Source organism: Pseudomonas sp. Colony2 (genome assembly GCF_019382755.1).
Lineage (GTDB): Bacteria > Pseudomonadota > Gammaproteobacteria > Pseudomonadales > Pseudomonadaceae > Aquipseudomonas.
Genome location: NZ_CP080030.1, coordinates 1,377,439 through 1,423,858 on the forward strand (window position 1 = coordinate 1,377,439; position 46,420 = coordinate 1,423,858).

Consider the following 46,420-nt stretch of genomic DNA (forward strand, 5'->3'; position numbering starts at 1 on the left):
GGCGGTAGCTGTCTATCGCAGGTAGACGGGATGGTTGCCCAGGCCCTCCTTGAGAAAGTCCACCAGTTTTCGCACCTTGGGCGAAAGGTGGCGTTGTTGCGGGTACAGCGCCCAAACCGCGGTGTTGGGCGGTTGATGGGCTTCGAGTAACGACACCAGTGCGCCGCTGTGCAAATGCTCCAGCACGTAATAGTCCGGCAACTGGCAAAGACCGACACCTTGCAGGGCCGCATCCAGCACCGCTTGCCCGCTGTTGCAGCGCCAGTTTCCCTGTACCCGCTGGGAAAATTCGCGCCCGTCCTGGGCCAGTTGCCAAATATCCGAGCTGCCGATCAGGCAGTTATGCCGGCTTAACTCCGACAAGCTATGTGGCCGCCCGTACCTGGCCAGGTAGGACGGTGACGCGCACAGGTACATACGCCGCGGCGCGAGGCGGCTGGCAACCATGCGCGAATCCGCCAGGCGCCCGAGGCGAATCGCCAGGTCCAGGCCTTCGTGCACCAGGTCCAGCTGGCGGTTGGTCAATTCCACGTCCACGCGCAATTGCGGATAAAGCGCCATGAACCGCGTCACCAGCGGCACGATAAAACGCTCGCCGTAAGCCACTGCGCAGGTCATGCGCAACATTCCCTTGGGCTCGCTGGCCAGGTCGCCCACGGCGCGCAAGGCTTCTTCGCGACCGTCCTGCAATCGCTGGCAATGTTGCAGGAAGGTCTGGCCGGCTTCGGTCAGTGTCACCTTGCGCGTGCTGCGATACAGCAAGCGTGTTTGCAGGCGCTCTTCCAGTCGCGCGACCTGGCGGCTGATATGGGACGACGACACGCCCAGGCGCTCGGCGGCCGCGGTGAATTGGCTGCATTCGGCCACGGCGACGAACTCGTCGATGCCCTCCCAGCGGTTTTCCAGCATGCTGATTATCCCTGCGTAGCAATAATGTTTTGCTTTTGTCTGGATTATTAATCAGATGAGCATGTTTTACACTGCCGGCCATACGTTTTTAACCCGATGGAGAAACCGGATGATCAAGTCCCGCGCGGCCGTAGCCTTCGAAGCCAAGAAACCCCTCGAGATCGTTGAAGTGGATGTGGCCATGCCCAAGGCGGGCGAGGTGCTGTTGCGGGTGGTGGCGTCCGGTGTGTGCCATACCGATGCCTACACCCTGTCGGGCGCGGACCCGGAAGGCATTTTCCCGTCGATCCTCGGCCACGAAGGCGGCGCCGTGGTTGAAGCCATCGGCGAAGGCGTGACCTCGGTGGCGGTGGGCGACCACGTGATCCCTCTGTACACCCCGGAATGCGGCAAGTGCAAATTCTGCCTGTCGGGCAAGACCAACCTCTGCCAGGCGATTCGCGCCACCCAGGGCAAAGGCCTGATGCCCGACGGTACTTCGCGCTTTTCCTACAAGGGCCAGCCGATTTTCCACTACATGGGCACTTCGACCTTCTCCGAATACACCGTGCTGCCGGAAATCTCCGTAGCGAAGATTCCCAAAGAAGCGCCGCTGGAAAAAGTCTGCCTGCTGGGCTGTGGCGTCACCACCGGTATCGGTGCAGTGATCAACACCGCCAAGGTCAAGCCAGGCGACACCGTGGCCATCTTCGGCCTGGGCGGCATCGGCCTGTCGGCGGTGATCGGTGCGGTGAAAGCCAAGGCCGGCCGCATCATTGCCATCGACATCAACCCGGCCAAGTTTGAAATCGCCAGGCAGCTGGGTGCCACCGACTGCATCAACCCGAAAGACTACGACCGCCCGATCCAGGACGTGATCGTCGATTTGACCGACGGCGGCGTCGACTTTTCCTTCGAGTGCATCGGCAATGTCCAACTGATGCGTGCGGCCCTTGAGTGCTGCCACAAAGGTTGGGGCGAGTCGGTGATCATCGGTGTGGCCGGTGCCGGCCAGGAAATCGCGACCCGTCCGTTCCAACTGGTCACCGGCCGCGTCTGGCGCGGTTCGGCGTTCGGCGGCGTGCGCGGTCGCAGCGAGTTGCCAAGCTATGTGGAAATGGCCCAGACCGGTGAAATCCCGCTGGATACGTTCATCACCCACACCATGGGCCTGGAAGATATCAACAAGGCGTTTGACCTGATGCATGAAGGCAAGAGCATCCGCACCGTCATTCACTTCTGAGGTCGGCCATGAGTCTGGAAAACCTGTCGTGCCAGAAAAGCTTCGGCGGCTGGCATAAACGCTACAAGCATCATTCCGACGTGCTGGGTTGCGACATGACCTTCGCCGTGTACCTGCCGCCGCAAGCGGAGCAGGGCGGCAAATTGCCGGTGCTGTACTGGCTATCGGGCCTGACCTGCACCGATGAGAACTTCATGCAGAAGGCCGGCGCGCAACGCATGGCAGCCGAGCTGGGGTTGATCATTGTTGCGCCGGACACCAGCCCGCGCGGCCCCGGTGTGCCGGGTGATCCGGACAACGCCTGGGACTTTGGCCTGGGCGCCGGTTTCTACCTGAACGCCACCCAGGAGCCCTGGGCCCAGCACTATCGGATGCATGACTACGTGGTGCAGGAGTTGCCTGCATTGGTCGAGGCGCATTTCCCGGCGTCGGCCAAACGCGGGATCAGCGGCCACTCCATGGGCGGCCACGGCGCGCTGGTGTGTGCCTTGCGCAACCCGGGGCGTTATCAGTCGGTGTCGGCGTTCTCGCCGATCAACAACCCGATGGATTGCCCGTGGGGCCAGAAGGCATTCTCCCGCTACCTGGGCGAAGAGCGCTCGAAATGGCGCGAATGGGATGCCTGCGTGTTGATCAGCGAAGCCTCGGAAAAGCTGCCATTGCTGGTGGACCAGGGCGACCGCGACGATTTCCTCGCGGTGCAGCTCAAGCCTGAAGCGTTGCAACAAGCGGCCAGGGCGGCGAACCATCCGCTGGAGCTGCGCCTGCAACCGGGCTATGACCACAGCTACTTCTTTATCGCCAGCTTCATCGAAGACCACTTACGCCATCACGCGCGCGCTTTGCTCGGTTAATGTGAGGCAAAAGTAGGTAGAATCACGCCCTGAATTAAATCGGGGCGTTTTTTTATGCGTATTGGCCACGGCTATGATGTGCACCGTTTCGCCGAAGGCGATTTCATCACCCTGGGCGGCGTTCGGATCGCGCACCACCACGGGTTGCTGGCTCATTCCGACGGCGACGTGGTGCTGCATGCCTTGAGCGATGCCTTGCTCGGCGCAGCCGCGTTGGGCGACATCGGCAAGCACTTTCCGGATACCGACCCGACCTTCAAGGGCGCGGACAGTCGTGTGCTGTTGCGTCACGTGGTCGGCTTGATCCATGCCAAGGGCTGGAAGGTCGGCAACGTCGACAACACCATCGTCGCCCAGGCGCCCAAGATGGCCCCGCATATCGAAACGATGCGCGCGCTGATTGCCGCGGATCTTCAAGTTGAGTTGGATCAAGTGAACGTAAAAGCCACCACCACCGAAAAGCTCGGGTTTACCGGTCGCGAAGAGGGCATTGCCGTGCACTCCGTTGCCTTGTTGCTGCGCGCATGAATGATCTGCAACTGCTGGGCCCGCGTGCCTATGGCGAGGCCTTGGGCAGCGCTGTTCTGAAGGCCACCGCTGAAGACTTCCAGGTGGATGAAGTGCTGGATATCCCGCTGACCGGCGAGGGTGAACACCTGTGGTTGTGGGTGGAAAAGCGCGGCCTGAATACCGAAGAGGCGGCGCGGCGGATTGCCAAGGCGGCGGGCGTGCCGTTGCGTACCGTCAGCTACGCCGGGCTCAAGGACCGCCAGGCGCTGACACGCCAGTGGTTCAGCGTGCAGTTGCCGGGCAAGGCGGACCCGGACCTGAGCGCGGCTGAAAACGACACCCTGAAGATCCTCAAGACCGGCCGTCACAAGCGCAAGCTGCAGCGCGGCGCGCATTCGGCCAACGGCTTTACCTTGCGCCTGACCCAGTTTGCCGGGGATGCGGCGGCCATCGACGCCCGCCTGCAACTGATCGCCCGGCAAGGCATTCCCAACTATTTCGGCGCCCAGCGTTTCGGCCATAACGGCGGCAACGTCGTCGATGCCCGTGACTGGGCGGCGCGCAAGGCCTTGCCGGAGCAGCGCAATGTGCGTTCGCGCCTGCTCTCGACGGCCCGCAGCTTCCTGTTCAATAAAGTGCTGGCGGCGCGGGTGGCCGACGGTTCCTGGCAGCGCGCCCAGGTCGGTGACTTGCTGGCGTTTACCGACAGCCGCAGCTTTTTCCCGGCGGGGGAGGCTGAATGCAGCGACCCGCGCCTGGCAATCCTCGACCTGCATCCCACCGGCCCGCAGTGGGGCGAAGGTGATTCGCCGGCGGCGGGAGCAACCTTCGCGCTGGAACAGGCGATTGCCGACGGTGAAGCCGAACTGCGGGATTGGCTGGTGAATGCCGGCATGAGCCAGGAACGTCGCATTCTTCGACTGCCCATTGGCGGGTTGACGTGGCATTATCCCGAACCTGACATTCTGCAATTGGAATTCGTCCTGCCGGCTGGATGCTTCGCCACTGTCTTGGTGCGCGAGCTTGTAGATCTGGTGCCGGTGGGGCAGACGGACAGCCCATGCGTATTCTGATATCTAACGACGACGGGGTCACTGCACCCGGCCTTGCCGCGCTTCATGCTGCGCTGGCGGATTACGCCGAGTGCGTGGTGGTTGCCCCGGACCAGGACAAAAGCGGCGCCAGCAGCTCGCTGACGCTCGACCGTCCGTTGCATACACAGACGTTGCCCAACGGCTTTATCAGCGTGAATGGCACGCCGACCGACTGCGTGCACCTGGCGATCAACAGCCTGCTGGACCGCGAGCCGGACCTGGTGGTTTCCGGGATCAACCTGGGCGCCAACCTGGGTGACGACGTGTTGTATTCCGGTACGGTGGCGGCAGCCCTTGAAGGGCGCTTCCTCGGTCGGACCTCGTTCGCTTTTTCGTTTGCGTCCCGTCAATTGGACAACCTGGCGACTGCGGCGTATTTCGCCCGCAAGTTGGTGGAGGCCCATGACACCCTGGTCCTGCCGCCGCGCACGGTGCTCAACGTCAATATTCCCAATCTGCCCCTGGACCACATTCGCGGTATCCAGCTGACCCGCCTCGGCCACCGTGCCCGTGCGGCAGCGCCGCTGAAGGTGGTCGACCCGCGTGGCAGGGAAGGGTACTGGATTGCCGCTGCCGGCGATGCCGAGGACGGTGGCGAGGGCACGGACTTTCATGCGGTGATGCAAGGTTATGTCTCGATTACCCCGTTGCAACTCGATCGCACCTTCAGTGATGCCTTCAGTAGCCTCGATGGCTGGCTGGAGGGGCTGCGCTGATGGCTCGTGAACAAGACGACCTGCTGCGCCGGGGCATCGGGATGACCTCCCAGCGCACCCGCGAGCGATTGATCCAGCGCCTGTATGAAGAAGGGCTGTCCAATGCCCAGGTGCTGGAAGTCATCCGCCGTACCCCGCGGCATCTGTTTGTCGATGAAGCCCTGGCGCACCGCGCCTATGAAGACACAGCCTTGCCCATCGGCCACAACCAGACCATCTCCCAGCCCTATATGGTGGCGCGGATGAGTGAGTTGCTGCTGGCGGCGGGCCCGCTGGACAAGGTGCTGGAAATCGGCACCGGCTCCGGCTACCAGACGGCCGTGTTGTCGCAGCTGGTGGAGCGGGTGTTTTCCGTGGAGCGCATCAAGGTGTTGCAAGACCGGGCCAAGGAACGCCTGGTGGAGTTGAACCTGCGCAACGTGGTGTTCCGTTGGGGCGATGGCTGGGAAGGCTGGCCGGCACTGGCGCCATACAACGGCATTATCGTCACCGCGGTGGCGACCGACGTACCCCAGGCCTTGCTCGATCAACTGGCTCCCGGCGGGCGCCTGGTGATTCCGGTGGGCTCCGGCGAAGTGCAACAATTAATGTTGATCATTCGCGAGGAAGAGGGCTTTTCCCGGCATGTGCTCGGCGCCGTGCGTTTTGTCCCGCTGCTCAACGGTCCGCTGGCCTGATCAATTATTCCTGCGTACTGAATTCTATTGCCGGGTATGTGTCTTACAGCGGGGTCTGTTGAGTCCACATGATCAGCCGTAGGAGCTAAACATGATGAAATTTTCTTTAGAATCGTGTTTCCAGTAAAAACCCAACGGCCAGTTATACTTGCGTCATATTTCAAGCCTGATACAGGCGTTCATAGTCAGCCACCACAAAGGGAGCGGCGGGTGAGTCTCACGGTCATTGCACAGCGTATGAGTCAAACAAGCTTTCAGCGACTGGTGATTGGCCTTGTCTTGAGTTCCTTGCTGGCGGCTTGTTCAAGCACGCCATCCGGTGGTGCGCGGGTGGTCGACCGCAATAACGCGGTACCGCAGAAACCTACCGTTACCACAGGCCAATACGTCGTGCGCAAGGGCGATACGATGTTCTCGATCGCCTTTCGTTATGGCTGGGATTACAAGGCGCTCGCCGCCCGTAACAACATCCCTGTGCCATACACGATACATCCAGGTCAGACCATTCGTTTCGATGGACGAACCGGTTCAACACCGACCGCGGTAGTCACAAACACGGCTTCTTCGCCGTCGTCTTCGAGCAAGACCACCATCATCACCCGGCCTGCAGGCACCGCCGCGCCTAGCGTTGCGAGCAAGCCAGCACCTGCGCCGATGCCGCCGGCGGGGCCCGCACCGACCGGCTGGGGATGGCCCTCAAATGGCATCCTTATTGGAAAATTCTCTTCAAACGGTAGTTTGAATAAAGGCATTGATATCGCCGGAGATTTGGGACAGCCTGTTTTAGCTGCGTCTGATGGGACAGTGGTGTACGCCGGGAGTGGTTTACGGGGCTACGGCGAGCTGGTCATCATCAAACACAGCGATACCTACGTCAGTGCCTACGGTCACAACCGCAGGCTGTTGGTTCGGGAGGGGCAGCAGGTCAAAGTCGGACAGACAATTGCCGAGATGGGGTCAACTGGTACAGACCGGGTGAAACTGCACTTTGAGATTCGCCGCCAAGGGAAGCCTGTTGATCCGCTGCAATTCCTTCCCCGTCGTTGATGTGTTGCACAGCCTGTTCCTCACGTAGTAGGAACAGGCTCCAGCGTTGCCAAGGATAAAGGCGTCGCTTGAGCTTGAGGTCGAACTCACCAAAGGACTATAACAATGGCTCTCAGTAAAGAAGCGCCGGAGTTTGACATCGACGATGAGGTTCTCCTTATGGAGACTGTCATCGATACGGAATCGATGTCGAATGAGGGACCTGCTGTACCTTCAGTTCGCACCAAATCCAAGAACTCCACCGCGTTAAAGCAACACAAGTACATTGATTACACACGGGCGCTCGACGCGACTCAGTTGTACCTCAATGAAATCGGCTTTTCCCCTCTGCTCACTCCCGAAGAAGAAGTCCATTTTGCGCGCTTGTCGCAAAAGGGCGATCCGGCTGGGCGCAAGCGCATGATTGAGAGCAACCTGCGACTGGTGGTGAAAATCGCCCGACGCTACGTCAATCGTGGGCTGTCCCTGTTGGACTTGATCGAGGAAGGCAATCTCGGCCTGATCCGGGCGGTGGAAAAGTTCGACCCTGAGCGGGGCTTCCGCTTTTCGACCTACGCCACCTGGTGGATTCGTCAGACCATCGAACGGGCGATCATGAATCAGACCCGTACGATCCGGTTGCCGATCCATGTGGTCAAGGAGCTCAACGTCTACCTGCGGGCGGCGCGTGAGCTGACACAGAAACTCGATCATGAACCTTCGCCTGAAGAAATCGCCAACCTGCTGGAAAAACCGGTGGGAGAGGTCAAGCGCATGCTCGGTCTCAATGAGCGGGTGTCTTCCGTCGATGTCTCGCTGGGTCCGGATTCGGATAAAACCCTGCTGGACACCCTGACCGATGATCGTCCTACGGACCCATGTGAGTTGCTGCAGGACGACGATCTGTCGCAAAGCATCGACCAGTGGCTTTCGGAGCTGACGGACAAACAGCGTGAGGTGGTGATTCGCCGCTTCGGGCTGCGCGGCCACGAAAGCAGCACCCTGGAAGATGTTGGCCTGGAGATTGGCTTGACCCGTGAGCGGGTGCGGCAGATCCAGGTCGAGGGCCTCAAGCGCTTGCGCGAGATCCTCGAGAAGAATGGCTTGTCGAGTGAGTCGTTGTTTCAATAAGCGACGCAGGATGAAATGTGGGAGCGGGCTTGCTCGCGAATACGGTGTTTCAGTCAGCCTATCTGGCGACTGATTCACCGCTTTCGCGAGCAAGCCCGCTCCCAAATTTTTTTGTGCATGGAATTACATCGTGTGATTGGCAAATCCCGAGCGCAAAAAAAGCCCCGCTTTGCTCGTTCCCACGCTCTGTGTGGGAACGCAGCCCAGGACGCTCCGCGTCCCAAGGCGTGACGCAGAGCGTCACAAGAGGCATTCCCACGCAGAGCGTAGGAACGAGCGGGCACAAAAAAGCCCCGCTTTTGAGGGCGGGGCTTTTCGACTAAATCAGTACAAGTTAGATAACTTGAACTTCTTCAGCTTGCATGCCTTTCTGACCGCGGGTAGCGATGAAAGAAACCTGTTGGCCTTCTTTCAGGCTTTTGAAGCCGTCGGATTGGATAGCTTTGAAGTGAACGAACAGGTCGTCACCGGATTGTGGAGTGATGAAGCCGAAGCCTTTTTCATCGTTGAACCACTTAACGGTACCAGTTTGGCGATTAGACATGGTGTATCTCCTTGGACAAAGTTAACTGCGACTCAGGAAAAGCCCTGGCCGAGACTGAGTGCAAAGAGCAGGAAAAATTCTTGGAGATGGTTGGATCGAAATTCAACATATCGTGTAGAGATTCTCAGTGACACAAGCAGCACAGTGGCGCCACCTTAACCCTTTTTCCGGAACGTGCCAATGGTATTTCCGAAGGTTTCTCTATTTTCGTGACTGGCGGCACCCTGATACCGCACCAACACCCCACAATTGAAGGTGCGCCCCGCCCAGCAGGGGCTGCGCGGCGCCAAGAAAAACAGTCGCCCCTTTGAACCACGGGGCCAGCCCCGGTAAGATGCCCAACAGAATTTTTTCACCTCGCTATTCAGGACACCCGCCATGAGCATCAAATCGGACAAGTGGATTCGCCGCATGGCGCAAGAGCACGGCATGATCGAGCCCTTCGTGGAGCGCCAGATGCGTGGCGAAGGCGCTGAGCGGCTGATCTCGTTCGGGGTTTCCAGCTACGGCTACGACGTACGCTGCGCCGATGAGTTCAAGGTGTTCACCAACATCAACTCGGCAACCGTCGATCCGAAAAACTTCGACGAAAAAAGCTTCGTCGACGTCAAGAGCGACGTCTGCATCATCCCGCCAAACTCCTTTGCCCTGGCGCGCACCGTCGAATTCTTCCGTATCCCGCGTAATGTCCTGACTATCTGCCTGGGCAAAAGCACCTACGCGCGCTGCGGCATCATCGTCAACGTGACGCCGCTGGAGCCGGAATGGGAAGGGCACGTCACCCTGGAGTTCTCCAACACCACCACCTTGCCGGCAAAAATCTACGCCAACGAAGGCGTGGCGCAGATGCTGTTCTTCGAATCCGACGAAGAGTGCGAAGTGTCCTATAAGGACCGTGGCGGCAAGTATCAGGGCCAGCGCGGCGTCACTCTCCCACGCACTTGATCGAATCGTCTTACAGGCTAAGGGAATTTGTCAGCGGGCATGCACTCTATTGGGTGTACTGCCCCGACGCGTGCACAACGCGCCGGGCCACGCTTGAGGAGTCCCCTATGAAGCTCGATCCGCGAATCAGCGCCGAACTCGCCCGGCTTGAACCCAACCAGATTGGTGTGATGGCCTGGTCCTTGATGGCCGATCCCGCCGCAGGCGGCATTCCCGGCCAGCCAGGTCCCGATGATCCCTGGCCCAACCAGCCTGAAGAGCCTGGCGAACCCACTCTCCCTGACGAACCGCCTCCCGCCCCTGTGGCCTGATTTCCTGCACGTGTCGCCAATGGTCAGTTGCTCAACGCACTGGCCATACTTCCTGGTCTCCGATCACGAAGATCCGGCTGCCTTCTTCCTGCGTCACTGAATAACCCCCGGTAAAAGCGCCGAACGCCGGTAGCAGGCTGACTTGGTTGCCGATCAGGAAGCACGGCAGGCGCAAGCTTTGCCGGCCCTTGCCCCGCAGGCGATACACCGGATGCACGTGCCCGGCCAGCACATGGTGGCTGGCATGGGCGTCGGGCTCGTGCTGCAAGGCAAACGGGCCCATCAGCAAGGGTTCGGTCACCACCTCAATATTCAGATCGCCAGGCGGGTCGCCAGCGCGTTTGTCGTGGTTGCCGCGAATCAGCGTGAGCGCCACGCCTGCATGACGCTCACGCCAGGCTCTCAGGGCGTTCAGGGTGCCGCTGGCGTGAGAGCCGGGCCCGTGGAGAAAGTCGCCGAGAAAGATCACCTGCGCGCCGGGGAAAGCCGCCAACAACCGGTCCAGGCGCTGCAGGTTGGCCGTCGTCGTGCCCTGTGGCACTGGCTGGCCCAGGCTGCGATAGGCCGACGCCTTGCCAAAATGCGCGTCGGCGATCAGCAGGCACTTTCTCGCAGGCCAGTACACCGCCTTGTCCGCGAGCAACCACAGCGCTTCTTCCGCCAGATGTATCGGGTAATGAGCGGGCATCAGGGCTTCCCGTTATCGGCGACTTTTTCCAGATCCTTGACCATCCGCGCAATCCGCTCCGAGAGTTTTTCCGAGCTCAGGCTTTCCCGAAAACGTTCCACCAGCAGCGGAAAGGCCAACGGCGTAGGCCGTTTGATGCGATGCAGGTCCAGCTTCAACCCAGACAGGTGGCGCAAGGTCTCTTCCAGGCGACGAATATCCAGCTCATCCCGCAGGACTTCTTCCCCGGCCTGGGTCAGCAGCAGGTTCTGCGGGTCATATTGCTTGAATACCTCAAAGAACAAACCGCTGGAAGCCTGGACCTGACGCGTACTTTTCGGCGCGCCCGGATAGCCTGCGAACACCAGCCCGGCGATCCGCGCGATCTCGCGAAAACGTCGCAGGGCCAGCTCACCGGCATTCAGGCTGGCTACCACGTCATCCAGCAGATGATCCGCGCTCAGCAGTTCGCCGCCCAATAACTCAGGCCAATCCACTTCGGTGGCACTCAGCAGTTCCAGCCCATAGTCATTGACCGCAATCGAGAACGTCACCGCCTGCCGCCGGCTGACGCGCCAGGCCAGCAGGCTCGCCAGCCCCAGATGCACCTGGCGCCCGGCAAACGGATACAGGAACAGATGCCAGCCCTCCCGGGACTTGAGGGCCTCGGCCAGCAAGTGATCGCGGGTCGGCAGTCCGGACCAGCGCAGCTGGGTTTCCAGCAAGGGTTGCACCGCTTGCATCTCCGGGCCGAGATAGTGACCGTGGGCAGCCGCATCAAAGCGCTCGACCACCGCCTGGGCCAGCTCGTTGGAAAGAGGCATGCGCCCGCCGTTCCAGCGTGGCACGGCAGCCTTTTTCGCGGTGCTGCGCTTCACATAAGCAGTCATGTTTTCCACCCGTACCAACTCCAGCAAGCGGCCGGCGAACAGGAAACCATCCCCTGGCTTCAGTCGTGCAATAAAGCCTTCCTCGACACTGCCCAGGGTCTTGCCACCGCCGCCTTTGCTCCAGAATTTCAGCTGGATGCTGGCATCGCTGACGATCGTACCCACGCTCATGCGATGGCGCCGCGCCAGGCGTGCGTCGGGGACGCGCCAGATGCCGTGTTCGTCCGGCTCGACCCGGCGGTAATCCGGGTAGGCCGTCAGCGACAGGCCACCATGGCGCACGAAGCCCAGGGCCCAGGCCCAGTCTGCTGCGCTCAGGTCACGATAGGCCCACGCGGTGCGCACCTCCGCCAGCAGCTCATCCGGCACAAAGCCGCCGCCCAGCGCCATGCTCACCAGATGCTGCACCAGCACATCCAACGGCTTGTGAGGCGACTGGCGCGCTTCTATGCGCCGTTCAGCGATGGCGTCCTGCGCGGCAGCGGCTTCCACCATTTCCAGGCTGTGGGTTGGCACCAGCGTGACCCGCGAAGGCCGGCCCGGTGCGTGGCCGGAGCGCCCTGCGCGCTGCATCAGCCGGGCTACGCCCTTGGCGGAGCCAATCTGCAGTACCCGTTCCACCGGCAGGAAATCTACCCCCAGGTCCAGGCTCGACGTACACACCACGGCCTTCAGTTGCCCCTCCTTCAGGGCTCGCTCCACCCAGTCCCGGGTTTCCCGGGACAGCGAGCCGTGGTGCAGGGCAATCACTCCGGCCCAGTCGGGGCGCGCGTCGAGCAGGGCCTGGTACCAGATTTCCGATTGTGCCCGTGTGTTGGTAAACACCAGGCAACTGCTGCTGGCATCAACTTCGGCCACCACTTGCGGGAGCATTTTCAGGCCGATATGGCCGGCCCACGGAAAGCGCTCGATAACCGGTGGCAACAGGGTGTCCACTCGCAACTGTTTGGTGGTTTGGCCTTGGACGTTGATCCCGCCGCCTTGTGGGATCAACACCTCCAACGCGTGGGCCTGATTACCCAGGGTTGCAGAAATGCCCCACACAATCAGCTCGGGGTGCCATTGCCGCAGGCGGGCGAGGGCCAGTTGCAATTGCACGCCGCGTTTGTTGCCGATCAGTTCGTGCCATTCGTCCACTACCACCATGCGCAGGTGCGACAGGCTGGGCTGGCTATCGGCGCGGGCGAGCATCAGCGTGAGGCTTTCCGGGGTGGTGATCAGGGTGGTGGGCAGACGGCGGGTTTGGCGGGCGCGTTCGCTGCTGCTGGTGTCGCCGGTGCGCAGGCCGACGGTCCAGGGGATTTTCAGTGACTCGAGCGGGGCCTCAAGGGCGCGGGCGGTGTCGGCGGCCAGGGCGCGCATTGGGGTGATCCACAGGACGGCGAGCGGTTCCGCGGGGGCTTTGCGTTTGCGGGGCGTGGTTTCGGTGATGGCGAAGCGGTTGAGGGCGGCGAACCACAGGGCGTAGGTTTTCCCGGCGCCGGTGCTGGCGTGGAGCAGTCCCGACTGGCCTTCCTTGACTGCGTGCCATACGTCTTTTTGGAAGGCGAACGGTTTCCAGCCCTTGGCGGTGAACCAGTCTTTGGCGAAGTTGGGGGATTTGACCATGCTTGGGGCTCTGGGGGGGTAATTCAGAGACCTTTGGGGTGGGGGAAAGGTTTAACTGCGATTTTTTTGGGGGGGGTGTATATCCGTTATTTAGGTAACGGCCGCCTATGGTTCCGCTCTTACAGCGGGTCACTTTTTTACAAACGCCTAAAAAAGTAACCAAAAAACGCTTTGCCCCACCACTCGGTGCCTCGCCTAGGCTCGGCATGCCCGCACTCCGGCCCGATTCCGCGGGCCGCCGCGACGGGCCATCCATGGCCCGGCGCGGCTAAATCGGCATCCTTGCCGATTTACCCGCTCCACCGTGCCTACTTGCGGCCATCGTGGTTGACGGGGCTCGCAGATCAAAATCAAAAGCAAAAGCACGGCGGCCTGAAAGCCGACCTGAGTGTTAAAAGCAAAAGCAAAGACCAGAGCGAAAACARAGCTGCTTTTCTGTRGGAGCTGGCTTGCCTGCGATGCAGACAMCTCGGTRCATCAGGYACACCCAGTTGATGCCATCGCAGGCAAGCCAGCTCCCACATTTGACCGTGCCCGCTTTAGMTTTTGATTTTGCTCTTCAACACTCAAGCCGGCCGGKAGGCCGCTGTGCTCTTGCTTTTGATCTTGATYTTGATCTTAGGCGCCCCGTTAAACCACGCTGGCCGAACGCAGGCTTTGGAGCGTGGGTAACCTGGCAGGACGCCAGGTTAGCCGTCCTGGGCCAGGGATGGCCCATGACGGCGGCCCACGGTCCAAAGCCGGAGTGAGGGCACTCCGAGCCTAAGCGAGGAGCCGAGTGGTGGGGCAAGAGCGTTTTGCTTACTTTTGCGCTGTTCAAAAGTGAGCCGCTGTAAGAGCGGAACCATAAGTGGCCGTTACCTAAATAACGGATATACACCCAACCCCTGCGGGCTACTTCAAATTCCCACTCAAAAACTGCTGCAACCGCTCGCTCTTCGGATTACCCAGCACATCCTCCGGCGCACCCTGTTCCTCCACCAACCCCTTGTGCAAAAACAGCACCTGGCTCGACACCTTGCGCGCAAAGCTCATCTCATGGGTCACCATGATCATCGTCCGGCCTTCCTCAGCCAAACCCTGGATCACCTTCAACACCTCACCCACCAACTCCGGGTCCAGCGCCGAAGTCGGCTCGTCAAACAGCATCACCTCTGGCTCCATCGCCAGCGCCCGGGCAATCGCCACCCGCTGTTGCTGGCCACCCGACAAAAACGCCGGATATTGACCGGCCACCCGCGCCGGCAACCCCACCTTGTCCAGATACCGGCGAGCGCGATCCTCGGCGTCCTTCTTGCTGCAACCCAGCACCCGGCGCGGCGCCATGGTGATGTTCTCCAGCACACTCATGTGGCTCCACAGGTTGAAATGCTGAAACACCATCGCCAACCGCGTACGCAGGCGCTGCAACTCAGCATCATCCGCCACGCGCATCCCATGGCGGTCACTGACCATGCGAATCTGCTGCCCATCCAGCGTCATCGCGCCATCATTGGGCTGTTCAAGAAAATTGATACACCGCAAAAAGGTACTCTTGCCCGAGCCACTGGCGCCGATCAAGCTGATCACATCACCGGTCCTGGCCTTGAGCGAGACACCTTTGAGCACCTCATTGTCGCCATAGCTTTTATGCAGGCCTTCAACGGTCAATTTGTACATGGGGCGTGCATCCTCAAGGCGAAAGTAGGTAGCCGCTGCGATAGGCTTCAGTGCCGGCGACATGGGCAATGACCATCCCGGCAGTGGCCATGCGCCGCAGCGAACGAGCGTAAAGCAGCCCGGCATTGCGGCAATGCACTGGCGTTACGCGGTCGGAAATGGGGTCGATGATTTCGGCGATCAGTTGCCCGGCGTCCACGTATTCCCCAGGCAGCGCGCTGAATACCAGCAAGCCGCCCACGGGTGTGGCCACCGGCTCGACGCCCGCCAGCGGTGTGGCGGGGTAGGGCAATTCCGGCAGCGATGCCGGCTCGCCGCTGATTGCGCCGAAGTGAATCAGGTAATCGATGATCGCCTGGCAGTCGAGGCTGGCCAGGCCGTGGTTGACGTCGCCCTGGCCGCGCAACTCGACGGTGACGGAAAAGCTGCCCATCGGAATCGGGAAGCGCTCGCCAAACCGTTGTTGCAATTGCCACCACACCAGCGTGAAACACTCATCGAACGACTGCCCACCGGAATCGGTAGCCAACAGGCTGGCTTCCGAACCGATATAGCGCGCCAGCGGCTCCACCTGCGGCCACGCCTCGGGGGTGGTGTACAGGTGTGCAACGGCTTCGAAGTCGCAGTGCAGGTCCAGCACCATGTCGGCATCACACGCCAGGCGTTGCAGCACCAGGCGTTGGGATTCCAGTTGTGTGACGGGCGTTTGCGCCGCCAGGGCCATGCTCAGCGCATCGCGGATCAGTTCGACGTTATGCGCAGGATCATCTCCCAGCAGGCCTTCGACCTGGTTGCCAACCTCGCCGGACAGGTCGACAAACAGGCGATTGAAGTTCTGCCCGCTTTCCAGCTCATAGCGGCCCAGGGGGATGTCCATTAACACCTGTTCCAGGCCGGTCGGGTTGGCGATCGGCACCAGTACGATCTCGCTGCGCAGGCGGCCGGCCGCAGCCAGCTCCGCCAGGCGCGCCTTCAAGTGCCAGGCCACCAGCATGCCCGGCAATTCGTCGGCGTGCAGCGACGACTGGATGTAGACCTTGCCTTCGGCCTGCTCCGGCCCGAAGTGGAAACTGTGGATTTGTCGCTCCGTGCCCGGCACCGGCGCCACAAGTGGATGAATCTGATGACGCATGAAGGCTCCTTAGTGGCTGGGGCCGAGAAAGGCCAGCCAGCGACGCTCCGCCAGACGAAACAGACCGACCAGGGCAAAGGTCACGGTCAGGTAGATCAGCGCAGCGATACCGAATGATTGAAAGGTCATGTAGGTGGCCGAGTTGGCGTCCCGGGCGACTTTCAGGATATCCGGGATGGTCGCGGTGAAGGCCACCGTCGTCGAGTGCAGCATCAGGATCACTTCATTACTGTAGTACGGCAGCGAGCGGCGCAGGGCCGACGGCATGATCACGTAGGCATACAGCTTCCAGCCGCTGAGGCCGTAGGCTTTCGCCGCTTCGACTTCGCCGTGGGCCATGCTGCGGATCGCCCCGGCAAAAATCTCCGTGGTGTAGGCGCAGGTGTTGAGGGCGAAGGCGAGAATCGTGCAGTTCATCGCATCACGAAAGAACGCGTCAAGCACCGGCTGCGCGCGAACCGCCGCGATGCTGTAGATCCCGGTRTARMARATCAGCAACTGGATATACAGCGGCGTGCCGCGAAACAGGTAGGTGWAGMAYTGCACCGGCCARCGCASCCAGCGATTGCGCGACACCCGCGCAATGGACAGCGGGATCGATACCAGGAAGCCGATGAAGATCGACGCGCTGAGCAGCCACATCGTCATGGCCAACCCGGTGATGTGCTGGCCGTCGCTATATAGGAAGGGGCGCCAGTATTGCTGGATAAGTTCGATCATCGCACTGCCTCCCGGGAGCCTGCGGAGTAGCGCCGTTCGAGGCGGCGCAGGACGAAGTTGGACGCGCTGGTGATCAGCAGGTAGATAAACGCGGCGATCACCAGGAAATAGAACAGCTGATAAGTACTCTTGCCGGCATCCTGCGCGGCCTTGACCAGGTCGGCCAGGCCGATGATCGACACCAGTGCCGTGGCCTTGAGCATCACCATCCAGTTATTGCCGATGCCCGGCAGGGCGAAGCGCATCATCTGCGGGAAGGTCACGAAGCGAAACCGCTGGCCACGCGTGAGCCCGTAGGCGGTGGCGGCCTCCAACTGGCCACGGGGCACGGCGAGGATCGCGCCGCGAAAGGTCTCGGTGAAATACGCACCGTAGATAAAGCCCAGGGTGATCACCCCGGCGCTGAATGGGTCGATCTCGATGTAGTCCCATTCCATAAAGTCGGTAAAGCTGGTCAGCCAGATTTGCAGGCTGTAGAAAATCAGCAGCATCAGCACCAGGTCGGGCACGCCGCGAATCAGGGTGGTGTAGATCTGCGCGGGAATCCGCAGGAACGGCAGGCTGGACAGTTTGGCAGTAGCCCCGAGCAAGCCCAGCAACACGCTGACGGCCAGGGAGAACACCGACAACTTGACGGTCATCCAGGTGCCTTGCAGCAACAGCGGGCCGAAACCCTTCAAGCTGAAGGCACTGAGCCCCAGGGTTTGCAAAAGATCTTCGAACATAAATCAGGACCTATGGCGATAAAAAAGCGCCCCTCCAGAGGAAGGGCGCCCCAGGCATTATTTGCCGCTGTACAGGTTCAGATCGCCAAAGTGTTTCTTCTGGATGGTGGCGTAGGTGCCATCATCGTGTAACGCTTTGATACCTTTATCCAACAAGGCCTTGAGGTCTTTGTTACCTTTTTTGATACCGACCGCAGTTTTGGACGGCAGCAGTGGATCGTCGATGGCCTTGCTGACTTCGTAGTCAGCACCGGCTGGCGACTTCAAAAAGCCCAGTTCGGCTTGCAGCATGTCCTGCACGGAAGCGTCCAGGCGGCCGGAAGTCAGGTCGGCGTACACCTGGTCCTGGTTGGCGTAGGCCTTGGTGGTGACACCGGCCTTGTCCAGTACGGCCTTGGCGTAGGCTTCCTGGATGGTGCCTTGCTCGTAGCCAACGCTTTTGCCCTTGAGGGACTCAGGCGTGGAGTAGTTCGCGCCCTTTTTGAACACCAGGGAAGTTGGGCCGGAGAACAGCTCGTTGGAGAAGTCGATCGCCTTTTCACGGGCTTCGGTCACGGTCATCGAGGAAATCACGCCGTCAAACTTGTTGGCGTTGAGGCCTGGAATCATGCCGTCGAAATCACTTTCGACCCACTTGCACTTGACCTTCAGCTCGGCACAGATGGCATTGCCCAGGTCGATATCGAAGCCCACCAGGCTGCCGTCAGCGGCTTTAGACTCAAATGGCGCGTAGGACGGATCGACACCAAAACGCAATTCCTTGTATTCCTTGGCCAGCGCGGAACCGGCGGCCATGCACAGAGCCAGTGCAGAAAGGGTCAGCAATGCTTTTTTCATTATGTAATCCCTGGAAACCAAGATAAGCGCTTGTGGCGCGGTTAGGACTGTTACTGAACGGTGTCAGACCGGACTCAAGTAGCAATTTCTGCACCATAGTTCCGAATGGTCGTTTTAAAAGGTGAGATTAAGGAGTTGTGCCAGTAGGAAATGCCCGAAAATGGGCATCGATAAATCTATGCATTATTTTGGGGCGTGTGAGGTTTTCAAATGTGGGAGCGGGCTTGCTCGCGAATGCGGTGGATCAGTCGGTACATGTATTGACTGACACACCGCCTTCGCGAGCAAGCCCGCTCCCACATTGATCGGTGGCGTTCTTGAGAGGCGTGTCAGGCCAGTAAATCCTGCAGGGTCGCCAGGTTGTCGGCTTCCTCGACGGCCTTGTCCTGGCGCCAGCGCAACATCCTCGGGAAACGCACCGCAATTCCGCTCTTGTGCCGCTTGGACAGGGCAATCCCTTCAAAACCCAGTTCAAACACCATGCTCGGCGTGACGCTGCTGACCGGGCCGAATTTCTCCACGGTGGTCTTGCGCACGATGGCGTCGACCTTGCGCATTTCCTCATCGGTCAGCCCCGAATACGCCTTGGCGAACGGGACTAAAGTACGCTCAGTACCGGGCGGGCCGTCCCACACCGCAAAGGTGTAGTCGCTGTACAGGCTGGCGCGCCGGCCATGGCCGCGCTGGGCGTAGATCAGCACGGCATCGACACTGAACGTGTCGACTTTCCACTTCCACCACACGCCCATGTCCTTGGTCCGGCCCACGCCGTAGAGCCCGTCCCGGGCCTTGAGCATCATGCCTTCCACGCCCAGGCTGCGGGACGCCTCACGCTGCTCTGCCAAGTCTTGCCAGCTATCGCCGATCAGCACTGGCGACGTGCGCAACGTTGGCTGGTCGCAGTCGCTGACCACCAGCTCCAGTTGCGCCCGGCGTTCGGCCTGGGTGTGGTTGCGCCAGTCTTCGCCGTGGTGTTCCAGCAGGTCATAAGCGAGCACGGCGACCGGCGCGTCTTCGAGGATTTTCTTGCCCAGGGTCTTGCGGCCGATACGCTGTTGCAGCAGGGCGAAGGGTTGCACCGAGTCCTTCCACACCACGATTTCGCCGTCGATCACTGTGCCATCGGGCAGGCTGTTTTCCAGGTCATGAAGCTCCGGAAAGCGCTCGGTGACCAGTTCTTCGCCCCGAGACCAGACCCACAAGCGGCCTTCGCGCTTGACCAGTTGTGCGCGGATACCGTCCCACTTCCATTCCACTTGCCAGTCAGCAGGGGAGCCGAGCAAGGCATCGAACTGCTCCACCGGCTGGGCCAGGCCATGGGCCAGGAAAAACGGATAAGGCTGCCCGCCACGCTGGGCGTGTTCGTCGGACGATTCGGCGGCAATCAGCTTCAAGTAGCCTTCGGCCGTCGGACGGTTCGACAGGTCGGTGTAGCCCACCAGCCGCTGGGCCACGCGTTTGCTGTCCAGCCCGGCCATGGCGGCCAGGGCGCGGGTGACCAGCAACTTCGACACACCGACCCGGAAGCTGCCGGTGATCAGCTTGATGCAGAGCATCAGGCTCGGCTGATCCAGCTGTGCCCACAACGCGGGCAGGCGTTCTGCCAGTTCTTCTGGCGGCAGGCCACGCAAGGGCAGGAGTTTTTCTTCCAGCCACACGGCCAGACCATCGTCCGAGGTGTGGGGCGATTCCGGTAACAGCAGGGAAATGGTTTCCGCCAGGTCGCCTACCGACTGATAACTCTCTTCGAACAGCCACGGCTCAATGCTCGCGGCTTCGGTGGCCATGTCCCGCAGCAACCGGGTGGGCACCAGTTGTCGGGGCCGGCCGCCGGATAAAAAGTACACCGCCCACGCAGCATCTTCCGCGGGCGCCTGTAGGAAATAAGCCTGCAAGGCGGCGAGCTTGGCGTTGCTGGAGGTGGTGGCGTCGAGGTTGGCGTACAGCTCGGCGAAGGCTTTCATGACGTGGCCTCCTCTTCGTCATCGCCGTATTCGGTGGTGAATCCCTGGGCATCCAGGCCCTTTTCCCGCAGGTGCCTGACCAATACGCCCACAGAACCGTGGGTGACCATTACCCGCTCGGCACCGGTTTGCTCAATGGCCCATAACAGTCCGGGCCAATCGGCGTGGTCCGAGAGCACAAAGCCGCGATCCACCCCGCGCCGCCGCCGGGTGCCGCGCAGGCGCATCCAGCCGCTGGCGAAGGCGTCGCTGTAGTCGCCGAAGCGGCGCATCCAGGTGCTGCCACCGGCGGAGGGCGGGGCGATGATCAGGGCCTGGCGCAACAAAGGGTCGGACTTTTTGAAGTCGCCGGCGTAGAGGGTTTCAGGGATATAGATGCCAGCTTCGCGGTACACCCGGTTCAAGGGTTCAACCGCGCCATGGCTGAGGATCGGGCCGATGCTGGCGTCGATGCCGTGGAGAATCCGCTGGGCTTTGCCGAAGGAATAACAGAACAACACGCTGGCCTTGCCGGCGGCGATATTGGCCTGCCACCAGTCGTTGATCCCGGCAAAAATCTGCGCCTGGGGCTGCCAGCGGTAGATCGGCAGGCCGAAGGTCGATTCGGTGATAAACGTATGGCAGCGCACCGGTTCGAACGGCGCGCAGGTGCCGTCGGGCTCGACTTTATAGTCGCCGGAGGCGACCCAGACTTCACCCTGGTATTCCAGGCGCACCTGGGCGGAGCCGAGGACATGGCCGGCGGGGTGGAAACTCAAGGTGACGCCGTGGTGGCGCAGGCTTTCGCCGTAGGCCAGGGTTTGCAGGTTGATGTCCTGGCCGAGGCGCGAGCGCAGGATGCCTTCGCCGGGGGCGGCGGCCAGGTAGTGTTGGTTGCCGGTGCGGGCGTGGTCGCCGTGGGCGTGGGTGATGACCGAACGTTCCACCGGGCGCCAGGGGTCGATGTAGAAATCCCCGGCGGGGCAGTAGAGGCCTTCGGGCCGGGCGATAACAAGGTCCATGGGCGTGCCGTGGAGGTGGGCTTGTTAATTATGAGGCGGGGGCGGGTGGAGAAGTTCTATCGGAATGCATGCGATCAACTGTGGGAGCTGGCTTGCTCGCGAATGCGGTGTGTCAGTCAATAGATCTGGTGACTGATCCGCCGCTTTCGCGAGCAAGCCCGCTCCCACATTTTGATCCGGTTGAGTCAGGGAAACCGGGTTACTTGCCCGGCACCAGTGTCAACCGCGTCTTCCCGTACACCCCGTCAAAGTTCTGTGGCTGCATCGGGAAGCTCAGGTATTGCGCCTTCAGCCACGGGTCGATGCCATTGGCATAGTTCGGGCTGGCCGGGTTGCCGGATTGGCCGATGCCGCTTTGGCCCATCATCGGTTCCGCCAGGCCGAAGTCGACAATCATCCGCAGCGCCGGCACCTGGGTCGTGTCGAAACTCTGGCCCCAGCTATACGGTGCGCTGTTCAGGGTGTTGTGATCGCCGCCCGCGGGCAGTGGGCCGCGAATGGCCTGGCCGCTGGTGTTCTTCCAGGTGTAGCTGTGCAGTTTGCCCCACTGCCAGGCCTTGTGATCGGCGCCCAGCGCGCTGTCGCCTGCGGTGATCGCGGCGGCCAGGCTGCGGGCGAGGATCGCCGGCTTGTCGGTTTTCTGCCCGGTGCGGGCGTCATTCCAGAACGGGCTGTCTTCGCGCCCCAGCAGGTGGTCGGCCACCGCCGAGTACGACAGGTTGGCGTTACCGATAAAGGCTTTCCAGGTGGCGCTGTTTTCCGGACCGAGTTCGTCGAGGAAAATCTGCTTGGCGCTTTCCTGCAGGAACAACTCATAAATCGCCGCGTCGGCGGAGGTGGATGCCAGCCGACCGTCGAAGGCCATCAGGCGGCCCAGTGCTTCCCGCGCCTTGGCCTGGTCTGCCACCGGCAATCCATCGATCGCCTGTTTCAGCGGCTGGACCATGCCCGGCGCCTGGAACATGCTCTTGAGCTTGGCGGCAAACGTGGTGGTCTGGTCGTACTGCATGGCAATCATGCTGCGGCTGTCATGCTTGCTGCTGCCGGCCAGTTGCGCGATACGTTCGGCGCGTTCCGGCGCGGCCCACGAGTTGGACAGTTGCATGCCGTAGCCACGGGGAATGGTGCGCTGGTTGGCCGTGCCGATCCAACCCTGGGCCGGGTCCTGATCGTAGGGGTGCAGCATCGCGTCGGCGTAGCCATCCCAGTCGAAACGCCCGTCCCAGCCCGGCGATGGCACCAGGCCTTCGCCTTCACGGCGGTTGGGGAACCGCCCGGTCACTTGCCAGCCAATGCTGCTGGCGTCGGCGAAGACCATGTTCAAGGCAATTGCGCGAATTTCCCGGGTGGCGTCAGACGCTTTACCGGCGGTTTGCGCACGGGACAGGTCGAAGAACGCGTCCAGGCTCTTGTCGTCCTTGAAATCGGCGGTTTGCAACGCCAGGCCGTAGCCGCTGGTCAGCGACTGGGCACTGTTGAGCAGCGGCCCGTGGCGGGTTTCGTACACCGCTTCGCGAATCGGCCGCTGGCCCTTGGCGAAGTAGGTTTCATTGCGCACGATGGCGGGCAGCCATTTGCCGTTGTTTTCGTAGTACAGCGCGTTGCCCTGGCGCTTGACCTTCTCCAGGAATACGTCCTGGGTGTCACCCGAGACCTGGCTCATGCTCCAGGCCACCTTGCCGTTGAAGCCGGAAAGCAGGGTTGGCAAACCGGCGATGGACACACCGGCGGCCTGGTATTTCGGCGAGCGGATCTGCACGTAGTTCCACAGCGACGGGGCCTGCATCGAGGTCGACAGGTCATTGGCCAGCAGGCTCTTGTTACTGCGGCTGCGCTGCGGGCCGATCGCCCAGTTGCTGGAGCTGGACGTGCCCAGGGTGTTGAGGGTGCCGAGGTGTTCGCTGAGGCTGGTCAGCGCAGCGAGGCCCGGGATCTGGCCCAGGTTGATGCCCTTGAGCTTGTCGGACTCGGCCACTGGCAGCGGTTCATCCGGGTAGCTCGGGGTCAGCCAGGCGAGTTTGTCGGCACCGACTTTTTGCGCGAGCACCAATGACGACAGCTCTTCCTGCAAGTTGGTCGACTCGCTGAAATTCAGCAGGCAGAACAGCAGCGCCGAATCTTCCGGCTTCCAGTATTCAGGCTTGTAGCCAGTCTGGGCCAGGTCTGGCGGCAGCTTGTCGCGGTAGCGGAACAGGTAGGCGTTGACCCCGCGCGCATACACTTCAAAGAAGCGCTTGAGGCGTGGCGACGAGGCGTTATACAGCTCGCCGGCGCTTTTGCGCAGGTTGACCGCCCGCATGAAACGGTCGACATCCAGCACATCCGGCCCGGACATTTCCGCCAGGCGGCCCTGGGCCAGCAGGCGCAGGGTGACCATCTGGGTGATGCGGTCGCTGGCGTGCACGTAGCCCAGGGTGAACAGCGCATCGTGGAAGGTGCTGCTTTCAATCAGCGGGATGCCCTGGCTGTTGCGGCGCACCGAAACGTTCTGCGCCAGGCCCTTGATCGGCTGTACGCCGGAAACCGGAGGCAGGGTGTCTTGGGTGCTCTGTAACTGGCAACCGGCCAGGCCCAAGGCACTGGCAATTGCCGCGGCAACGCCGAACCGGGGAAGAAAATGTGAGAGGGCTGGCGAGGCCATGGCAAAGCTCCTGCGGGGGGTAGCGTCAGTAAAGGCGCTACGTTAGTGAGCGCGGCGAAACGACGCAAGCGGGAGGCGATGCTTATTTCAGGATTTGCGTAAGGTTTCCAGTCGGGCACAAATCAGTGTGGGAGCGGGCTTGCTCGCGAAGGCGGTGTATCAGCTAAAAGAGTTGTGGCTGATCCACCGCATTCGCGAGCAAGCCCGCTCCCACATTTTGATCCCGTTGACCTTCAGGATTTTGGCGGATTGACCTTCTGCACCAGCTCATAGGCACGCACCGTCGCCGGGCGTTGCTTGATGTGGTTGAACCAGCGTTCTACATGTGGGAAGTCTTCCAGCTTCTGGCTCTGCCACTTGTGGGAAACGATCCACGGGTAGATCGCCATGTCGGCAATGCTGTATTCCTCGCCGGCCACGAACGTGCGGTCGGCCAGGCGCCGGTCCAGCACGCCATACAGGCGGGCGGTCTCATCCACATAGCGTTTGATCGCGTAGGGAATCTTTTCCGGGGCGAACTGGCTGAAGTGGTGATTCTGGCCGGCCATCGGCCCCAGGCCACCCATTTGCCAGAACAGCCATTGCAGCGCTTCCTGACGACCACGCAGGTCCTGGGGAATGAACTTGCCGGTTTTTTCCGCGAGGTACAGCAGGATCGCACCGGATTCGAACAGGGAAATCGGCGCGCCGCCGTCGGTCGGGTTCTGATCGACGATGGCCGGGATGCGGTTATTGGGGGCGATCTTCAGGAAGTCGGGCTTGAACTGATCGCCCTGGCCGATGTTGATCGGGTGTACCTCGTAAGGCAGGCCGGCTTCTTCCAGGAACAACGACACTTTGTGACCGTTGGGGGTGGTCCAGTAATACAGGTCGATCATGAAGCTCTCCAAGGGTGGTGATGCTTGAGCGAATGCCTGTAGGTATAGGTGATGTTAGGGTGACGAAAATTCAATGAAACATTTGGGTCTATCGATATGGAAATTCGTGCGGGCGCAGCGTTGATTCTGATTGACCAGCAAAAAGGCATTCACCATCCCAGGCTGGGACGGCGCAATAATCCGCACGCCGAGGAGCGCATGCAGGCGTTGCTGGCGCATTGGCGGCGCGAAGGCTGGCCGGTGATTCATGTGCAGCATCTGTCCCATTTGCCGGAATCGGTGTTCTGGCCGCAGCAGTCGGGGGTGGAGTTTCAGGACGCGTTTATTCCGCAGGCGGGTGAGCAGTTGATCCAGAAACGGGTGCCGGACGCATTTTGTGGGACGGGGCTGGAAGCGAGGTTGCGTGAGGCCGGGCTTCGGCAAGTGGTGCTGGTGGGCGTGGCCACCCATAACTCGGTGGAGGCCACGGCCCGCAGTGCCGGCAACCTGGGGTTTGAGACGTGGGTTATCGAAGATGCCTGCTACACCTTCGACAAGGCGGACTTTTTCGGGCAGATGCATTCGGCGCAGGCGGTACATGCCATGTCGTTGGGCAACCTGCACGGCGAGTACGCCACAGTGATTTCCTCCAAACAGTTGCTGGAGTGACCGTTGTGGCGAGGGAGCTTGCTCCCGCTGGACCAGGCTGGAGCTCCAGTGCGAAGCGCTCCCGAGTGCCTCACCTCAGTCCGCCTGAAGACGCGCGTGCACAGATTTTGGGGCTGCTACGCAGCCCAACGGGAGCAAGCTCCCTCGCCACAGAGGATCTAAGCCACCGTGCCGTCCACCAACACCTGCAACGTTTGTTGTGAGCATCGCTCGATGCGTACCCGCACACCATAGACTTCGGCAAACAGCGCCGTATCCAGCACGTCATCCGCCGCGCCACTGGCGTACAGCCGGCCCTGGCGCAGCACCGCGATATGGTCGGCATAGCGCGCCGCGAGGTTGATGTCGTGCAGCACCACCACGGCGATCAGGTTGTGTTCCCGCACCAGGTCGCGCACGCAATCCATGACCTTCAACTGGTAGTTCAAGTCCAGCGCACTGGTGGGTTCATCCAGCAGCATTACCTGTGGCCGACGCGCAATCAGTTGCGCCAGGCTGACCAGTTGCCGCTGGCCGCCGGATAACGTGCTCAATAGCTGATCCGCCAGATGAGCGATGCCAATCCTTTGCAACGCATCAAAGGCCTCGCGCATGCACGCGTCGCTTGAAAGCGCAATGCCCTCGACGTTCGCCACCCGCAGCGCCGCGATCACGCTTTCCATCACACTCAGGCTCAAGCCCGGCGGAAGGTTTTGCGGCATATAGGTCACACGCCGGGCGCGGTCACCGACGGACATTTTCGTCAGGTCCAGGTCACCCAATCTGACAACGCCCTGCATCTTTTCCAGCCCCGCCACCGCCCGCAGCAACGTCGACTTGCCCGCACCGTTCGGCCCGATCAACGCGGTCAGGCTGCCGTGGGCCAAGGTTGGCAAACTCAGGTCATGCACAATCTGGCGCCGGCCATAGCTGACCTGGGCGTTCTGAATCGACAGCCCGCTGCTCATAACTGCCTCCCGCGCTTGAACACCAGCAACACGAAAATCGGCACGCCCACCAGCGCGGTGACGATACCCACGGGTACGATCACCCCGGGCATGATCAGCTTGCTGGCGATGGATGACAGCGACAACAGTAACGCGCCGACAAGCGCGCTGGCCGGCAGCAGGAAGCGCTGGTCTTCACCCACCAGAATCCGCGCGATGTGCGGACCCACCAGGCCGATAAATCCGATGGTTCCCACAAACGCCACGGCGGTGGCCGACAGCAGGCTGATACGCAACAACGAGAAAAACCGCAGGCGCTTCACATCGACACCGAAGCTTTGCGCGCGGTCTTCGCCCATGCGCAACAGGGTCAGGCGTGGCGCGGCCGCGAAGGAAAAGGGCATGACCACGGCGACCACCAACGCGAGGATGCCGAGCTTGTCCCAGTTGGCCCGGGTCACGCTGCCCAGGGTCCAGAACACCAGTTGTTGCAGCACATCTTCGGTGGCGACCAGTTGCAACAGGGCGACCACCGCGTTGCAACTGAACACCAGGGCAATCCCGAACAGCACCAGGCTTTCCACCCCGGCACCGCGCAGGCGCGACATGGCTTGCAGCAAAAAGACCGAGGCGGCGGCAAACACAAAGGCCGAAATGGAAATCGCCGTATTGGCCGACACCCACAGCGTCGTCACCGGAAACACAATCACCAGGGACGCGCCCAACGCCGCCGCCGAGGAAACCCCCAGGGTGAATGGACTGGCGAGCGGGTTGTTAAGGATCGCCTGCATCTCGGCGCCCGCCAGCGACAGCGCGCAACCGACCAACACCGCCATCAAGGCGTAGGGCAGGCGCACGTTCCAGATGATCACCTGGTCGGTGGCGCTCAGGTGGGCCGGGTGCAGTAAGCCATCGAGCAGGGCGCCAAGGCCCATGCCCGACGGGCCGCTGGCCAGGTCCACGAGGATCGCGCACATCAGCGCGCCACCCAGCAGGGCCAGCAGCCAGAAGCGGCGGGCCAGCAGGCGGCGATAGCCTTGGCTGGCGGTGGCGAGGTCGAGGGTTTGAGTGGTCATTGGATTCGCAGCCTTGAAAACGACGAAAATCCCTGCCGGTACACGGTCAGTGTGGGAGCTGGCTTGCCTGCGATGGCGRYGGTGAATCCAACAYCGCTATCGCAGGCAAGCCAGCTCCCACAGGAACCGTGTCCAGGCAGGGAATGGGTTGTGAGCCTTAGTTACTTGGGTTTGCCATCAATCCAGTAAGCACCCTGCAGCGGCATGCCGAGGAACTGTTGGTTCATCGCTCCCATGGTCGCCTTGGGATCCAGCTTGGCGAACAATTCCGGATGCACCCACTTGGCCAGCGCTTCAATCGCCAGCAGGTTGTACGGCGAGTTGTAGAAGTCATGCCACAGACCGTGGGAATTGCCCTCACGAATCGCCCGAAGGTTCACAAACTCAGGGCGGGCCAGCACGGTATCAAACGCGGCACGCGCGTCTTCGTTGCTCACGCCAGCCCCCAGAATCAACCCGGGCTTGTGATTGCCGGTGGCCACATACACATCCGGGTCAGCTTTCAGCGCGTACTCGACACTGATATCTCCCAGCGCCCCCGGCACCACGTCGGCGGCGATGTTGCGCCCGCCCACCAGCTTGATCACTTCACCCATGCCGCTCTTGCCAGTGGTGTGCCCCGGTGCCTGCCAGGCGCCGGCCAGCAATTCCAGGAACACGCTCGGGCGCGGCCCGGCCGGCAAGGTGGCGACGGCGTCGGTGATCACCTTGATGTGCTGGTCATAAAAGTCGAGGAACGCCTTGGCCTGGGTTTCCCGGCCCAGGGCCTGGCCCAGGGCGGTCATGCTGGCGTGGGTGCCTTGCACCGGGTTGATGCGGAAGTCGACGAACAACACTGCAATGCCCGCCTTGGCCAACACGTCCGCCACCGGGCTGTGTTCAGTCGGGCCATGGCCGGAAATGCTGAACACCGCCAGGTCCGGTTTCAGCGAAAGAATTTCCTCGGCGCTGACGCTTTGCTCCGACGCCTGGCCAATCAGCGGAATGTCTTTTACCGTCGGAAATTTCGCCACGTAGGCGTTATAGGTGTGGGCGTCCAACAGTTTCAAGTCATTCTGCCAGCCGACAATCCGTTGGAATGGCGCGTCCTTGTCCAGCAAGGCAAAGGCCGAAATCAGCCGGCCTTCGCCGAGCACCACGCGCTGCACGTGGTCTGGCACCTCGACCTTGCGGCCCAGCACGTCGGTGACTTCATGGGCGGCGGCGGTTTCGGCGTGGCCGAGGATCAGCACGGCAAACAGCGCGCCCAGCTTGAGGAAGTTGCGGGGTTTCAGCATGGCGAGAACTCCAGGTGAAGGCGGCGCATCAGACATCGCTCCAGCGCCGCAAAAGGTTGTGATAGGCGCCGCTCAGTTGCAGCAGCGCGTGGTCGTCGGCGTGTTGCGCGGTGAGGCGTTGAATCGCCACGTCCATGTCCAGCAGCAGTTGGCGCTGGCTGTCTTCGCGCACCAGGCTTTCGACCCAGAAGAAACTGGCGATGCGCTCGCCGCGGGTGACCGGGTTGATCTTGTGCAAACTGCTGCCGGGATAAATCAGCAGGTGCCCGGCGGGCAGCTTCACCGCGTGCTCGCCGAAGGTGTCGCGGATCACCAGTTCGCCGCCGTCGTAGCTGGCCGGATCAGCCAGGAACAAGGTGGCGGAGATGTCGGTGCGCACCCGTTCGCGCACACCCTTGAGGCCGCGAATCGCATTGTCGATATGCCAGTCGAAGGCTTCGCCGCCGCTGTAGCGGTTGAACAGCGGCGGGTAGATTTTCTTCGGCAGGGCGGCGGACATGAACAGCGCGTTATCCGACAGCCGCGACAGAATCTGCTCACCCAGGCGAATCGCTACCGGCGCGTCTTCCGACAGCTGCCGGTTGTTTTTCGCCATGGCCGAGCGTTGCCCGGCAGTGACCTTGCCGTCGACCCACGGTTGATCGAGCAGGGTGGCGACGGCCACCGCGACTTCTTCGGCACTCAACAGGCCGGGGATTTCGATCAGCACGGCTTAAAACTCATAGTCGACACTGGCGGTGAGCGTGCGCCCGGCGCCCGGAATGCCGTAGAGCTGGAAGCCGTCCAGGGACGCGCCGATCTGGCTGTAGTAGAACTTGTTAAACACGTTGTTCAGGTTGAGGTTGACCGTGGTTTGCCTGGTCACTTTGTATTGCGCAGCCACGTTGTTGAGCCAGTAGCCGGGGGCCTTTTCGTGGTCACGGGTGTAGATCGCGTACACGCCGGACGGGCCGGTGGCGTAGCTGCTGTTGTTGTTCAGGCCGCCGACGTATTTGTTGTCGCTGTAGCGGCGGCGTCCTACGTATTGCGCGCCGTAACTCAGGCTCAGGTTGTCGGTGACGGCGTAGGTGGTCCACAGGTTGGCGGTCAGGTCGGGAACGTTCTTGGCTTCCTCGCCTTTGTTGGCCCCTTTGGTCTGGGTGCTTTTCAGCGCGGAGAACCCGCTGTACACCGTCCAGCGCGGGCTGATATTGCCTTGCAGGCCCAGTTCCACACCGTCTACGCGCTTGGCGGGGAGGGCGCGTACCGGAGCGCTTTCGCCGTCCTGGTATTCCCAGGAGTTGTCCAGTTCTGTGCGGAAGATCGCGGCGGTGACGTTCAGCAGGTCGTGGGCAATGTCCCACTTGGTGCCGATCTCGTAGGTCTTCGACTTGGCCGGGGTGTAGTTGCTGGTGCTCGCGGCGCCGTAGATCTGGTTGTTGGTCGACGCGCCCAGGGCTGACGGTTGTGCCGCTTCGCTGTAGGACACGTAGATGCTGCCGTTAGGCAACGGCTTGTACACCGCGCCGACCCGGCCGCTCACGGCACCGTCGGTGCTGTCGATGGACGCTTGGCCACGCTGGGTGGTTTTGGCCTGCCAGTTGTCGTAGCGCAGGGAGCCGAGCACTTGCCACTGTTCATTCAGGGTGATGGTGTCACCCAGGTAGATGCCGGCGTTGTCGATCACTGAGCGTGGCTGGCCTTCACCCTTGGTCACTTCGGTGCTGGCGAAGCTGTGGTTCGGGTCGTTCATGTCGAAGAACAGGTCGCCGGCCGGCACTTCGGCGTTGCGTTTCAGGCCGCCGTAGGTCTCGTGATAGAACTCAAGCCCGCTGACCACTGCGTGTTCCAGCCCGCCGGTATTGAGCTTGAAGGCGAAGTCGGTCTGGTTGTCGAGGATGGTGTAGCGCGTCGACTGGCCGAAGTCGCTCCCTCGCAAAATACCGTAGGCGGTGTTACCGCTGTTGGCGTATCCCGGGTACGCATTTACCGTGCTGCCGGGCACTTGGCTGATCGGTCCTACGCCGGTGTAGCCCAAGGTCGCACAGCGCGTGCCGGTGCAGGTTTTTTGGCCATTGCCGTTGGCGGCGAAGAAGCGCGCGGGCGAGAGCACCGCGAAGTTGTCGGTACGCTCCCACTTGGTCTGGTTCTTCAGGGTCGCTTCGTTCCAGTCGAAATCATGCTCGAAGCGGGTGGTCAGCGAAGTGGTTTTGGTCTGCTGGGTGTACAGGTGCGAGTCGCCATACCAGTTGGAGCGCTTGACTCCCGGCATGCGGTCGCCGTCGGTGCCGCGCTGGATCGGCACACCGCCGTCCGGCGTGTTGTCGTCCTTCTGGTAGAAGGTGTCGATAAACAGGCGGGTGTCGGTGCCCAGGCCGAAGCCGAGGGAGGTCGCGATGCCCCAGCGGTCGTAGTCCACGTCGTCACGCTCGGCCACCTGGTTGTAGTGCTTCATCAGGTTGATGCGCAGGGCGGTGGTGTCATTCAGTTGTTGGTTGAAATCGCCGGTGAGGCGGCGGTAGCTGTCGGTGCCGATGCCGGCCGAGAGTTTGTTGGCATCCCCCAGATGCGCCTCTTTACTCACCAGGTTGACGCTGCCGCCTACCGCGGAAACGCCGGATTCGATCGAGCCGGTGCCCTTGAACACTTCTGCCTGTTGCAGGTTGAAGGTGTCGGTGCGGGTCGATTGGCCAGCATCGCGCACACCGTCGACGGTCAGGCTCTGCTCCGAGGAAAACCCGCGAATCGAAAACAGGTCGCCCCAGCCCAGGTTGCCTTCGCCGGACATGAAGGTGATGCCCGGCACGTTGCGCAACACTTCCTGCAAGGTCTGCGCGTTTTGCTCCTTGAGCACTTGCTGCGGGACGATGGTTACGCTTTGCGGGGCATCAAGCAGCGGCTGGCTGATTTTTGCCGAGGTCACCCGGTCGACTTTAAAGGCGGAAGTGGCTTCACCGTCGATCTTGATTTCCGGCAGGCTCAGCACTGAATCATTCGACGCCGCCACCGGCGCATCGGCCCAGGCGGTGGGAGAAACGCTGCCGGCGGCAAGCAGGCCGAACATCGGCGCAAGGGTAGATTGCAGCGACAGGGCGCGCGGGGTAGGCAATGGCATTCGGAGTGACCTAGGCTAAATTACAATTAATCTCATTTAGATTCGGTAGTCTAAAGACCGATACCGGCCGCCATGCCGTGGCTTTGTAATGTGGATGCGTGATTACCGCTTCCCACAACATTCCATTACATTTGCGCGTACTCCTGGCTGAAGTTTCGGCTATCTCCTGCCTTTTGAGTTTCGGACGAATTGCCCCATGGCCAAGCAAGACCACCTGCTGATCGTTGATGACGACCCGCAAATCCGCCAATTGCTGTGCGACTACCTGAGTGACGCCGGCTTCCAGGTGTCCACCGCCGGCGACGGCAAGGAAATGCGCCGCCGCCTGGCGCTGAATGTCATCGACCTGATCGTCCTCGACCTGATGTTGCCCGGCGAAGACGGCCTGAGTTTGTGCCGCGAATTGCGCGTCAGCTCCAACACGCCGGTGATCATGCTCACCGCCAAGGGCACGCTGATCGACCGGATCGTCGGCCTGGAAATCGGCGCCGACGATTACCTGCCCAAGCCGTTCGACCCGCGGGAGTTGCTGGTGCGGATCAAGGTGGTGCTGCGCCGGGTGCAGAGTTTTCCGGACCGGGCGCGGCTCGATGAAGCACCGAGCATCAGCTTTGCCGGCTGGCAGCTGGACACCCGGGCCCGCCAATTGCTTTCGCCGGAAGGCGTGGTGGTCAGCCTCGGCAACTCCGATTACCGGGTGTTGCGCCTGTTGTTGCAGCATCCCAACCGGCCGCTGAGCCGCGACTTTTTGCTCAACCACGTGTTCGACAAAGACAGCACGCCGTTCGACCGCTCGATTGATGTGTGCGTCAGCCGACTGCGCTCGCAGTTGCCGGCCGGGTTGATCAAGACCGTGCGCAACGAGGGTTACATGCTCACCGCCGACGACGTGGCGCTGCAATCGTGAAACTGCTGCCGCGTTCGCTGTTCGGCCGGCTGGTGCTGATCCTGGTCAGCGGCATGCTCGCGGCCCAGGCCCTGACCAGCAGCATCTGGTACGACATGCGCCACGGCCAGGTGCTGGAAATCCCCAGCCGGCTGATCGCCACGCGGCTGGCGGACGTGGTGCGGCTGGTACACAGCGATCCGGCGCAGGCGGATGTGCTGATCAAGCTGCTCGATACGCCGCGCTTTCGCCTGACCCTGAGTGACCAGGCCAGTGATGTGACAAGCAGCATCAGCGACAGCGACCAGGCCACCGAGCGCTTGCTGAATAAAGTGCTCTCGGAGAAAACCGGCTACACCCAGAACCTGCATCTGTTGAGCCTCAAGCTGCTGGATGCCGAGGGCCAGCATGCCGGGCTGTCGACTCTGCTCAGCTCCAGGCCTGTGGTGGGGCAATTCCTGATTGACCTGCGTTTGCCGGACGGGCGCTGGCTGCAGGTGCAGGCCACCGAAGAACAAGGCTGGACCAGTACTTCGCCGATGGACTTGCTGTTCGATTACGTGATGCGCATTTATCTGCTGCGGGTATTGGTGCTGGTGATCATTGCCCTGGTGGCGGTGCGCCTGGCCATTCGCCCGCTCAACGCCCTGGCCAAGGCTGCCGAAGCCTTGGGCCGGGACATCCAGCGGCCACCGCTGGCCCTCGATGGGCCCACCGAAGTGCGCCGTGCCGCCCAGGCGTTCAACGCCATGCAGCAGCGGCTGATCGCCAACATCGCCGAGCGGACGCGCTTCCTGGCGGCGATTTCCCACGACCTGCGCTCGCCCATTACGCGCCTGCGGTTACGTACGGAAATGCTCGACGACAACCGCACCAAGGAACGTTTTCGCAGTGACCTGGAAGAAATGGAGCACATGGTTTCCAGCACCCTGGACTTCGTCAGCAGCGGCGAAATCAACGAGAAGCGCCAGAACATCGACATCAACGCCTTGCTGCAAAGCTTGCAGGCGGACCTGCAGGACGTGGGCGAGACGGTGACGATAGAAGGGCGGGCCAAACAGCCATTGCCGGGGTATGCCCGCAGTCTCAAGCGTTGTGTGCAGAACCTGCTGGAGAACGCGGTGCGTTATGGCTCCGAGGTGGTGGTGCGGGTAGAGGACAAGGCGGACAGCTTGAAGATTGTCATCAGCGACCGTGGGCCGGGGATTCCCCAGGAACAACTGGAACAGGTGATGGAGCCGTTTTACCGGGTGGAAGGCTCACGCAATGTGGAAACCGGTGGTTACGGGCTGGGGCTGAGTATCGCGCATACGATCGCCAGTGCCCATGACGGGCGGTTGGGCTTGAGCAATCGGGAGGGTGGGGGATTGGAGGTGGTGTTGGAGTTTCAGCGCAAATCCTGGCCTTGAAATGCAGGCTAAATGTGGGAGCGGGCTTGCTCGCGAAAGCGGTGTATCAGTAACAGAGAGGTTGACTGACACTGCGCTTTCGCGAGCAAGCCCGCTCCCACATTTGGATGTGCAGTGTTTCGAGAATCGGGTTTCTTAACTCAAGCCCCGTGGCACTTCTTGAATTTCTTCTCGCTGCCGCACGGGCAAGGATCGTTACGACCCACGTCCTTCAACGTATTGCGCACCGGCTCCTGGTGAGCGTGGCCGCAGTTCGGGCCGTGGACATGGCCGTGGTCGTGATCATGATGATCGTGATCGTGGTTGCAGTCGGGACCATGGACATGGGGTTGCTGAGTCATCGATGTCGCTCCGGAATAAAATCGCCGGGGATTATCTCGCCATTGCGCAACACCTGCACGTCGTTCCCGATAAATAAACCGGTTTTCAACTCGCCTTCAAGACGATAGGGCACGGGATCGCGCGGATTTTTCAGCATGTCGACCACATCGCGGATCTGCGGCCACAGGTTGGTGCGCACCGATACCCGGAAAAAAGCGTGGCTGTGGGGTGGCACGGTCAGCCATTCGTTGGACTCGCCTTCGGTCAGCACCATCGTGCCGAGGCTGACCTTGTAAACCAGGCCGCGTACGGTCAGGTCGTTGTCGTCACGGTTATCCACGCGGAAATACAGCTTGAACTTCTGCTCCAGCAACTTGACCCGCACGGGGTCGACCTTGACCAGACGCACCTCGGGGGCGGGCGTATCGTCGGCGAACCACGACGCGCAGCCGGAGAGCCCCAGCATCAATGCCAGCAGAAGGCTGTAAGTCCTGAATACCCGCGCCTGAGAAACCATGCCGTTACTCCGTGTGAAGAGTCAGCATAGCAAGCGAGAGCCTGTCGGGTATCAATGAATGTCAGAGGTAGCCGGAACAGCACTTCTTGAATTTCTGCCCGCTGCCACACACGCAGGCGTCATTACGCCCGGCCTTCACGTCCACTGTCGGGTCGATAAAGTACCAGTGCTCATTGTTCTGTACGAAAGATGAGCGCTCGCGGTGGCTGTGTTCGCCGGTGCTGTCATGCCAGCGAGCGGTAAAGGTCACGAAGGCGTGTTCCGGCTGGCCGCCGAACACCTCGGAGCTTTCCACTGAAAGGCCCAGCCAGGTGCTTTGGGCGCTCCAGGCGCCGATGGCGGCCGTGTCCAGCCCGGCTTGCTGCGCAGGCAGGGTGGTTGCCACCAGGTAGTCCACCAGTCCCAACACGTAGGCGCTGTAGCGCGAACGCATCAGCGCTTCGGCGCAGGGGGCCGGGTGGCCGGCGTGATAATGACCGCAGCAGGCATCCAGCAGGTTGCCACTGCCGCAGGGGCAAATGGATGTACTCATTGGGTTACCACCAATACTTTCCAAAGTTTTGCGGGTTGGCCCAGAAGCGGGCGTTCAGCCAATCCGGCACCTGTTTATAGTCAAGCAGATCATAGGTAAACAGCGTCAAAACCTGACCGTCGCGCTGGAAGCGTTCGCTGGCTTGCAGGGCCAGGGAGAAGAAGTCGGTGTCTTTCCAGTGGCAGGCCTCCAGGTCCACCAGCACCGCAATGCGACTGGCATTGAGGTTGCGGATGCCCCCCAGCAGGGTCAGGCCCGCAGGTTTTGACAGGTGTTCCAGGCAATCGACCACCAGCGCCAGGTCAAAACGCTGGGCCGCGAGGTCGGTGGGCAAGGGGCCGGGCTCGGCGAAGGACACCACGGTATCCGGGTGTGCTTCCTTAAAGGCGTCCAGCGCCGGGAACTGGCTGGCGCCCAATAACAACAGGCGTTTGGGCGCGTGAAGATCAAGCAGCGCAGCGAGCGCTTGCTGGGGTGTACGGGAAGAAATACCGGCAGTCATCGAAGATCCTCACATCAGGACCGTAGAGACTAGCCTGCCTGAGCGTGCGGGCCTAGAGCGGGCGGCGAGAATAAACCGCTCGGCCCAATGAATACTGGGGTGTGACACGCTGGCGCAGATGAAAAGAGCCGTCTTTACTCCACTCGTCGGCCCCCGCCGATCCCCTCAGGAGAAAGTCAGATGAGCATCATGCGGACAGCTCTACCCTTGGTTCTGCTAACCGGAGTATTGACAGGTTGCGCAGGCTTGCAAAAAACCGACTGGCCCACCTGTGCCGCCGTCGGCGGTGTGACCGGTGCTGCCATTGGTGCGACCCAAAGCTCGTCCTATGCAGGCTACGGCGCACTGCTGATTGGCGGCATGGCTGGCGCCTATTGCTGGGTGCATGGCGACGGTGACGAGGACGGCGATGGCGTACCGGACAGCCGCGACAAGTGCCCTGGCACGCCAAAAGGCGTGCAGGTCGACGCCAATGGCTGCCCTCCGGTGCCGGTAGCGGTGGTTCAAGAGGAAGTGGTGGTGGTCAAGGAAGAAACCATCGTGATTCGTGACGTGCACTTCGAGTTCGACTCCGCGAAGCTCACGGCTGCCGACAAAACCAAGCTCGACGTGATTGCCACCCGCCTGAAAAAAGAGGCCCCGAGTGCGCAGCTGCGCGTCAGCGGGCATACCGACAGTGTCGGTAAAGATGCCTACAACCAGAAACTCTCTGAACGACGCGCTCATTCGGTGACCGACTACCTGGTCAGTTCCGGCATCCCGCGCAGCAGTTTTGTCTCCGTGACCGGCGCCGGCGAAAGCCACCCCGTAGCCGATAACAAAACCGCTGATGGCCGCGCGCTGAACCGCCGCGTGGAAATTCAGATCAACCGCTGACCCCGCCTCAAGGCCCCTGTGGAATCCCCAGGGGCCCCTTCATCAATTTTTTAATCCTTCACTGGCACAACGCCTGTAGAAGTCGTTACTGTGCGCCCAAAGAATAATGTGCAAGGGGAGCGTGCGGGATGAAGGTGTTTTGGGGGCTGGGTAAATTATTGACGTTGCTGTTCTGGGGCGTGGTGGTGGTCAACCTGATCACACCGCTGATCAACCCGTTCCACCTGTTGGTCAACCTGGCCGGCAGCCTGTTGTTGCTGACCCATGTTCTGGAACTGCTGTTGTTCAACGGCAGTGTGAAAACCCGTGCCCATCCCTGGCGTGACCGCTTGCAGATCCTGCTGGTGGGTATGTTCCATGTGCAGAGCTTTTCGACGCCGACACCGACTAATGATGTAAACAAGGAGGCCAATCATGCGTAAGGTTTTTCTGTTGGCCCTGCTGGTCAGCCCCATTGCCCTGGCCCAGAGCGTCAGCGTCGAGACCAACTCGTTGATGCGCCTGCCCAACAGCAGTGGTGTGTTGCAACTGGAGCGACTGGACGTGGCGGATTACGGCACCTTGCTGATTCCCGCCAATATCACCCAGGTGACCGTGGATGAACTGCACCTGGGCCGCGACGCGCGAATCGCCATCGTGCCTGGTAGCACCACGTTGCAACTGCAGGTGCGTCAGGCGCAGCTGGAGCAGGGCAGCCAGATCACCTCACGCGGCGCTCCCGGTACCCATGAGCGCCCGGCCAAGGCGGGGCGTGACCTGGTGTTGCGGATTAACTCGCTGACGGCCGATGAGCTGTCGGTGGATGCCCGCGGTGGCGCGGGTGCCCAGGGTTATGCCGGGCTGGATGGTGCCAACGGCGAAGACCCTGGCTGCACCTGGGGTTCGGCCGGGCGCGGTGCCAATGGCGACAACGGCGGCGACGGGCTGCCGGGCGCGGCGGGCGCGCAGGTCCGTGTGGAATTGCCGCAGGACTTCCCGGGCGAGAAAATCAAGGTCTGGGTGGACGGCGGAGCCGGTGGTTTGGCGGGCACGGCGGGCAAGCCGGGTAAAGGCGGGCAGTCCAAGGGTTGCCTGGTGTACCGCGCGGATGGCGGCGAGAAAGGCCGGGCCGGGTTGGAAGGGCAGCCGGGGCCAGCGGGGCCTGCGGGTGCTGTGACCATTCAGAGGCTCTGAGGCGACTGGCCTGACGCTTTCGCGAGCAAGCCCGCTCCCACATTTGAAATGCATTCCAAATGTGGGAGCGGGCTTGCTCGCGAAAGCGGTCTACTAGGCTCCTCAGAACATCGGCCGTGCCGAAGCAATCGCCACCAGCACCAACCCCACAATCAAGTTGATCCCCACCAATTTACGAATCTGCCCCAACGCCGCCGCCCCGGCCGGCCAATCCTCAGCCGCCACCGCCGTACGCAGCTCCGGCAACTTCAGCGCCTGAATCCGGATAAACAGCGCCGTCATCACCACATACAACCCCATCATGACCTGTACATAACGCGGCGCGGTCTCAAACCCGCTGAAGCGCAGTTGCAGCAGGCCGACACCGCTGATCGGCAACACCAGCACCGCCACCCAGACCCACACGAAAAAACGTTGAAACACATTTACCCAGAGTTTCAGCCGGGCCGGCCCGTCCAGCGCAGCCATGGCGGCGGGGCGCAGGATCATCCAGGCGAAAAACATACCGCCGACCCAGATCAGGGCGGCCAGTACATGCAGGGTGTAAGCGAAGCTAAAGACGGTCATTGGGGTACTCCGTTCTGCGCGGGATTAATTAGCGGGGTATGATAGCGGCCGATCCGAACCACTGAAAATTTATCCAGCGTTTTTTGCGCCCGACTATCCATGATCAGCACTGAACTCAAAACCACGATCCAGGGCGCCTACTCGCGTTTTCTCGAAGCCAAGAGCTTGAAACCGCGGTACGGCCAGCGCCTGATGATCGCCGAAGTCGCCAAGGTCCTCGGGGATATCGATACCGACGACGAAGGTCGGCGCAGTGGCGACCCCGCCGTGGTGGCCGTCGAGGCCGGCACCGGTACCGGTAAAACCGTGGCCTACAGCCTGGCGGCGATCCCCACCGCCAAGGCCGCCGGCAAGCGCCTGGTGATTGCCACCGCCACCGTCGCCCTGCAAGAGCAGATTGTCTACAAAGACCTGCCCGACCTGATGCGCAACAGCGGCCTGAATTTCACCTTCGCTCTGGCCAAGGGCCGTGGGCGCTATATGTGCCTGTCCAAGCTCGACGTGCTGTTGCAGGAAGGCCACGCGCAAACCGCCACTGCCTCGCTGTTCGAAGAAGAAGGCTTCAAGATCGAAGTCGATGAGGTCAGTCAGAAGCTGTTTACCAGCATGATCGAGAAACTGGCGGGCAATAAATGGGACGGCGACCGCGACAGCTGGCCCAATGCCCTGGAAGACGCCGACTGGGCACGGCTGACCACCGATCACAGCCAGTGCACCAACCGTCATTGCCCCAACTTCGGCCAGTGCGCCTTCTACAAGGCCCGGGAAGGCATGGGCAAGGTAGACGTTATTGTCACCAACCATGACATGGTCCTCGCCGACCTGGCCCTGGGGGGCGGCGCCGTGTTGCCCGACCCGCGCGACACACTCTACGTGTTCGACGAAGGCCATCACCTGCCCGACAAGGCCATCGGCCACTTTGCTCACTACACGCGGCTGCGCTCCACCGCCGACTGGCTGGAAACCACGGCCAAGAACCTCACCAAGTTGCTCGCCCAGCACCCGCTGCCGGGCGACCTGGGCAAGTTGATTGAGCAGGTGCCGGAGCTGGCGCGGGAGATCAAGACCCAGCAGCAATTCATGTTCAGCGCCTGCGAACAGGTGGCAGACTTCAAGCCCGGCGAAGACGTGGAAGGCCGCGAACGGCCGCGCCATCGTTTCGTTGGCGGGCTGATCCCCGAGCACATGCGCGAAATGGGCGTCGAGCTGAAAAAGGGCTTTTCGCGCCTGACCGACTTGTTCACCCGTCTCACCGATTTGCTCAAGGAAGGCATGGATGGCGAGGTCAATATCGGCATCGCCAGCAATCAGGCTGAAGAATGGTACCCGCTGTTTGGCAGCCTGCTGTCCCGTTCCCAGGGCAACTGGGAGTTGTGGACCGCCTTTACCGTCGAAGACCCGGAAGACAACCCGCCCATGGCCCGTTGGCTGACCCTGTCGGAAAGCGGTGCGCTGTTCGATATCGAGGTCAACGCCAGCCCGATCCTGGCGGCGGAAATGCTCCGACGCAACCTGTGGAACGTGGCCTACGGTGCCTTGGTCACCTCGGCCACGCTGACGGCCCTGGGCACCTTCGACCGCTTCCGCATGCGCGCCGGGCTGCCGAAGAAGGCCGTCACCGCCGTGGTGCCCAGCCCGTTCCATCACGCCGACGCCGGTGTGCTGCGGGTACCGGACCTCAAGGCCGACCCACGGGATGCGCCGGCCCATACGGCAGCGATCATTCGTGACCTGCCCTCATTGGTAGAGGGTTCCCGGGGCACGCTGGTGTTGTTCTCGTCCCGCAAACAGATGCAGGACGTGTTCGACGGCCTCGACCGTGACTGGCGCAAGCAGGTGTTTATCCAGGGCAACCTGTCGAAACAGGAAACCCTGAACAAGCATAAGGCGCGGGTAGATGGCGGCGATTCCAGCGTGCTGTTCGGCCTCGCGAGTTTCGCCGAGGGTGTGGATTTGCCCGGTGCCTACTGCGAACACGTGGTGATCGCCAAGATCCCGTTCTCGGTGCCGGATGATCCGGTGGAAGCCGCGTTGGCCGAATGGATCGAAGCCCGGGGCGGCAATCCGTTCATGGAGATCTCGGTGCCGGACGCTTCCTTGAAACTGGTCCAGGCCTGCGGCCGCCTGCTGCGTACCGAAGAAGATCGCGGCACCATCACCTTGCTTGACCGGCGTCTGGTTACCCAGCGCTATGGGAAAGCTATCCTGAATGCTTTACCGCCGTTTCGGCGGGAAATTTCTTAAGGCCCAGTGGGCGAATTCGCCCACTTTGTGGTCTATCTCACCATCGCTTCACGTCATCAGGCCAGTCACCGGCCGTTTGGGAGAACCTTGTTCACATGATTCGCACGCTGCCCGCTGTTTTTGCCCTGTTGTTTGCCGCGCCATTGCTGGCTGCGCCTGCCGGGCAACAAACCTTGTTCAACTTTGTACGGCCCGCCGATGTGGTCAAGGTGGCGACCCAGGACGCCAGCCTGCCGCAATACAACGCCGAACAAACCGCTGAAGGCGAAGTGCTGCGCCGTATCACCTTCAACCCGGCGGCCGAACCGAGCCTGGTGCTCAGCCCGCAGACCGGCGCCTGGGACTGGTCGCAATCCGGTGCCATGAGCCTGCGGATTCAAAGTGCGATGGACTGGGCGCTGACCCTGTACGTCAAGGTGCAGAGCAATGACGGCCGAACGCTGTTCAGCCGTATCGACCTGCCAGCCGGTCCCGCGCAAACGCTGTTGATTCCGCTGCAAGCCAACTCGCCCCTGAGCCAGGGGATGAAGGCCGGCCCGCCGATGCCGATCACTGTCGATGGCCAGCGCGTGCTGCTGGCCAGCAGCGAAGGGGAGATCGACCGCAGCCAGATCGTGTCGGTGACCCTGTCGATGATCAAGCCGAACGTTGCCCAAAGCATCTTGCTCGAACGCTTTGGCGTGCAGGACATCGCGCCGGTACTCAAGGCTACCTACAGCGATCTGGTGGACGCCTATGGGCAGTCCACCCGCGCCCGGTGGCCGGAGAAAGTCAGCAGCGACGAGCAGTTGAGGGCCGCAGCGGTCAAGGAACAGCAACAGCTCAAGGGCTGGCTGGCCGAGCGCGACAAGGCCTCCCTGGACAAATTCGGCGGCTGGAACAAGGGCCCGGCCTTTGACGCCAGCGGCTTCTTCCGCACCGAGAAGCGCGACGGGCGCTGGTACCTGGTGACACCGGAAGGCCATCCGTTCTACTCCCTGGGCGTCAACACCGTCGCCCCGGACAACAGCCAGACCTACGTGGCGGGCCGCGAATGGATGTTTGCCGCGCTGCCCAAGGCCGGCGAGCCTTTCGACAAATACTACGGCAGCGGTGACAGCCGCAGCGGCAATGGTGCCGATCAGGGGCGCAGCTTTAATGTCGGCCGCTGGTACGACTTCTATGGCGCCAACCTGCAGCGTACCTATGGCCAGCCGTGCGTGCCGCCGGCACCTTGTGCTCCGGAAGGTTTCGACCAGAAACGCTGGGTCAGCCACACCCTCGACCGCCTGCGGGCGTGGGGTTTCAATACTGTCGGCAACTGGAGTGCGCCGCAGCTGGCGACCGCCGACCGCGTGCCTTACACCTTGCCACTGTCGATCGTCGGTGATTACGCGAGCATCAGCACCGGCACCGATTGGTGGGGCGGCATGCCCGACCCGTTCGACCCGCGCTTCGCCATGGCCACCGAGCGTGCGGTGGCAATTGCCGCCCGTGACCATCGCGACGACCCGTGGCTGATCGGCTTCTTTGCCGACAACGAACTGGCCTGGGCCGGTCCCGGTGATGATGCGAAATCCCGCTACGCCCTGGCCTACGGCACCCTGCGCATGACCACCGACGTGCCGGCCAAGCGCGCGTTTCTCAAGCAATTGCGCGACAAGTACCGCAATCAGGAGGGGCTTTCCAGGGCCTGGGGCATCGAGCTGCCCGCCTGGGAACTGATGGAAGACCCGGGCTTTGTGCCGCCAATGCCAAGCCCGGAGCACCCGGAAATCGAAGCGGACTTCAAGTACTTCCAGAAGACCTTTGCCGACGCCTACTTCAAGACCATCTCCGATGCATTGAAATGGCATGCGCCCAACCAGCTGTTGCTGGGTGGCCGATACGCGGTCAGCACGCCGGAAGCGGTGGCGTCCTGCGCGCAATATTGCGATGTGCTGAGCTTCAACATGTACACCCTCAAGCCTCAGGACGGCTACGACTTCGCGGCCCTGCGGACGTTGGACAAGCCGGTGCTGATCACCGAATTCAACTTCGGCTCGGCCGACCGCGGCCCGTTCTGGGGCGGCGTGACGCAGTTGGCCCGGGAAGAGGATCGTGGGGTTGCCTACGCCAACTTCCTGAAGCAGGCCATGGCCGAGCCGTCGATCGTCGGCGTGCATTGGTTCCAGTACCTGGACCAGCCGGTTACCGGCCGTTTGCTTGACGGCGAAAACGGCCACTTCGGCCTGGTCGGCATCACCGATGTGCCGTTCCAGGGGTTTGTCGACAGTGTGCGCAAAAGTAACCTGGCTGCCGTCGATCAGCTGGGCAAGGAGGCCGAAAAGGCCAAGGCTGCCGCAGCGGTCCACGCCGGTGAGGGCGGCAAGCCCGGGCGTGAAGGCAATGCAGCAGCGCCGGGTGCAGAGCATTCCGGCGGGCATTCCGGCAAAGGTCATTGATTGGGGCTGATCGACGAGAGCGGGTTCACAAATCGCTCAATGGCTGGAACAATGTCGGCCACTTTCTGTAGTACTTTTCCAAGGGGGCTTAGGTGCAGATTCAGGGTCATTACGAGCTTCAATTCGAAGCGGTGCGTGAAGCCTTCGCCGCGCTGTTCGACGACCCTCAGGAACGTGGTGCCGCGCTGTGCATCCAGATTGGCGGCGAAACCGTCGTCGACTTGTGGGCCGGTACCGCCGACAAGGACGGTGCCGAGGCCTGGCACAGCGACACCATTGCCAATCTGTTCTCCTGCACCAAGACCTTTACGGCCGTCACGGCGCTGCAACTGGTGGCCGAAGGCAAGTTGCAGCTGGATGCGCCGGTCGCCAAGTACTGGCCGGAGTTTGCTGCCGCGGGCAAGGAAGCCATCACCCTGCGCCATCTGCTCTGTCACCAGGCCGGGTTGCCGGCCCTGCGTGAAACGCTGCCCGCCGAAGCCCTGTACGACTGGCAGATGATGGTCGACGCCCTCGCCGCCGAAGCGCCATGGTGGAAGCTCGGGGAAGGGCACGGTTATGCGGCGATTACCTATGGTTGGCTGGTGGGCGAGTTGCTGCGCCGCGCCGACGGTCGTGGGCCGGGCGAGTCCATCGTGGCCCGGGTTGCACGGCCATTGGGCCTGGACTTTCATGTGGGTCTGGCAGACGAAGAGTTTTATCGAGTTGCCCATATAGCCCGAGGCAAGGGCAATGTAGGCGATGAGGCGGCACAACGTTTACTTCAAGTAACGATGCGCGAGCCGACGGCGATGACTACCCGTGCATTTACCAATCCACCGTCTATTCTGACCAGCACTAATAAACCCGAATGGCGGCGTATGCAGCAGCCAGCGGCAAATGGTCACGGTAATGCGCGAAGTCTGGCGGGTTTTTATAGTGGGCTGCTCGACGGTAGTTTGCTGGAAGCCGATATGCTCGAAGAGTTGACCCGCGAACACAGTATCGGCCCGGATAAAACCTTATTGACACAAACCCGGTTCGGGCTGGGTTGCATGTTGGATCAACCGCACGTGCCAAACGCCACGTTCGGCCTTGGCCCACGGGCCTTTGGGCATCCCGGGGCCGGTGGTTCGGTGGGGTTTGCCGATCCGGAACATGATGTAGCCTTTGGTTTCGTGACCAATACATTGGGCCCTTATGTACTTATGGACCCGCGGGCGCAAAAGTTGGTAAGAATATTGGCCGGTTGTCTGTAAATAGCTTGCTGTCTTGCGTTTTTTTGTTACAAAGGCACATACAAAAAGACGCTAGGCAAAATGTTGTAACTTTAATGTTCCAAAAGCGTCTGTTTAACGGGTCATTCAGGCCCCTGGTTTTTTCTCATTTTGTGGATATCTCATGTTATCGAACAAGTCCTTGGCACTGGCGCTATGCCTCACTATTACTGGCTGTGCACAAACCCCACAAAATGATGCCGAGGGCGGGCATTGGTGGTCATTTGGCTCCGATAAGGCTGCTACCAAGGACGCAGTGAGCCAGGCCGACACCAAGCCGGATGCCAAGCCGGCGGTCGCGGCCAAGGCGCCAGCGCCGGTAGCACCCGCYGCTGCACCTGCACCTGCTCCGGTTGCGAAGGCGGATACCGGCTCCAACTGGTGGCCGTTCTCGTCGAAAGCCGACGACGCCAAGGCAGACCTGAAGGCCGACCTCAAGGCGGCAACGCCTGCCTCCGGCGCCCCGGCTGATGCACCGGCCGCTGCACCTGCCGTTGCCAAGACGGATACCGATACCAAATGGTGGTGGCCGTTCGAAAGCAAGCCAAAGCCATTGGCCAAGGTCGACGTCGCCAACATCCCGATGCCTGATCCAAAAATCACCCAGGCCTGGCTGGACGACTACGAGCCACGCCTGCGTCTCGCGATCAAGGACAGCAACCTGCAACTGGAACGCCGCGACAACGTATTGGTGGTGATTGCTCCGGTTGACGGCTCCTACAACCCGAAACGCCCGGCGATGTTGCTGCCGGTGACCCTGGGTCCGTTCACCCGTGTTGCCAAGGCCGTTGAAGGCGATCCGAAAACTGCCGTACTGGTCCTGGGCCATGTAGATACCTCGGGTGCCGAGCCGGTGAGCCAGGCCCTGACCAAGGAACGTGCACAGTCCATCGCTTCGATCTTCAGCCTCAGCGGCCTGAAGCAGGACCGCCTGATGCTGCGTGGCATGGGTGACCTGATGCCGCGTGCCGCCAACGACAGCAACCAGGGCCGCGCCCTGAACCGTCGCATGGAAATCATGTTCACCCAGCGCACCACCATGCTGGCCCTGTTGAGCAAGTACAACTCGGCCAACCCGCCGAAGGCTGAAATGGTCGCTGTGCAGGACGTTCCTGCTCCAGCCGCTGCTCCGGTCAAAAAAGCTGCCGCTCCGGCGAAAAAAACCGTCGCCAAGAAAGCTGCCGCCAAGCCGGCTGCCAAAAAGGCCCCGGCCAAGCCTGCTGCTAAAAAGCCAGCACCTGCCAAGGCCGCCGCTCCAGCTGCTACCAACGACCAGGCGAAGAACTGATTATTTGAGCAAGAAGGATAAAGCCGCATGACCCAGGCACTGGCCGATATGCGCCGTGACTACACACGGGACGGTTTGAGCGAGGCCCAGGCCCCGGATGAACCGTTTGCCTTGTTCCACCAGTGGTTCGCCGACGCGGTGAAAACCGAACAGCCACCGGTGGAGGCCAATGCCATGACCCTGGCTACGGTGGACCAGGACGGTCGCCCGCACTGCCGGATCCTGCTGCTCAAAGGCCTGGATACACAGGGCTTTACCTTCTTCACCAATTATCAGAGCGCCAAGGGCGAACAACTCGCGGCGCGACCGTTTGCCGCCATGACCTTCTTCTGGCCGACCCTGGAGCGCCAGGTGCGCATCGAAGGTCGGGTGGTCAAGGTCTCGCCCGAGGAGTCGGATGCTTACTTCCAGGTCCGTCCCCTGGGTAGCCGCCTGGGTGCCTGGGCTTCACCGCAAAGCCGGGTAATCAGGGACCGCGAAGAGTTGCAGGCGCTGCTCAAGGCCACCGAACAACGCTTCAGCGATACCCAGCCTGATTGCCCCGAACACTGGGGTGGTTACCGCCTGCTGCCGGAGCGCATCGAGTTCTGGCAAGGCCGCGCGAGTCGTTTGCACGACCGCCTGAACTACCGCTTGCAGGGTGCCGACTGGACCCGTGAGCGGCTGGCGCCCTGAGCCCACCTTTCGTCACCTCGCCTGAATGTAGCGCTGCACGCCGAAGTCTCTAGTCAGAGGTCTTGGATG

Annotated in this window: 44 protein-coding genes; 21 read left to right on the top strand and 23 right to left on the bottom strand. The window is 61.5% G+C overall.

Annotation, left to right across the window (positions count from 1 at the left end):
- Positions 1-12: 12 nt before the first annotated feature.
- A complete protein-coding gene (locus tag JV201_RS05745) occupies positions 13-909 on the bottom strand; it encodes a LysR substrate-binding domain-containing protein (protein WP_003219287.1) in 897 nt (298 codons plus the stop codon).
- Between the two features lie 109 nt (positions 910-1,018).
- Here JV201_RS05745 and JV201_RS05750 point away from each other — a divergent pair, with 109 nt between their 5' ends.
- The 8 genes from JV201_RS05750 (at position 1,019) to rpoS (ending at position 8,139) form a co-directional block, all read left to right on the top strand.
- Positions 1,019-2,131, top strand: coding sequence for an S-(hydroxymethyl)glutathione dehydrogenase/class III alcohol dehydrogenase (locus JV201_RS05750; RefSeq protein ID WP_003219285.1), 1,113 nt, complete (start codon positions 1,019-1,021; stop codon positions 2,129-2,131).
- A gap of 8 nt (positions 2,132-2,139) precedes the next feature.
- Positions 2,140-2,985: an S-formylglutathione hydrolase gene (gene fghA / locus JV201_RS05755; protein ID WP_003219284.1), complete on the top strand. Its 846-nt coding sequence runs from the start codon at positions 2,140-2,142 to the stop codon at positions 2,983-2,985.
- Positions 2,986-3,039: 54 nt separating this feature from the next.
- A complete protein-coding gene (ispF, locus tag JV201_RS05760; protein ID WP_003219282.1) occupies positions 3,040-3,513 on the top strand; it encodes a 2-C-methyl-D-erythritol 2,4-cyclodiphosphate synthase in 474 nt (157 codons plus the stop codon).
- Positions 3,510-4,568, top strand: a complete 1,059-nt coding sequence (gene truD / locus JV201_RS05765) for a tRNA pseudouridine(13) synthase TruD (RefSeq protein ID WP_003219280.1) — start codon at positions 3,510-3,512, stop codon at positions 4,566-4,568. The genes ispF and truD overlap by 4 nt, the downstream gene beginning before the upstream one ends.
- A complete protein-coding gene (gene surE, locus JV201_RS05770) occupies positions 4,556-5,305 on the top strand; it encodes a 5'/3'-nucleotidase SurE (protein ID WP_003219278.1) in 750 nt (249 codons plus the stop codon). Before truD ends, surE begins: the two co-directional genes overlap by 13 nt.
- 41 nt (positions 5,306-5,346) lie before the next feature.
- Entirely contained in the window at positions 5,347-5,982 is a 636-nt protein-coding gene (locus tag JV201_RS05775) for a protein-L-isoaspartate(D-aspartate) O-methyltransferase (RefSeq protein WP_010176736.1), read from the top strand.
- A 210-nt stretch (positions 5,983-6,192) separates the two neighbouring features.
- Positions 6,193-7,029, top strand: a complete 837-nt coding sequence (locus tag JV201_RS05780; protein ID WP_032898924.1) for a peptidoglycan DD-metalloendopeptidase family protein — start codon at positions 6,193-6,195, stop codon at positions 7,027-7,029.
- A gap of 105 nt (positions 7,030-7,134) precedes the next feature.
- Positions 7,135-8,139: an RNA polymerase sigma factor RpoS gene (gene rpoS / locus JV201_RS05785; protein WP_003219274.1), complete on the top strand. Its 1,005-nt coding sequence runs from the start codon at positions 7,135-7,137 to the stop codon at positions 8,137-8,139.
- 334 nt (positions 8,140-8,473) lie between these two features.
- Here the strand turns inward: rpoS and JV201_RS05790 are convergent, their stop codons facing one another.
- Positions 8,474-8,683: a cold-shock protein gene (locus tag JV201_RS05790; protein WP_002554837.1), complete on the bottom strand. Its 210-nt coding sequence runs from the start codon at positions 8,681-8,683 to the stop codon at positions 8,474-8,476.
- A 378-nt stretch (positions 8,684-9,061) separates the two neighbouring features.
- Here JV201_RS05790 and dcd point away from each other — a divergent pair, with 378 nt between their 5' ends.
- The gene (dcd, locus tag JV201_RS05795; RefSeq protein ID WP_003219273.1) at positions 9,062-9,628 is read left to right on the top strand and encodes a dCTP deaminase; all 567 of its coding nucleotides are present in this window, start codon (positions 9,062-9,064) and stop codon (positions 9,626-9,628) included.
- Positions 9,629-9,735: 107 nt separating this feature from the next.
- A complete protein-coding gene (locus JV201_RS05800; protein WP_003219272.1) occupies positions 9,736-9,939 on the top strand; it encodes a hypothetical protein in 204 nt (67 codons plus the stop codon).
- Positions 9,940-9,970: 31 nt separating this feature from the next.
- On the opposite strand, the gene pdeM is transcribed toward JV201_RS05800, so the two are convergent.
- The 11 genes from pdeM to JV201_RS05855 all read right to left on the bottom strand — a co-directional run bounded on the left by pdeM (position 9,971) and on the right by JV201_RS05855 (position 24,661).
- The gene (pdeM, locus tag JV201_RS05805) at positions 9,971-10,627 is read right to left on the bottom strand and encodes a ligase-associated DNA damage response endonuclease PdeM (RefSeq protein WP_003219271.1); all 657 of its coding nucleotides are present in this window, start codon (positions 10,625-10,627) and stop codon (positions 9,971-9,973) included.
- Positions 10,627-13,104, bottom strand: a complete 2,478-nt coding sequence (locus tag JV201_RS05810; RefSeq protein ID WP_219406616.1) for a ligase-associated DNA damage response DEXH box helicase — start codon at positions 13,102-13,104, stop codon at positions 10,627-10,629. Before JV201_RS05810 ends, pdeM begins: the two co-directional genes overlap by 1 nt.
- Positions 13,105-13,998: 894 nt before the next feature.
- Entirely contained in the window at positions 13,999-14,763 is a 765-nt protein-coding gene (locus tag JV201_RS05815; RefSeq protein WP_008432141.1) for an ABC transporter ATP-binding protein, read from the bottom strand.
- A gap of 13 nt (positions 14,764-14,776) precedes the next feature.
- Positions 14,777-15,895 carry a succinylglutamate desuccinylase/aspartoacylase family protein gene (locus JV201_RS05820; RefSeq protein ID WP_219406617.1) on the bottom strand — a complete coding sequence of 373 codons (1,119 nt, stop codon included), beginning with the start codon at positions 15,893-15,895 and terminating at the stop codon, positions 14,777-14,779.
- A gap of 9 nt (positions 15,896-15,904) precedes the next feature.
- Positions 15,905-16,615, bottom strand: a complete 711-nt coding sequence (locus JV201_RS05825) for an ABC transporter permease (RefSeq protein WP_219406618.1) — start codon at positions 16,613-16,615, stop codon at positions 15,905-15,907.
- Positions 16,612-17,340 (bottom strand): ABC transporter permease, encoded by a 729-nt coding sequence (locus JV201_RS05830; RefSeq protein ID WP_008432134.1) that lies wholly within the window; start codon positions 17,338-17,340, stop codon positions 16,612-16,614. The genes JV201_RS05825 and JV201_RS05830 overlap by 4 nt, the downstream gene beginning before the upstream one ends.
- A 57-nt stretch (positions 17,341-17,397) precedes the next feature.
- On the bottom strand, positions 17,398-18,177 hold the full coding sequence (locus tag JV201_RS05835; protein ID WP_003213667.1) for a transporter substrate-binding domain-containing protein: 780 nt from the start codon (positions 18,175-18,177) through the stop codon (positions 17,398-17,400).
- A gap of 329 nt (positions 18,178-18,506) precedes the next feature.
- Positions 18,507-20,141, bottom strand: coding sequence for an ATP-dependent DNA ligase (locus JV201_RS05840; RefSeq protein ID WP_219406619.1), 1,635 nt, complete (start codon positions 20,139-20,141; stop codon positions 18,507-18,509).
- Positions 20,138-21,142 carry a ligase-associated DNA damage response exonuclease gene (locus JV201_RS05845; RefSeq protein ID WP_219406620.1) on the bottom strand — a complete coding sequence of 335 codons (1,005 nt, stop codon included), beginning with the start codon at positions 21,140-21,142 and terminating at the stop codon, positions 20,138-20,140. The genes JV201_RS05840 and JV201_RS05845 overlap by 4 nt, the downstream gene beginning before the upstream one ends.
- A 199-nt stretch (positions 21,143-21,341) precedes the next feature.
- A complete protein-coding gene (locus tag JV201_RS05850; RefSeq protein WP_219406621.1) occupies positions 21,342-23,783 on the bottom strand; it encodes a penicillin acylase family protein in 2,442 nt (813 codons plus the stop codon).
- A gap of 233 nt (positions 23,784-24,016) precedes the next feature.
- Positions 24,017-24,661 carry a glutathione binding-like protein gene (locus tag JV201_RS05855; RefSeq protein ID WP_003213676.1) on the bottom strand — a complete coding sequence of 215 codons (645 nt, stop codon included), beginning with the start codon at positions 24,659-24,661 and terminating at the stop codon, positions 24,017-24,019.
- A gap of 96 nt (positions 24,662-24,757) precedes the next feature.
- On the opposite strand from JV201_RS05855, the gene JV201_RS05860 reads away from it, so the two are divergent.
- Positions 24,758-25,309, top strand: a complete 552-nt coding sequence (locus JV201_RS05860; RefSeq protein ID WP_219406622.1) for a cysteine hydrolase family protein — start codon at positions 24,758-24,760, stop codon at positions 25,307-25,309.
- A 158-nt stretch (positions 25,310-25,467) separates the two neighbouring features.
- On the opposite strand, the gene JV201_RS05865 is transcribed toward JV201_RS05860, so the two are convergent.
- The 5 genes from JV201_RS05865 to JV201_RS05885 form a co-directional block, all read right to left on the bottom strand.
- A complete protein-coding gene (locus tag JV201_RS05865) occupies positions 25,468-26,256 on the bottom strand; it encodes an ABC transporter ATP-binding protein (RefSeq protein ID WP_219406623.1) in 789 nt (262 codons plus the stop codon).
- A complete protein-coding gene (locus tag JV201_RS05870) occupies positions 26,253-27,311 on the bottom strand; it encodes an iron ABC transporter permease (protein WP_008432118.1) in 1,059 nt (352 codons plus the stop codon). Before JV201_RS05870 ends, JV201_RS05865 begins: the two co-directional genes overlap by 4 nt.
- A 161-nt stretch (positions 27,312-27,472) precedes the next feature.
- Complete coding sequence (locus JV201_RS05875) at positions 27,473-28,588, bottom strand: ABC transporter substrate-binding protein (RefSeq protein ID WP_219406624.1); 1,116 nt, start codon at positions 28,586-28,588, stop codon at positions 27,473-27,475.
- Between the two features lie 28 nt (positions 28,589-28,616).
- On the bottom strand, positions 28,617-29,297 hold the full coding sequence (locus JV201_RS05880; protein WP_003213688.1) for a Fe2+-dependent dioxygenase: 681 nt from the start codon (positions 29,295-29,297) through the stop codon (positions 28,617-28,619).
- A 3-nt stretch (positions 29,298-29,300) separates the two neighbouring features.
- Positions 29,301-31,682, bottom strand: a complete 2,382-nt coding sequence (locus tag JV201_RS05885) for a TonB-dependent siderophore receptor (protein ID WP_219406625.1) — start codon at positions 31,680-31,682, stop codon at positions 29,301-29,303.
- Positions 31,683-31,878: 196 nt separating this feature from the next.
- Here JV201_RS05885 and JV201_RS05890 point away from each other — a divergent pair, with 196 nt between their 5' ends.
- Together JV201_RS05890 and JV201_RS05895 are read left to right on the top strand one after the other, a co-directional pair.
- On the top strand, positions 31,879-32,589 hold the full coding sequence (locus JV201_RS05890) for a response regulator (protein WP_003213692.1): 711 nt from the start codon (positions 31,879-31,881) through the stop codon (positions 32,587-32,589).
- Positions 32,586-33,977 carry an ATP-binding protein gene (locus JV201_RS05895; protein ID WP_003213693.1) on the top strand — a complete coding sequence of 464 codons (1,392 nt, stop codon included), beginning with the start codon at positions 32,586-32,588 and terminating at the stop codon, positions 33,975-33,977. Before JV201_RS05890 ends, JV201_RS05895 begins: the two co-directional genes overlap by 4 nt.
- Before the next feature lie 140 nt (positions 33,978-34,117).
- Here the strand turns inward: JV201_RS05895 and JV201_RS05900 are convergent, their stop codons facing one another.
- The 4 genes from JV201_RS05900 to JV201_RS05915 all read right to left on the bottom strand — a co-directional run bounded on the left by JV201_RS05900 (position 34,118) and on the right by JV201_RS05915 (position 35,849).
- Positions 34,118-34,318 (bottom strand): SEC-C metal-binding domain-containing protein, encoded by a 201-nt coding sequence (locus JV201_RS05900; protein WP_003213695.1) that lies wholly within the window; start codon positions 34,316-34,318, stop codon positions 34,118-34,120.
- A complete protein-coding gene (locus tag JV201_RS05905) occupies positions 34,315-34,815 on the bottom strand; it encodes an LEA type 2 family protein (RefSeq protein ID WP_003213697.1) in 501 nt (166 codons plus the stop codon). Before JV201_RS05905 ends, JV201_RS05900 begins: the two co-directional genes overlap by 4 nt.
- Positions 34,816-34,876: 61 nt before the next feature.
- Positions 34,877-35,347: a YchJ family protein gene (locus JV201_RS05910; RefSeq protein ID WP_003213699.1), complete on the bottom strand. Its 471-nt coding sequence runs from the start codon at positions 35,345-35,347 to the stop codon at positions 34,877-34,879.
- 4 nt (positions 35,348-35,351) lie between these two features.
- Entirely contained in the window at positions 35,352-35,849 is a 498-nt protein-coding gene (locus JV201_RS05915; protein WP_178912579.1) for a DUF6231 family protein, read from the bottom strand.
- Positions 35,850-36,029: 180 nt separating this feature from the next.
- On the opposite strand from JV201_RS05915, the gene JV201_RS05920 reads away from it, so the two are divergent.
- From JV201_RS05920 to JV201_RS05930, 3 genes are all read left to right on the top strand, one after another.
- Complete coding sequence (locus JV201_RS05920) at positions 36,030-36,725, top strand: OmpA family protein (RefSeq protein ID WP_008432103.1); 696 nt, start codon at positions 36,030-36,032, stop codon at positions 36,723-36,725.
- A gap of 128 nt (positions 36,726-36,853) precedes the next feature.
- Positions 36,854-37,147, top strand: a complete 294-nt coding sequence (locus tag JV201_RS05925; RefSeq protein ID WP_177123375.1) for a DUF1145 domain-containing protein — start codon at positions 36,854-36,856, stop codon at positions 37,145-37,147.
- Complete coding sequence (locus tag JV201_RS05930; protein WP_003213707.1) at positions 37,140-37,898, top strand: hypothetical protein; 759 nt, start codon at positions 37,140-37,142, stop codon at positions 37,896-37,898. Before JV201_RS05925 ends, JV201_RS05930 begins: the two co-directional genes overlap by 8 nt.
- 102 nt (positions 37,899-38,000) lie before the next feature.
- Here the strand turns inward: JV201_RS05930 and JV201_RS05935 are convergent, their stop codons facing one another.
- Positions 38,001-38,465, bottom strand: a complete 465-nt coding sequence (locus JV201_RS05935) for a CopD family protein (protein WP_219406626.1) — start codon at positions 38,463-38,465, stop codon at positions 38,001-38,003.
- A gap of 99 nt (positions 38,466-38,564) precedes the next feature.
- On the opposite strand from JV201_RS05935, the gene dinG reads away from it, so the two are divergent.
- From dinG to pdxH, 5 genes are all read left to right on the top strand, one after another.
- Positions 38,565-40,709 carry an ATP-dependent DNA helicase DinG gene (dinG, locus tag JV201_RS05940; protein WP_008432096.1) on the top strand — a complete coding sequence of 715 codons (2,145 nt, stop codon included), beginning with the start codon at positions 38,565-38,567 and terminating at the stop codon, positions 40,707-40,709.
- 95 nt (positions 40,710-40,804) lie between these two features.
- On the top strand, positions 40,805-43,132 hold the full coding sequence (locus JV201_RS05945) for a beta-galactosidase (RefSeq protein ID WP_008432094.1): 2,328 nt from the start codon (positions 40,805-40,807) through the stop codon (positions 43,130-43,132).
- A gap of 92 nt (positions 43,133-43,224) precedes the next feature.
- The gene (locus tag JV201_RS05950; protein WP_003211696.1) at positions 43,225-44,370 is read left to right on the top strand and encodes an EstA family serine hydrolase; all 1,146 of its coding nucleotides are present in this window, start codon (positions 43,225-43,227) and stop codon (positions 44,368-44,370) included.
- Positions 44,371-44,512: 142 nt separating this feature from the next.
- Positions 44,513-45,676 carry an OmpA family protein gene (locus JV201_RS05955; RefSeq protein ID WP_219406627.1) on the top strand — a complete coding sequence of 388 codons (1,164 nt, stop codon included), beginning with the start codon at positions 44,513-44,515 and terminating at the stop codon, positions 45,674-45,676.
- Positions 45,677-45,703: 27 nt separating this feature from the next.
- Positions 45,704-46,351 (top strand): pyridoxamine 5'-phosphate oxidase, encoded by a 648-nt coding sequence (gene pdxH / locus JV201_RS05960; protein WP_102368249.1) that lies wholly within the window; start codon positions 45,704-45,706, stop codon positions 46,349-46,351.
- The last annotated feature ends 69 nt before the right edge of the window (positions 46,352-46,420 follow it).

What these genes read in the sequence shown, in the direction of transcription:
- JV201_RS05905 (WP_003213697.1), bottom strand. Translation starts at nt 34,815, where the DNA reads ATGGTTTCTCAGGCGCGGGTATTCAGGACTTACAGCCTTCTGCTGGCA.
- JV201_RS05845 (WP_219406620.1), bottom strand. Translation starts at nt 21,142, where the DNA reads ATGGACCTTGTTATCGCCCGGCCCGAAGGCCTCTACTGCCCCGCCGGG.
- JV201_RS05790 (WP_002554837.1), bottom strand. Translation starts at nt 8,683, where the DNA reads ATGTCTAATCGCCAAACTGGTACCGTTAAGTGGTTCAACGATGAAAAA.
- dinG (WP_008432096.1), top strand. Translation starts at nt 38,565, where the DNA reads ATGATCAGCACTGAACTCAAAACCACGATCCAGGGCGCCTACTCGCGT.
- JV201_RS05815 (WP_008432141.1), bottom strand. Translation starts at nt 14,763, where the DNA reads ATGTACAAATTGACCGTTGAAGGCCTGCATAAAAGCTATGGCGACAAT.
- JV201_RS05900 (WP_003213695.1), bottom strand. Translation starts at nt 34,318, where the DNA reads ATGACTCAGCAACCCCATGTCCATGGTCCCGACTGCAACCACGATCAC.
- JV201_RS05835 (WP_003213667.1), bottom strand. Translation starts at nt 18,177, where the DNA reads ATGAAAAAAGCATTGCTGACCCTTTCTGCACTGGCTCTGTGCATGGCC.
- dcd (WP_003219273.1), top strand. Translation starts at nt 9,062, where the DNA reads ATGAGCATCAAATCGGACAAGTGGATTCGCCGCATGGCGCAAGAGCAC.
- truD (WP_003219280.1), top strand. Translation starts at nt 3,510, where the DNA reads ATGAATGATCTGCAACTGCTGGGCCCGCGTGCCTATGGCGAGGCCTTG.
- fghA (WP_003219284.1), top strand. Translation starts at nt 2,140, where the DNA reads ATGAGTCTGGAAAACCTGTCGTGCCAGAAAAGCTTCGGCGGCTGGCAT.
- JV201_RS05870 (WP_008432118.1), bottom strand. Translation starts at nt 27,311, where the DNA reads ATGACCACTCAAACCCTCGACCTCGCCACCGCCAGCCAAGGCTATCGC.
- JV201_RS05920 (WP_008432103.1), top strand. Translation starts at nt 36,030, where the DNA reads ATGAGCATCATGCGGACAGCTCTACCCTTGGTTCTGCTAACCGGAGTA.
- JV201_RS05745 (WP_003219287.1), bottom strand. Translation starts at nt 909, where the DNA reads ATGCTGGAAAACCGCTGGGAGGGCATCGACGAGTTCGTCGCCGTGGCC.
- pdxH (WP_102368249.1), top strand. Translation starts at nt 45,704, where the DNA reads ATGACCCAGGCACTGGCCGATATGCGCCGTGACTACACACGGGACGGT.
- JV201_RS05875 (WP_219406624.1), bottom strand. Translation starts at nt 28,588, where the DNA reads ATGCTGAAACCCCGCAACTTCCTCAAGCTGGGCGCGCTGTTTGCCGTG.
- JV201_RS05930 (WP_003213707.1), top strand. Translation starts at nt 37,140, where the DNA reads ATGCGTAAGGTTTTTCTGTTGGCCCTGCTGGTCAGCCCCATTGCCCTG.
- JV201_RS05855 (WP_003213676.1), bottom strand. Translation starts at nt 24,661, where the DNA reads ATGATCGACCTGTATTACTGGACCACCCCCAACGGTCACAAAGTGTCG.
- JV201_RS05910 (WP_003213699.1), bottom strand. Translation starts at nt 35,347, where the DNA reads ATGAGTACATCCATTTGCCCCTGCGGCAGTGGCAACCTGCTGGATGCC.
- JV201_RS05935 (WP_219406626.1), bottom strand. Translation starts at nt 38,465, where the DNA reads ATGACCGTCTTTAGCTTCGCTTACACCCTGCATGTACTGGCCGCCCTG.
- JV201_RS05915 (WP_178912579.1), bottom strand. Translation starts at nt 35,849, where the DNA reads ATGACTGCCGGTATTTCTTCCCGTACACCCCAGCAAGCGCTCGCTGCG.
- JV201_RS05890 (WP_003213692.1), top strand. Translation starts at nt 31,879, where the DNA reads ATGGCCAAGCAAGACCACCTGCTGATCGTTGATGACGACCCGCAAATC.
- JV201_RS05925 (WP_177123375.1), top strand. Translation starts at nt 36,854, where the DNA reads ATGAAGGTGTTTTGGGGGCTGGGTAAATTATTGACGTTGCTGTTCTGG.
- JV201_RS05885 (WP_219406625.1), bottom strand. Translation starts at nt 31,682, where the DNA reads ATGCCATTGCCTACCCCGCGCGCCCTGTCGCTGCAATCTACCCTTGCG.
- ispF (WP_003219282.1), top strand. Translation starts at nt 3,040, where the DNA reads ATGCGTATTGGCCACGGCTATGATGTGCACCGTTTCGCCGAAGGCGAT.
- rpoS (WP_003219274.1), top strand. Translation starts at nt 7,135, where the DNA reads ATGGCTCTCAGTAAAGAAGCGCCGGAGTTTGACATCGACGATGAGGTT.
- surE (WP_003219278.1), top strand. Translation starts at nt 4,556, where the DNA reads ATGCGTATTCTGATATCTAACGACGACGGGGTCACTGCACCCGGCCTT.
- JV201_RS05820 (WP_219406617.1), bottom strand. Translation starts at nt 15,895, where the DNA reads ATGCGTCATCAGATTCATCCACTTGTGGCGCCGGTGCCGGGCACGGAG.
- JV201_RS05850 (WP_219406621.1), bottom strand. Translation starts at nt 23,783, where the DNA reads ATGGCCTCGCCAGCCCTCTCACATTTTCTTCCCCGGTTCGGCGTTGCC.
- JV201_RS05750 (WP_003219285.1), top strand. Translation starts at nt 1,019, where the DNA reads ATGATCAAGTCCCGCGCGGCCGTAGCCTTCGAAGCCAAGAAACCCCTC.
- JV201_RS05830 (WP_008432134.1), bottom strand. Translation starts at nt 17,340, where the DNA reads ATGTTCGAAGATCTTTTGCAAACCCTGGGGCTCAGTGCCTTCAGCTTG.
- pdeM (WP_003219271.1), bottom strand. Translation starts at nt 10,627, where the DNA reads ATGCCCGCTCATTACCCGATACATCTGGCGGAAGAAGCGCTGTGGTTG.
- JV201_RS05860 (WP_219406622.1), top strand. Translation starts at nt 24,758, where the DNA reads ATGGAAATTCGTGCGGGCGCAGCGTTGATTCTGATTGACCAGCAAAAA.
- JV201_RS05865 (WP_219406623.1), bottom strand. Translation starts at nt 26,256, where the DNA reads ATGAGCAGCGGGCTGTCGATTCAGAACGCCCAGGTCAGCTATGGCCGG.
- JV201_RS05840 (WP_219406619.1), bottom strand. Translation starts at nt 20,141, where the DNA reads ATGAAAGCCTTCGCCGAGCTGTACGCCAACCTCGACGCCACCACCTCC.
- JV201_RS05775 (WP_010176736.1), top strand. Translation starts at nt 5,347, where the DNA reads ATGACCTCCCAGCGCACCCGCGAGCGATTGATCCAGCGCCTGTATGAA.
- JV201_RS05800 (WP_003219272.1), top strand. Translation starts at nt 9,736, where the DNA reads ATGAAGCTCGATCCGCGAATCAGCGCCGAACTCGCCCGGCTTGAACCC.
- JV201_RS05810 (WP_219406616.1), bottom strand. Translation starts at nt 13,104, where the DNA reads ATGGTCAAATCCCCCAACTTCGCCAAAGACTGGTTCACCGCCAAGGGC.
- JV201_RS05945 (WP_008432094.1), top strand. Translation starts at nt 40,805, where the DNA reads ATGATTCGCACGCTGCCCGCTGTTTTTGCCCTGTTGTTTGCCGCGCCA.